Below are 57,671 nucleotides of genomic sequence, written 5' to 3' on the forward strand. Positions count from 1 at the left end.
ATACAAGCCAAGGCAGCTCGCCCTTTGGGAGCGTGTCATTGACCCGATTGCTGCGTCAAACAACTTGGAAAGAGCTGGCTATTACACTGCGTTGCTTTCTTTGCTCTCGAATCAATGACAACGCTCTGAATCCTGCATCTTGAAGTCACTTGGGTATAGTCAAAATCATTTTAGGCGAGGCAAGGAGTGTGTCGTTTAGCCTTCCAAACAAATACTGCTTAATAAACCAGCATAAAACCGCTTGAAAACGCAACCGCTCCTAGGCATAAAGAAAACATTTGCATTTATTTCTTCTCCAAGCCAAAATCGCGCCCCATTTTGCTTAATAGGAACATAAGCACATAAACCAAGTCATGGAACGGCGATAGCAAACACATAAGAGTTATGCGTAAGTTGGCTTGTCTGGCGATGGTTTTCGCCTCTACTTCTTCTTATTCCAGTACGGTTCAAAAACAACTTCAAAAAGAGTTCGATTATAACTTTGCATCCAGCATTGTGCTTTCTGACAGCGATGTTTTCACGTTTGGATTTTCAAACTTCGACCCTAATGAGTTCCTTAACCTTGATGATGAATCGTTGGGTGACAGTGAATCCGTCGATTTACGGAAAAAAGTCTCTGTGATGTCTTTGCCATTCAGTGTTCCCGTTAACCATTATCGTTATTCTCCTTATCAAACTAAGGTAAATGGAAGGGGGTATTTACTGTCTGCTCAACAAAAAATATCCGCATTTGAGTCGGTTACACCCGACGAAATGGATGAGTTGACTTTTGGTGGATACTTAGAAGTCGAACAGGAAGCGTATCTCAACCGAAATGTAACGTTAAGCGCGGCGGCAGGTACACACGTCATGTATTACCAAAATAATTATGCGTACCGGAGTGATACATTAGAAGACTATAGAGACCAGATTGATGGCGTTTATGTCAACACGAGCTCTGTAGCTATGGTTGGTGAACTTAACGCGACTGTAAAATACAGCCCTTACGGTCATTTTGGACAGTGGTACTTTTGGTCCTCACCGCACTATTTCAATGGTTTTGGCATCAATCTAGGGAAGGGAGATGATGCTATTAATCCCGAAGGTTGGTACTGGGTCAATGGCGTGAAAGTCTTCCATCGGTTGGCTATTTGGCAAAATATGGTCCAATCGCTTTATACCAGTTTTAATCGTGTAGACATTGGTGGAGACACGAAAAAGCCGTTAAACACAGACCACTACTACGAAGCAAGTATGGGCTGGTTGATGACTCCTCCAGTCAAAATTCCGTTTGTCGTTAACATCGGTGTGGGGATGAGCCTGAACTATGGTAGTGCATTCAAGGGGGGAAGCTTGGTGCTTTTCTTCAACCAAGCATAATGTCCGTACATTGATGTAATACGGATTAAGCGTGGCAGAACCTAACGCAGTTTCTGCCTGCTTTTTTCGCCTTGTACAAGGCGTCATCCGCTAACTTAATAACATCAGCAGGATTGCGAGCACTGCGGCTGTCTGCCACACCAAAACTTGCCGTTACTGACACGGTTTTCTTCTTCGGATCGGTATTACCACGTTTTTTACGACCTTGTTTGTTATCTTCAGGACGGTTGTCTTGATCGCGTAGAATCATTTCATATTGTGCAATCAGTTCGCGAACTTCTTCCACATGCGTTTCGCAATCTTCGGTGTACTTGCCTTTGAAAACAATCGTGAACTCTTCTCCACCAAAGCGGTATACCTTGGCGCCGCCCTGAGTTTTCATTAGGCGAGAAGCCACCATCTTCAATACATCGTCACCAGTATCATGCCCATAGGTGTCATTGAATTTCTTAAAATGATCCACATCGAGCATCGCAATGGTGAACTTTCGCCCCATATGTTTTAAGTCTAAATCTAATGCACGGCGGCTTGGGATGAGCGTCAGGCTGTCAGTAAATGCCAGTTGATGACTTGCTGATGTTGAGTAGATGATGATCAACAATCCAGTTAGCGTGAACATGGTGCTAGATATGTATTGAACATCGAAGAAAATAAACGTTGCTGATGCCAGAACCATTGCAGAATAGGTCATTGCATGGATGATCTTGTTCTTCTTAAGCACCAGGATTCCAAGAAAACAAACAATGCCAATGCAGTAAAGCACCAAGACCAAAGGAAGCTTGGAGATACTCGGTACGATAAACAAGATACCATTAGTCCACTGTTCAAAGCCGCCTTCGACGTAATACGTCAATGTTACGTAAGACCAAAACACAAACAGGATCAACATCAACATGTACGTTAGGGTTGCTCGTGAATCGAAGCCTTCTTTATTGAAGAGAAAAACAGCTAAGAAAGACACAGGAAGCAAACTTGCGAGGATGGTAAGCTCTAAAAGAGCTGTGCCAGTTTGAAGTGGTACCTGTAAGCGGTGCTGAATCACAAAATAAGCGAGGAGCATCGCGATACACACCATGGACTCGCGACCTTGCTTGAACGAGTAACACATTAGTAGTGCACAGCCGAGCAAAATATACGGCAAGTTTGCAGCGATTCCCCAGTTCGACTGAGTCATCTGAATAATGCTATCCATACCCACGCTGACCATACCCAATAACAAAATTGGGAATAGAAACCTAAAGCCTGGGGAGGTCATTAAAGATGAAGCCATCTACTACAAATTACCTTCAAATAGTTGAATATATCTAATGAGTTACATTAAGCATTCAATTAATACCGTGTGTGAACAGTATAAATTCACATGCTTTCAAAACTAACAAGAATACGTGTATTTAGGAAATTTCCAAGCATTTTACAGTCAATGCTTACAAAAAGAGAGAGGTTGATTAAATTAAGAGCAATCAACAAGTTGCATGTAACTTGTGGGTGCTATACTTTCAAAGTGTTGAACAAAGGAGAAAATCGATGCAGATCAGTTCAGACGTACACAATTACATGGAAACTTTGGTAGGACAGGTGCTTGCTTCAGAGCAGTATATCGATGAGTTTGACAATGAGCAGCTCGCCGATATTGCCTGCCTCGCGCTCATACAGTTAAAACCGGTTTATATTCGACACGACATCGATTTTCTTTCTGCACTTCCTGAGCGAAAGCTGGCTCAGTTTAAGCAAAGTGTTGATATCGCAGTCCAAAATGCAGCGGCAATGATCCTAGAAGACAGACGCAAAAATCGTAACAATGATGTGCCTGTAATTTTGTCCCATACCAGTTATGATGAAGACAAAGAACTGGATTGGTTCGAAAAACCGATCCTCAACGTCAACATAAAATAATCGATGTTCATTAGTATCTAAGAGAAGGTACAGATAGTGGGCATCCCCAAGGAGGAACCGTGGGATTCTTTTCACGCTTGTTCGGTGGCAGTGAAAAAGCTGCTGAAGTAAAAACGGTTGAACCAGTTGAGTACAAAGGGTACCTAATCTATCAAGAAAGCCTTTCAGAAGGCGGTCAGTACCGTATTGCTGGACGTATCGAAAAAGACTTTGATGGCGAAGTGAAGTCACATCGTTTTATCCGTTCTGATTTATTGGGTTCAGAGCAAGACGCCAATGAACTGATGCTCAAAAAATCGCAGATGTTTATTGACCAAATGGGTGAAAAGATCTTCGATTAAGAATTCACTGCAACTTGATACGAATCATCTTAAAGAGAGCCATTAGTGTATATGCTGATGGCTCTCTTTCTTTTTTAGGCTTAAATATCTGTTAAATAAGCAGTTAGAGTGTGTCTGGTTAGACCTCTGCTTAGTCATGCTAATCGTTGTTATTTTTCAGCGCGAAGTGGAGAATTATTCATTCCGTGGCGTTATATGTAATGAAATTTAGTATTTTTATTACAAAACACTTGAAGTCACGATTGACGTTAGATAAAAACAGAATAATAACAGGGCTGTTAGTCAAGATGTGACTATGCAAGTGGGTGACCCCAAACACCATCATTCGTTTGCATTTATCTTGCGTCGTAAACAGATAGAAATAAAAAAGAATTAGAGTAGAGCTACGCTCTGTTTTGGGACTAATTATTGATATGTATACAAGGAGTATGCGTTTTGCAAATCGGTGTACCTAGAGAAATACTCGCAGGTGAATCGCGAGTAGCTGCATCACCAAAGTCGGTTGAGCAGTTAATTAAGTTGGGGTTCGATGTCGCTATCGAATCTCAAGCGGGGGTGCTAGCCAGTTTCGACGATGCAGCTTATGAAGCCGCAGGGGCGAAAATTGTATCTAGTGAAGAAGTATGGACATCAGGCTTAATCCTTAAAGTCAATGCGCCGCTCGTGGATGAAGAGAAAGGCATCGACGAAATCGCATTACTACAAGATGGCGCAACACTAGTAAGCTTCATCTGGCCTGCTCAAAATGCAGAGTTAATGGAACAACTTTCTAGCAAGAACATTAACGTTCTGGCAATGGACGCCGTTCCTCGTATCTCTCGTGCGCAAGCATTAGACGCACTTTCTTCTATGGCTAATATTGCTGGCTATCGTGCAGTGGTTGAAGCTGCACATGAGTTTGGTCGATTCTTTACTGGTCAAATTACGGCAGCAGGTAAAGTTCCACCAGCGAAAGTGTTGGTTGCAGGTGCCGGTGTTGCGGGTCTTGCGGCGATCGGCGCTGCTGGTAGTCTTGGTGCTATCGTTCGCTCTTTTGATGTTCGTCCTGAAGTAAAAGAGCAAGTTGAATCGATGGGTGCAGAGTTCCTGACTGTAGACTTCAAAGAAGACTCGGGCTCAGGCGACGGCTACGCGAAAGAAATGTCAGATGAGTTCAACAAAAAAGCGGCTGAGCTGTACGCAGAGCAAGCGAAAGACGTTGATATCATCATCACCACCGCACTAATTCCGGGTAGACCGGCTCCGACGCTAATCACCAAAGAGATGGTGGATAGTATGAAAGCCGGTAGCGTTATCGTTGACCTTGCAGCAGCAAATGGCGGTAACTGTGAATACACTGTAAAAGATCAAGTCATCACAACGGCTAACGGCGTGAAAATCGTTGGTTACACCGATATGGTAGGTCGACTGCCAACGCAATCTTCTCAGCTATACGCCACCAACCTTGTAAACCTTCTAAAGCTGCTGTGCAAAGAGAAAGATGGCAACATCAACATTGATTTTGAAGATGTTGTTCTTCGCGGTGTCACTGTAGTGAAAGAAGGCGAGGTTACTTGGCCTGCACCACCGATTCAGGTGTCTGCGCAGCCACAAGCTAAACCACAAGAACCTGTTAAGCCACAACCTAAAGTTGAAGAACCAACGTCACCAGTTAAGAAGTTTGGTGCACTGGCAGTAGGCGTTGGTGCGTTTGCGTGGGTAGCATCTGTTGCTCCAGCAGCTTTCCTGTCTCACTTCACCGTGTTTGTGTTGGCGTGTGTGGTAGGTTACTACGTAGTGTGGAACGTAACACATGCTCTGCATACTCCTCTAATGTCTGTAACGAACGCGATTTCGGGCATTATCGTAGTAGGTGCACTGCTACAAATCGGTCAGGGTAATGGCGTTGTTACCTTCCTATCATTCATTGCTGTTCTCATTGCAAGCATTAACATCTTTGGTGGCTTTACCGTGACCAAACGTATGCTTGAAATGTTCCGCAAAGATAAATAATAGGAGTAACCAATGTCTGCAGGATTAGTACAAGCGGCATACATCATTGCTGCGCTATTTTTCATCTTGAGTCTCGCGGGACTTTCTAAACAAGAATCGGCAAGAAACGGTAACTACTACGGTATTGCGGGTATGGCGATCGCGCTTATCGCGACGATCTTCAGCCCAAATGCGGAAGGTTTTGCGTGGATCATTATTGCAATGGTGATCGGTGGTGGTATCGGTATCCACTACGCGAAGAAAGTAGAAATGACTGAAATGCCAGAACTGGTTGCGATTCTACACAGCTTTGTAGGTATGGCAGCAGTACTTGTTGGCTTTAACAGCTACTTAGAGCCACCAGCACCAGTTTCAACTGACCTCGCTGGTATGCACGCTGAACATGTGATTCACCTTGTTGAAGTATTCCTTGGTGTATTCATCGGTGCAGTGACCTTTACCGGTTCTATCGTAGCGTTTGGTAAACTGCGTGGCATCATCTCATCATCGCCACTTAACTTGCCTCACAAGCACAAAATGAACCTTGCGGCTATCGTCGTTTCTACGCTTCTTATGATTTACTTCGTAAAAGCTGACGGCAGCATGTTCGCATTGATCATCATGACGCTAATAGCGTTTGCATTCGGCTACCATTTGGTTGCATCGATTGGTGGTGCAGATATGCCAGTAGTCGTTTCAATGCTGAACTCATACTCAGGTTGGGCAGCAGCAGCGGCTGGTTTCATGCTAGCAAACGATCTTCTGATCGTGACTGGTGCACTGGTTGGTTCTTCAGGCGCTATCCTGTCTTACATCATGTGTAAAGCAATGAACCGCTCATTCGTGAGTGTAATTGCAGGCGGCTTTGGTCAAGAAGTTGTGATTTCCAGTGATGAAGAGCAGGGCGAGCATCGTGAAACGTCTGCTGAAGAAGTTGCAGAAATGCTGAAGAACTCAAAATCAGTGATCATCACTCCGGGGTACGGTATGGCAGTAGCTCAAGCGCAATACCCTGTTCACGAGATTACTGAAACGCTACGCGCTCAAGGAATCGAAGTTCGCTTTGGTATTCACCCAGTAGCGGGTCGCCTACCTGGCCACATGAACGTACTGCTAGCGGAAGCTAAAGTTCCTTACGATATCGTGCTAGAAATGGACGAGATCAACGATGACTTCCCAGAAACAGATACGGTTCTTGTTATCGGCGCGAACGATACAGTTAACCCAGCAGCACTAGAAGATCCAAATAGCCCAATTGCAGGTATGCCTGTATTGGAAGTTTGGAACGCGCAAAACGTAGTCGTATTCAAGCGTTCAATGAATACTGGCTATGCAGGTGTTCAGAACCCATTGTTCTTTAAAGAAAACACCTCAATGCTATTCGGTGATGCGAAAGAAAGTGTCGAGGCGATTTTCAAAGCACTTTAAAATATGTTGCTTTAAAACTAATCAAGGTCAGCATTCGCTGGCCTTTTTTTGTGCTCTTTCAATGTTATAGTACTGCAAATCCTTAAGCTGTCTAATGTCATTTGCTTGTTTATTGATGTATAGTTCTGGCTAATATAACAAGTAACGGTAACAGTTTGATTAAACAGTTTTTGCTCCGTTCTGCTCTAATGCTGCCACTTTTTTCGGCACCCGCATTTGCAGATTCATTACCAGAACGAATAGATACATTTACAGAGCTATTTAATTATGAAGTGGCTCTTAAATCGTATGATATACGCATACTGCAATCTAACTACCCAACTAAGTTGCTTTCTCCGGATTCAATGCTGCCACAAACCGCAGATTACCCGCTGAAAGACATCCAGCAGTTGTACCGTTTGGCGAACACATGTCGCGGAAAATTACCGTTAAGCCCTTTAATTACTGAACCTTTGGTGTTTACGCGTGCCATATGTAAAGGGACGCAGCTTACACCACGTTGGTTTTCTCGAAGCGGTCTGATCCACCCAGGTGGTGGTACATACGCAGCGCGTTATGCGGAAAAGTATCCTGAGCTACGTAACAAACTTGCTCAGTACATGCATATCAAAGAGAGAAGTAATGATGAAGGGGATGAACTGCTTTCTAGCCTGCAAAACATGGATGACGATGCAATTAATGCACTCATCGCTGGCGCAAGTATGTTCATTGAAGGCAAAGAACTGTGGCTTCGCCGTGGCGACCATTATTTTGTATTCGCTAAAAACGTATGGCAGGAGAACGTTGCAAACGCCGGTCTGTCTTACGGTTTAGCATCAGAAAGCCGAAGCTGCTTCGTAAAACGTGGCAACATTTGTTGGGATGTGGAAGATCACTCGCAAGTGTTGCGGATCAGTATGATCATCCTCGTCATCGCCAACATTTTGTTGGTGATCGGTTGGGCGGTATATCGTTGGAATAGCAAGCGTGAAGAAATGCGCAGCCGTATGTTGGTTCTGCAAATTTTAACGCACGAACTGAGAACGCCGATCGCATCATTGTCGCTAACTGTAGAAGGGTTTCGTCGAGAGTTTGAACACCTTCCGGAAAGTGTCTACGATGAATTCCGTCGATTGTGTGAAGATACGCGCCGATTACGCCAGTTAGCAGAAGCAAGTAAAGATTATTTGCAATCTGATAACCAAATGCTTGCAACAGACTGGGTTCCATCCGTTGCAGAATGGCTAGAATATAAGATTGAAGAAGAATTTGATAACGCTGTACTTTTCAAAATTAATGAAGATGTAGCTGCTAAAGTTAACGTGTATTGGCTCGGGACCTGTATCGATAACTTGCTGCGTAACGCATTGAAGTATGGCGAAGCACCGGTAGAACTTCGTGTTGAAACCAGTGCAGAAAAAATCATTATCCAAGTCATAGATGCCGGCAGCTTGACTGCAAAAGATTGGGCAAACCTAAGAAAACCGTTTGTTAGTAAGAGCGGACTAGGGCTTGGATTAACAATAGTTGAATCAATGGTAGGCCGCATGGGCGGAAAAATGTCCCTAATGGGACCACCTACAACCTTTATATTGGAGATACCTTGTGAAACAGACACTGCTTCTCGTTGAGGACGATAAAAACTTGGCTGACGGCCTGTTAGTAAGCCTGGAACAAGCAGGATATGAGTGTTTACATGTGGAGCGTATTTCAGACGTTGAGCCACAATGGAAAAAGGCTGACTTAGTCATTCTCGATCGCCAACTGCCTGATGGTGATTCGGTACAATCACTTCCTGAATGGAAAAAAATTAAAGATGTCCCAGTTATTCTGCTGACTGCACTGGTGACAGTTAAAGATAAAGTTGCGGGTCTTGACTCTGGCGCGAACGATTACTTAACAAAACCGTTTGCTGAAGCGGAGCTATTTGCACGCATTCGTGCACAGTTGCGTGCACCAGATTCAGCAGAACAAGGTAATGCCGATAAAGTCATGACTAAAGACCTAGAAATCGACCGTGCAACACGCGAAGTCGTTTTCAAAGGGGAGATGATCACTTTGACTCGTACCGAGTTTGACTTGCTACTGTTCTTAGCATCAAACCTAGGTCGTGTCTTTACTCGTGATGAGCTACTTGACCATGTATGGGGTTACAACCATTTCCCAACCACACGTACTGTAGACACACACGTACTGCAGCTTCGCCAGAAGTTACCAGGTCTTGAAATCGAAACGCTTCGCGGCGTTGGTTACAAGATGAAAGCGTAAGAACAAGAATGAAAACACTACTTCCTGTAGTTCTATCATTACTGTTAGTGAAACCAGTCCATGCAACGGACTGGTTTCAATCCAACACACCGCTGACACAAGCACACCAACATCTTTTAGAAGATGACCTCGGTGGCATGTTCAACTCTCTTGTCGAACTTTGGCAAAGTGAACCTAATAAAGAACTAAGACCACACCTTAATGACTTGCTCGCTCAATCACTATCAAAAGACTGTGGAAAATCTTTAACGGGAGTGACTCTACCGGAGTGGATAAGCGGGATTAACGTTATCCGGCAAACCATACAAAGCCCCGGGCGTGATACCTATCGCTTAGTCGTTAAGCTACGTGCAACAACCGACATCGATGACATTTCTTTTCGTCGTTGGGTTGATAGCTCAATCTCGGCGGATAGTTCTTTTAACTACGAAGAGCCACAACAAGGGACGGAATTAGCCAACGAACGTAACTTCCTCAAGCGCTATAACCTTACGGGTAAACTAGACGCTGGCTTATACCACCTATCTGTGACGACAAAAGACAAACGCACTTACAGAACTTGGGTCATATTAGGTGATTCAAATTCTTCACAATATGTTCGTTGGACCTCCAAAGAAAATTGGAAAGTAGAAAAGAGCGCGCTACGCAACCCACATTGTCCTCTACCACAACTTGAAGTCGGGCTTTACGATTACGTTGAAGGCCAGTATGAACAAGTGTGGAAAAAAACGTATGAGTCGAACTATCCAAACTCATTAGAGTTAGAGGGAATACCAAATGATCGCTATGTTTTAGCTGTAAGTATCAACAGTCGTCGTTGGCAAGGTGACATTATTGTTGAGCAAGCTCAAACTATTAGCCGAACCTATGATGTTTCTCTCGAAGAATAGCTAAAGAAATTACATTTGTGCCGATATAAGTTCAGGAAGAACGAAAACACAAGTGTAGTATGAAGACACAATTCAAAATTTTAGCCACCACCATGACTGCAGCGCTGTTCTCCGGCGCTGCTTCTGCTGCAACTTACGCAATTGAAGCACGCAGTGATGCGATGGGTGGAGTGGGCACTGTATCTGCCTCTTACCTAACCGCGCCATTCTTTAACCCAGCACTGACCGCAATCTATCGTCGTAACGATGATGCAGGCATGATCGTGCCAAGTTTTGGTATCAATTATAACGACCAAAACGGTCTGATTGATGAAATCGAAAGAATCGGCAAACTTACAGATCCAGCAGAGATCGCAAAAGGTCTGAATGGCATCAACGGTCAAAAAATGGATTTCGATATCGGTGGTGTTGTTGCTGTTGGTATCCCTAACAAATTCCTATCTGCGACCGCTTACGGCAAGCTCTATACCGAATCCTTTGTTCAACCGGAAGTTAACGACGTTACGGACATTGACAAAAACTACGTTCGCGGCGTTTCAATCGGTGTAGCAGAGGCGGGGATCTCTTTAGCGAAATACGCTAACTTCATGAATCAACACTTGTCCTTTGGTATCACTCCAAAACTGCAGCGTATATACACTTACTCATACGCTACAAGTTTTGCGTCTTTCGATACCAAAGATCTTCGCGAAAATGAAACCGCAGAAACCATGTTTAACCTGGATGCCGGAGCGTTATGGTTCTTCGGTCCTTACCGATTAGGTATTTCAGCTAAAAACTTGATTGGTCGTGATGTGAAAACAAAAGCGTTTACGTTCACTCAGGGCGGAAATAATTACAACATCAATTCATATGAGTACAGCATGCGTCCTCTTTACACTGTGGGTGCAGGCTACGTAGCGGACTACTTTAGCTTCAGCGTTGACTACGATTTGAATGAAGAGAAAAAGTTTTCTACGTTCGATGACAACACTCAAATGATTCGTGCCGGTTTCGAAATCGATGTACTGCGTCAACTAGCTCTGCGTGGCGGTTACATGAAAAACCTAGCGCGTTCAGATGACGAAGGCACAATTACTGCAGGTATCGGACTGTCACCGTTAAATCTAATCGAAGTAGATATCGCCGCACAGTACACTAACGAAGACGCAATGGGGGCTTCAATTAATTTCCTTGCGACCTACTAAGCGAATCGTTATAGTCAGCTCCTCACAATGAGGAGCTTTTTTTATGTTTGACGATTTACCACCTCTGTCCCACGAAGAACAACAACAAGCTGTTGAGCGCATCCAAGAATTGATGACGAAAGGGACGAGCACAGCAGAAGCAATCAAGATTGTTGCAGAGCAGATTCGAGCCGAATACGCAGCAAAGCAACAAAGCTAAGAAAATTCCAAAGAGCAGGGCAATGACCCTGCTTTTTTGTATCTATCGAAAATCAAATCCTCCCGCAGCAATAGTCCCGCCAATCAATTAAAATTCGACGTTACCACGTCACTAAAAACAAGCGCAAAACAACTGTTACCACTAAAGTAATGAGTTAGTAAAATTTTACTAATTTACATTAACCATCGCGCACTCAGGTTGGGGTAAATGTATAGCAATCACATAAAAACAAAGCAAACAGGCTATATTTCAATGAGTTACGAAAGAATAAATCTCCACAGCGAACAATGCCAAACAACCATTATGTAATTTAATTACAGACCAATTATTTGTGAATAATTTGGGTAGTGATTTATGCTGTAAAAATCTAAAAGAGACGGCGTCACAAAAAATTTCCATACCTTCGCCTTTGATCAACGGGCTACTTGGGAACAGTAAGCACTTGCGAACAAAATTTGATCGAGACACAAATTTCCGCCTTAAAATAAGGCGACATCAAAAAACAATCGGATTAGGGGTATGAAGAAATAAAATCTAAAGCAGTAGAATCAATGTAAATGATCTTCAAGTTACATCTATGCGTGTCTATGGAGGGGTAAGTGTTTTACTAAGTAGTTACCGCGTCACAACGAAAGGCTGGAACAGAGCCAAGTGTAGATTCACGCTCTCGTTCAAATAGCCGTAGTCGGTTACGACCATCTCTAGATGGTCACACGGAGCAGTGAAAAAAGAACCAGGAAGAAACGAGACTAAGAAGTTTGAATTAGATTATTTCGAGAAAGGAATGTATTACCCGTCTAAGCATCATGTGCAAACATTAAGCCAAAAACTTAAACCTTGCGACGAGCTTCAGACCTACACTAATGATGATTTACATAGTGGCAATCGACTCGCTACCTTTGTCATGTCTATTGACCTAGACAGGCTTCAAGAAAGTTAAGTTTTACGTACCAATGATCAGTGAGAAGCCTATTTAAAAAGCCGAACCCTTGGCGATGGGGTTCGGCTTTTTTGCATGAAGCAGAGAGAAAGTTAGAAGTTGTATTGCGAAATTTGAGTTGGGGTACCAATGTCAGTCATTGGTTGTGATGCTTTAATCGTGTTGATCTTCATTTGACCACGGTTGAACCAAAATTCAACTCGTTCACCATTGGTTAGCTTTAAGCGATAACGGGTCTCTAAGCGCTGAAAAGAGCCATTGCATTCAAAGTCCTCATATTGGATGTCTAACCCGACAACCTGATCTTGCTGATGACCATTGTTAAAATAGAAATGGTTCGTTTTGAAATCTGCCTGTTTTAATAAATCCAGCATCAATGCTAGCGAATCCGCTGTGAAAATAACCATACGATGGTTCTCCTACCTGTCTTGTCTTATTTATATTGTTTTATTTAGAGCTGCGAAAGAATATATAGGAGAGGCTTATTGATGTATGTAAGGAATAGTAAGGAGCAGTAATCCTAAACGTACCTTTGTTAACAGTGCGTTAGATGGGTAGGGAGTCAGCTTCAATTGGTTGCTTAGTCTTTTCGCTCAGTGTCAAAGAGGATTCCAACAACGGGCAGGGAGCCAATACATTTGGCAAGTCGATTGACCTCGACAGGCTTCCAATTCGTTTTCATCGACGTCCACCAAAATCAAGAAGCCTACAGAAAGCCGAACCTTAGCGATGGGGTTCGGCTTTTTTGTGAGCATATGCTTCATCTTTATATGAAACTACGCAAAAAAAACTAATCAAAAACCACAAGTTCATAGTATCCTCACAAAACATATTGTTTTTTGCGAGCGTATTTGGAAGTAAGTATGAGTTACACCGCGATTGAAAAGTTTGAGATGCTAGTAGAACGAATGGGGTTTTCTGTTGCTAGAAAGCTACTGTCTGCTTCTTTAGGCTTCAGTGCTCAAGGCATTGAACCATTCAAAGTAAAAATTACTGAAAACTTGGTAGTTGACCCGACAATCGAACAAAAGATTGATGCGATTTGGCGAGATGTTGTGTTTGGTGGAAATCGATTAGTTAAAATATTCAAAGCAGTATCCCAAACAAAGTTTGATGCTATCGATAACTTCTTTACTACGGCATCTTCGACATTAGCACCTCATGCATTTACATCTAGTTTCCCGTTCCCAGTTGATCAGGCAACCTTAGATACTTGTAATACAGACCTTGTTTTCTGTGATTACAGCACTCAAGCAATTTCAGCTACTCGTAATGTTAAGTGTGCGATTCTCTCTAACAAAGCTTATTTTACGAAAACGGAGCCTGTGCCACGCTCACAATTGAGTGCATCTGGACAAGCTCAAATTCCTCAGGGCGTCGAGGTATTCTGTCGTAGACGCGTTTCTACCCAATGTTTTCATGCTGTGATTTTAGATGAATCTACACGAAACATTTTTGTCGCTGTTGACGTAAGTGCTCTACCTAACACTGAAGCCGGTATAGAGTTTAATAAGCTACACTCGTATCTGCGCGATACCGTGCGCCAACAGCTCACTCAAGGCGAGAACTTATTCTTAGCAATTGATAAACTGTATGAAGAAGTTGACCGAGGGCGTATTCATTCAGTTTCGTTCGTTACTGACGATGGGAATACTGATACAATTAAGCTACCAAGCTTATCCTCTAATGGTTGTATTAAACACGACCAATATCACGCAGCTGGAGAGTACGCAACTTCGGTCTTATCAAAGTTCAAAGTTACCAAGTTGTGGGATCTTCAAGATTTGGCTGTTGGCGTTGAGTTAAACGGTCGTCGAGCAATGCTAAGCTCGAATGGCCCATTGGATAAGCTGTTGATTCACAATTGTACTAAGCTTACAGAAAACATCCTCGTATTAGATAAAGTGCTGGCACATATCTAGTTAGGTTTAAAAATGAACATATACAGCGTTAAAGCGAAGTTTAACGAGTACGAAAGCAACATCAATATCTGTCTAGAAGGCCGAACTGAGCTTGAAATTTGCAAGAAACTGTTTGGCTTTTTGACTGACCCTGAAACTATCACTTTGAATTATGCCACTTATGGCACTTTGATGCAGGCAACCGATTGCGGCACCGAACGTTTCCCTGTGCTGGTCAAGGCGACAGATTTCTTAACTACAAAAAAAGCTCACCTTCTGGATATGTACTTTGAGTTTTACGACGAATATATGGAAGATCCAGAAGAGATTGATGCAAGCGATGTTCACGTAGCGTTAACTCAAGGCTATTTCTACCACCCACTGAGTGGGGAGACTATTGCTAACTTTAGCAATTACATATATCCAGTATTCCGTCCATCAGCAGAATTAAATTTGTATAGACAAGCTGTAAGACAGGGGGTTGAATGAGTACGCAATTCAACCTAGCAGACATTCAGCATTTTCTAGATAATGACCAAGAAACAAAAGACTTTTTCTTACGCAAAACAGCATCCGACTACGATAGTTTTGTTCGTGTTTTGAAGTTGGATTTACTACGCATAATCAAAGACATGCAGCATGATAGGCACCTCTATCAAGACAATACTTTCGGAGAAGATGCGCTAAGTTCAGTTATCATTAAGTGTTTACGATGCCTTAATTATGATGCCGAGCATGATACTCAGCATGGCGGTCATTGCGATATATTAGTAAAACACTCTCAACAAGGTTTTGAATGGATTGGAGAAGCAAAGCTCTGGAAGGGGCAATCTTATGTAACTAGCGGGTTAGAGCAGTTGTTAGATAGGTATGCGACAGGCACATCCGGCGAAAGTTCGGGAGGCTTAATTGTATATGTCAAACAACCAAACGCTCTGGACAAGCTAAAAAAATGGCATCAAGAGTTATCAAGCCATGCTAGTACTGTGTCAATTGACGCACTACCTGAAAGAGTTAGGGACATGCATTTTGACTCAGTACAAACAGCCACAGCTAGCGGGTTGGCTTATGATTTGACATCATTTTTTGTCGTACTGAATCATGCAACGTCCACGGAACCGGAGTATGATGCTGACGGTCAACAGATTGCAGCCTAAAGCTTCTTTTTCGTAGGTATCCATTCGGCGGCTTTCATTCGACGGCCGCCTTTAAACGGTAAGACGTTTTCTTTAGCAGGATAGACCTTTGGTTGGTCTATATGCCCAAATTTCTCGACTAGCTGACGATGTTCGTCACGCCAGAACACAAAACTTTCCAATTCTTTAGGGCTGAACTCACGACCAGACGGCGTGATGATGATGGCACGCTTCTCACAAACACGAAAACCAGACCAACGAATATCATTGGGCAAGTAACCAAGTGATTTGATGAGTAGAAGTTTTTCTGCCATTGGATTGACAGGCATAGTGCCATCAAGCCAACGAACAACGGTTGGTTTGGTTACGTGAAAGTAATCTGCGCCTTGCTTAATAGATTTAAACTCACGCCAAAAGAGTGTGCGGAATGATTCGTGAAACATGACAACGCTCGCATATTGGATAACTGACTAAAATTATTTTTCTTGTTGTTTTCGCCGTAACCGAACGCATCATAATGTGGCGGTCGGGCATTTAGGCGTTTTTAATGGACTGTGCAAAACAATCGCCAGCAATAGTACAAATGACTTAAACGTTTAAAACTAGCAAAATTAAAAATCACGGCTTGGTTATCAGACACTTATGAAAGGCTTAATCAAAGAGTTAGCAATTGTTAAATTCCAACCCCCCTTGGTGCGCATTATATGTGTTATGTTAAATAGAATATCAACGTACGCCAATTCTTTCTTCGTTTGGGCTCCTATCCCTCTCAGATTTTAAAATATGAGGCTTTTTATGATTGTCATTAAACATAACCGCGATTTACCATAAAATAGCTAATATGGATCTATCAATCTGCGATTGCTTGCTCTGCTATTAGCACACTCTTTGATTTTTAGAAAAGTATGAGTTCTCGTCAGTATTCAATATTGATTATCTACTGAGATTGCATCCATCTAGTACAATCGTTTGGCTGACAGTGTTAGTTTGCGCTTTTAAGTATAATCACGCGGGAACATTATGCGTCAGCATTTACAATCTATCGAAAACTATCGAGGGTTCGCCATTATTTGTATTGTCGCAGTACATTGCTTTCATTATGGCATGAGCACTACTTCTGGACCTTGGTTGGCTTTTCAGAGCTTTTTCTATGGCTCAACTTCCTTGTTTGTATTTATTTCGGGATACATGTTTCATCATGTCTTTTACCAACGTGGGACAAAAACAACTGACTTTTATTTGAATAAGTTCAAGGCAGTTGTTTTGCCTTATTTATTCTTGGGCTCTCTAGCGACCATGTTATTGTTCGCTACAAAAATAGGATATTTCGAACCTGGCGTAGAAATTGATTCACGGATGCTCTTCAGTTCTGACGATTCTGTGTTCGCAACCGCAGTTAAGTACATTTTGACAGGACGTATGTTAACGGCTTACTGGTACATTCCTTTTGCTGTATTGCTATTTGCGTCTGCGCCTTTACATACTAAGTTCCTCAGACTTAAAGCGTACCAGCAAGTTTCAATACTCGTTTTACTATGTTTAGCGTCTCTGTTTATTCATCGTTCATACGAAAACACGAACCCACTTCAAATGTTTATTTATTTCACGCCAATCTATCTCATTGGTTGTAGTGTTTCTCAACATAGAAGTTCATTGCTAGTAAATGCTAAATCTAAGCTCCTGATTTTAGGAATAATAGTGCTCTGCTTATGTATTTACGAAGCATCTGTTGGTCATCGGGGAAATTACATTAAGGAAATGCTGGTTTATGGCGGGGTTGATACAATGTTCTTACAAAAACTATGTCTCGTGATCGCGTTATTTTACTTCTTCGAAGCCTTTCAGTTCAGATCACACTTGTTATCTCTGTTAGCAAAAACAAGCTTTGGCGTGTTCTTCATTCACCCATGGGTGCTTACTGTACTTAAAAGAACGCCGCTTTACCAATATGCAGAAACTCAAGATACCAACCTCCTACTCTTTCTGTTGACTCTTGGCTTTACACTCACGGTTAGCGTTTCTATCGTTCTTATTACTAAGCAAGTTTTCGGGAAAAAACGATATTCCCAATACATTACTGGATATTAAAAAAAGAAGCCCTCATAGGGCTTCTTTTTTACTATTAACCGCCGGCTAACTTGACTGTCATGCCTTTCTTTTCAAGGTGCGCTTTAATCTTATCACGCGCATCTCCTTGAATTTCAATGCTTCCATCTTTCACTGAGCCACCACAACCGCAAACTTTTTTCAGTTCAGCTGCCAGTAGCTTTAATGGCGCGTCATCCAAATCTAAACCAGTTACGATACAAACGCCTTTGCCTTTACGACCTTTAGTTTGGCGTTGAATGCGAACAATACCATCACCTTTAGGACGTTCGATCTTCTCTTCTTCAGGTTTGATTCGACCAGTTTCTGTTGAATATACGAGTGTCATATTCTTATTTCTTTTGTTGTTGAGCTTGTAGCGCTTTCTGTTTCGCAACTAAATACGCTTCGATATGACGCTGAATCGCAGCTTTGCCGCCTTTGATCAGTTTGCCATTGAACATACAATACCAAGCGTTTGGCTCGCCAGTGTCGTTCTTTATCGTGTAGCCGTTAAATATTTCAGTTTGTGGACTGTTAGTGCTTTGTGCGCGTTGACCTAAAGTTGCAAACTCTTTTGGATCAATAATAGACGCGGTGTCGCACCACCAATCTATGCTCTTTTTTACCGCCGTCAAACTGCCTTGTAAAACGTGGTTTTTGATTTTTACCTTCCAAACGCTACCATCAGGTCCGCCTGATTGCAGGTTAAAACCTCTATAATTTGAAATTGCCATACCACTGAGCCATCTATTTAGTGCTTTTTTACAATCATAATTACAACTGAGCAATAATCAAACATTAATGTTGTTATATCGCTCAGTTATGCCTATTTCTACCACAAAACAAACGACGGTAACGTTATTTAGATTGCAGTATTAATACAATCTGCTAAAAACTCGTGGAACTTGTGACCGTTGTTCTGCAGCATTTTAGGGAACATAGAGATTGGAGTCATACCTGGGAAGGTATTGACTTCATTCAGATAAATCTCATCATCTTCTGTTAAGAAGAAGTCAATGCGAGATAAGTGACGCAGATTCATCTGTTTAAAGACGGTTTCAGAAGCAATTTGAATCGCTTCAACTTGTTCTGCTGTTAAGTTCTTTGCTTCAACCTCTGTCAAAGAGTGGCTTGAGCTGCTGTACTTCTCATCATAAGAATAAAACGCGCCATCTGGAGCAATGACCTCTCCGGGCTTAGTAATGAACAGTTGACCATTCATTTCGTACGCTGCGACTTCTAGCTCACGCGGCTTCACAGACTTTTCAACTAAAACTTGCTCAGAGTAGCCAAATGCATCGTTAACGGCTTGAATTACACCATCCTTTTCAGTGACGCTGTAACAGCCAACAGATGAACCTTGTCGTGCTGCTTTGACAAAAACTTTACCCCATTTATCAAACGCTTGTAATGCTTGCGCATGAGCTTGCTCGTCGTTACGAGTCAAGAATAAGTAAGGTGTATTTGGGATACCAATCGCGTCGTACCATAGTTTCGAAGTAATTTTGTTGAAGCTGTTACTGCTTGCTTCTGGTCCACAACCTAAATATGGAATGCCTGCGATTTCGAACATAGACTGGATATCACCGGTTTCGCCAGGAAAACCATGGATACAAGGGACAATGAAATCGACTTCTAAGCTTAAGTTGTCAGAACACAATTTTTTGGTGTTGAGATCTAAGTAAACCAACTCACCTTGGTTAGTCACCCAACCTTCATTTTTAATTTCTACACGCGTAACGTTCACGTTTTCGATGAGGTTTAGCTGCTGCTCAACAAAATTAGCAGATAACAGTGAAATTTCGTGCTCAGAAGAGCCGCCACCGCATAGTAAAAGGATATTTTTAATCATGAATCAATCTTTCCGTGATCTCCAAAAGATACTATTCAGTATGATAAACCTTTGAGTAGTAACGTACAGTTATTTTACTGTGAGGAATGCTGTTCGAATAGGATTTGACCAAAAAAGAAGGGAGCATTTCGCTCCCTTCTCTTCGTAAATTAATTTAGCTTATTAAGCGTAGGATATGCCGAGTTCTTAATGGCATCGATACTCTTCACAAATGGCTTAAGCTGTTGAAAATGACCAGGCAGAGAAGAAATTGCCTGCTTTGCTTCTGCACTTGTTGCGTAGTCACCGTAAAGTACCGAGAACCACTTAGTACCGTTCACTACTTTGTAGTTTTCCCAAATTGGCTGACCATTTTGAGGAAGCTGGCGAGCGAACTGATCCACTTTAGCTTGGCTTCCAACCGCGACAACTTGAATGGTATAACCAAAACGCTGGATACCCGCTTGTTTCTTGCTTGGCGGTACGATCTTAACTGGTTTTACCTGCTCTTTCGGTGTCAGCTTAACTACCTTTTTCTCTTCAGGCTTCGCAGTCATTTTAACAACTGTTGGTTCTACATCTTTCTCTACTACAGCGCTTTCAGACGACATAATAGGTTTTGAAACTGAAGGAGTTTGGTAGTCCTCACGGTAGCTTTCTGAGGTTACATCTGTGATGTAAGTTTCCGAAGCACAAGCAGAAAGCAGTACTGATAAGCCGATGATTGCGATTTTTTTCATGGAGTAACAAACGCTCTAAATAAATATTACGATAAATCATGCCGATAGCAGGTCATTTTATCAAGCACCAAACACAATAAACTGTGATTTTCATGTGATGAGTGACACAAACTCTGTACGCTTGGCTCACTTTTGAGCCAATGTCTGCTTTGTCCATATTTAAAGAGATGCTTATTCGTTTATGATTGTATGAGGAGTGACCAACCGTTCTAGGCGTAAGAGGCCAAGGAGAAAGAATGAATAAATTACAAAAACTCTTCAAACCTAATTCTGTTGCGGTAATCGGCGCCTCTCAAAAAGAGTTACGCGCAGGGCAAATAGTAATGCGGAATCTTCTTCAAAGCGGGTTCGGTGGTGCAATCATGCCCGTGACACCGAAATATAAGTCTGTATCTGGTGTTATCGCATACCCTAACGTAGCCTCCCTGCCCTATACCCCAGATATCGCCATTCTTTGTACCAATGTGTCACGTAATAAACAACTACTTGTTGAATTGGATCAGCGCGGCACGGAGTTTGCCATCGTCATTTCAGATGACGTTGAAAGTATTGATTTCTCTGACCTAAACATAAGAGTCTTAGGACCAAATAGCCTCGGGATAATTCTTCCTTGGCATAACTTCAACTGCACCTTTTCTCCCGTGGCAGCGCAACCGGGTAAAATTGCGTTCATCTCTCAATCCGCTGCAGTGTGTACCACGGTTCTTGATTGGGCAAACGACAAGAATATTGGTTTTTCTTCTTTTATCTCAATCGGTCAAGGGCAAGACATCGACTTTGCAGAACTGCTTGATTATTTAAGCATGGATGCAAAGACCGAAGCCATTCTTCTTTATGTTGATTCAATTAAAGATGCTCGACGCTTTATGTCAGCAGCACGTGCAGCGTCACGAAACCGTCGTATCTTGGTTCTCAAAGCTGGTAGGTCATCACAAGCTCGCCCATTTAGCGATGGCAACACTGATTCATTGGATGTTATCTACGATTCTGCGATAAGAAGAACGGGTATGCTGCGTGTGGGTAATACGCACGAGTTATTTGCGGCAGTAGAAACGTTGACACATTCGGTTCCGCTTCGAGGCGAACGCCTAGCTATCGTAACCAATGGCGGCGGTCCTGCAATCATGGCAGTCGATACTCTATTTGAAAGAGGCGGCAAGCTCGCAACGTTAAATGAAGAGTCTGTCGAACAACTAAAGTCCGCATTGCCTGTTAGTTGGCGTGGTGTTAACCCTATTGATCTTGCAGGAGATGCAACAAAGAAACGTTATGTCGATACCATAAACGCGCTGATGAACGGAGACTGTGCTGATGCCATCTTAATAATGCATAGCCCTTCAGCGGTGTCGGATTCATTAGAAACCGCGAACGCTGTGATTGAAGCAATTCAAGCTCATCCCCGACATAAGCATTTCAATATATTAACCAATTGGTCTGGTGAGCAGACATCGAGAGAGGCTCGGCTAGCCTTTACACGTGCGGGCATTCCAACTTATAGAACACCTGAAAGTGCTGTCGTTGCTTACATGCATTTGGTCGAATACCGACGAAATCAAAAACAATTGATGGAAACTCCAACAACCGCTGAACCTTTACACTCCGGTAGCGTGAGTTCAGCTCGTGAATGGGTAAACGAACAATTACTGGACAAACAAACAGTAATGCTGGATACGCATCAAACCAGCCCTTTGTTTGAACAGTTTGGCTTTAATATTCTTCCGACTTGGATCGCTTCTGAAGTTACTGAAGCGGTCCATATGGCGGAAAATATTGGCTACCCGGTCGCGGTAAAGCTTCGCTCTCCCGATATTCCTCATAAGTCTGACGTACATGGTGTTGCACTCAATTTGCGTAATAGCCAGGAGGTATCTAGCGCCGCGCAAGCCATTCTCGATACCGCAAAGCTGAGCTATCCAGCGGCGAACCTACAAGGGTTGTTAGTCCAAGGAATGGCGAAACTAGGTAGCGCTGAGGAGCTCAGAATTAGTATCGCGGTTGATAAAGTTTTCGGTCCAGTGATTTTGCTCGGACAAGGAGGCTCAGATTGGAACATCACTCAAGACGCGGTTGCGGCATTGCCACCACTGAATATGAACCTAGCTCGTTATTTAGTGGTAATTGCGTTGAAATCAGGGAAAGTTCGCTTGCAAAAGCATAAAGACGCGATTGATGTAAACGAACTATCAAAGTTTCTGGTTCGCATATCTCAAATGGCGGTTGAACTACCAGAAATAGAGAGCCTGGATATACATCCAGTATTGGTGTCAGGTAGTGAATTAACCATAATCGACGCAGACGTGACACTCAAAAAGTACCAAGGAGATGCGCAGGAACGCTTAGCTATTCGTCCTTTCCCCGCAGAGTTTGTTGAGACAGTGACATTACGTGACGGGCAACCTATTCTGTTGCGCCCAATTCTTCCTGAGGATGAGCCAATTCACGCTCAATTTATAAATAGCGTATCTAAAGAAGATCTCTACAATCGGTTTTTCTCCGATGTTGGGGAGTTCAATCATGAGGCACTCGCAAATTTAACCCAAATTGATTACGACCGTGAAATGGCATTTGTTGCTGTTGCCTTTGATGATAATGGACCTTCCATTATTGGTGTATCTCGAGCTCTGATAACACCGGATAATAGTGATGCAGAGTTTGCGATTTTGGTCCGATCAGATTTAAAGGGTAAAGGTCTGGGCAAAGTACTGATGCAAAAAATCATTAGTTACTGCCAAGCAAAAGGCACCAAGCAGATTTCCGGAATGACAATGCCAACCAATCGAGGCATGCTGTCACTCGCACAAAGTTTAGGATTTGAGTTGGACGTACAATTTGCAGATGGCACTGCAGATATGGTGTTACCACTCAAACGAAAATGATATCTGATAAAGCAAAGATTTGGGCTGTAAGTTTTCAGCCCTACCTATTCTCCTAACTTCAGACTTTGTTGGATAACCTGAGTAAACATTTCATAAAATAATAAACCAATCGCAAATCATGCATAACTACCGCCATAACCCATACATCACAACAATACGTAAACACCAATAAATCACACTGGCGCATACCTACTTTTTCATCAAACTGCAATTTACGTGACCGACATCTCATTTGCTAATTTTATAGAACTTATCATCGAGCTTATGTCATAAAAAGCTATCCTGTTGAATTTTATGTACTAAATACAAAAAGGTCATTTCTCTGACATACCTAACTAGCACTTTAGTGATAACAATAATGATAGTAATTATCATTTGCGTGAAATAATATATCGCCCGTTGTTATTGCCTATCATGGATATAAGGTGTTAGAACCAATGTATAAAAAATCAATTCTGTCAGCATCAATTTTATTAGCTCTAGCTCACGGTGCACAAGCAGAAGAACACTCAACTTTTAAAGAAGTCGTTGTTACTGCTACACGTACAAATAGCCAACTCGAGGATACTGCAGCGTCAGTTGCAGTCGTCACAGACCAAGACATCGAAGATGGCATGATTACCGGTCTTGATGATCTATTTAAATACACGCCAGGAGTTACCGTCGAGACGAATGCTCGACAAGGTGTTCAAAGTATCAACATTCGTGGTATCGAAGGCAACCGAATTAAAGTTCTAGTTGATGGTGTTGCTCAAGGTAACCAGTTCGATTCAGGCAATAACTTTATTAACTCTTCTCGTGTTGAAGTTGACACCGATCTTGTTAAAGCAGTGGAAATCGTAAAAGGTGCAGCATCATCTTTGCATGGTTCTGACGCAATTGGTGGCATTGTAGCTTTCGAAACGAAAGACCCTTCGGACTTCTTAAAGGGTCGTGATTTTGGTGGTCATGCGAAATTTAATTACTCTTCAGAAGACAATACATTCAGCGAATCGGTAGCTCTTGCAAACAAAACCGGGGACCTTGAGTCTTTAGTTGCTTACACTCGCCGTGATGGTAGCGAGCTTGATAACTTTGGTGATTTAGCGGATGCCGATACCTCTGCCAATGACCTTTTAGTGAAATTACAATATCAGTTAAACGAAGCACATAGACTTGAATTTAGCGGTAACTACATTCGCAATGAAGGTGATGGCATTCAATCATATGATGGCTACACGGATGGACGAAGCGAAGATACAACTGAACAATATCAAGTCGGTATTAAGCATATTTGGGATGCTCAAGCATCAATTGCTGACACATTAACGTGGCAACTAGATTACTTAAGTAAAGACGAAACTGGCATAACACATCGTGTCAAAGGCTTGAACAATCAACGCAAAGATTACACCTACAGCGATGAAGGCTTCCAGTTCGACGTGCAGTTAGATAAGTACCTAACGCTTGGTAGCACTGAACATTACATCGTTTATGGTGCGTCTTACTTAGATAAAGACATTAAGAACATAAACAAAGAGTTCAATAGCGCTGGTACGGATAAAGAGATCTTCTACATCCCATCGGCAAGTGAACGTCGTTACGGAGTCTTCCTACAAGACGAGATTACCGTCGGCAACTTCATCATCACTCCTGGTGTTCGTTACGACTCATTCGAAACCGATCCTGGCAACGCTAGCGACAACCCAAGTGGTAACCCTGATAACGAATACAAAAAGTTCTCTGACTCCGCGTTTACTGCTCGTTTAGGCACGATCTACAAACTAAACGAACAACACCGTTTGTTTGCCCAGATAAGCCAAGGTTTCCGCGCACCTGATTTTCAAGAGCTGTATTACTCGTTTGGTAACCCGATGCACGGTTACATAAACAAACCAAACCCAGACTTGAAAGCAGAAGAAAGCATTTCTTACGAGTTTGGCTGGCGCCACAACAACGATATTTCAAGCAGTGAAGTCGCGGTATTCTACAGTGACTACGATAACTTTATCGAGCGACAACAAGTTTCAGGCAGCTTCATTCCAGGTATCGACCCTGCGGTTTACCAATCCGTGAACATTGGTAAAGCAACAATCAAAGGTATTGAATTTTCCAACCAACTGTCTTGGGATAAATTCATGCCAGTAAAAGGCTTTAGTTCTCGAGTTGCTGCAGCCTATACTGAGGGTGAAGACGGAAACAACGATCCATTAAACAGTGTTAACCCATGGAATCTAGTTGCTGGCTTCAACTACGACTCTGAACAAAACTGGGGTTCTTCACTAACGGTTAACTACACTGCGTCGAAAGACAGCAGTGATATCAATGGTGATGACATCCTACCAATTTCTTCAGCAACTGTTGTTGACGTAACTGCATACTACAAGCCAATTAAAGATCTCACCCTGCGAGCGGGAGTATTTAATGTGGCAGACGAAGAATACTACAGTTGGAATGATGTAAGCGGAATGAAAACTGAGAATAAAGACCTAACACAAGCCGGTCGTAACTGGGCTATTACAGCGAAGTACGAATTTTAGTTATCAACACACTTCTTAACGAAAAATCCCAGCATCATATGCTGGGATTTTTTTATTTGAGACGCCAATTTTTCTTAAGGTATTGTACGCACCAAGATTTGGCTTCGCCCATCGTATTTCTGCGCCACGCTAAAATAATATCAATTGGCTGTTCTTCCGTACCTTCAATGCGTTTAAGAACGCCACTCTCAATTAAAGGTTCCGCGATTTGACTTGGTAGCGTCCCAATACCTAACCCGGAAGTTAGTGCTTCAACTTTGGCCGGGAAATTGCTCACTGTGAGTCTTGGCTGTTTTTGCATTACATTGATTGATAGCGCTGGCTGCTCTCTTGCCGTATCAGCAATCGCAATAACGCGATATTTTTCTCGGGCATTGTCATCAAACTCCCCACTTCGCTTATGCACATAATGATCAGAAGCGGCGACCCAAACCATACTCATTTTACCAATTTTTTCGGACTTAACATCTTGCGGAAGTGTATCGAGAGCCGGACATATCAATAAGTCTGCCCTTCCGGTATTTAGCGACTCCCAACTTCCCGCAAGAATCTCTTCTTGTAACCTCACCCTTGTACTACTCACGTTAGATAGCGCATCTACCATTGGGAAGAAATTTGAAATAGGAATAATTCCATCAAAAGCCACCGTAATATCAAGTTCCCAACCATTGGCCAGGAGCGTTGCATCATTAACAAGCTTCTCACTAGCTTGCAGAATTGCCCTACCACGCTCAAGAATCAACTTCCCGGCTTCTGTGAAATGTGCTTTGTGACCTGAACGATCGAAAATGATGATATCGAGATCTTGTTCCAGTTTCTGAATTTGATAGCTAAGCGAAGAAGGCGCGCGATCTAATTCGTTCGCAGCAGCAGCAAAACTTCCTCTTCTATCAATAGCATCCAAGATATGAAGTGCTTCTAAAGTGATTGGGCTCTGCACTATAGCTCCCTATTTGCGTGATTTAAATCACAGTAGTGGTATTTAAAAATTTATACTAGAAAATGACTTTAAACAATATAACAGATTGATAAATAAAGACTAGGTTGCGCATAGCACAAATTTCCATTGACAAAAATAACACTAAATAACAATAGTAATGATAGTAATTACCATTTGTATAAACTAAGATACCGCACGTTGTTATTGCCTATTATGGATTTAAGGTATTGAAGCCAATGTATAAAAAATCAATTTTGTCAGCCTCTATTCTCATTGCCCTATCACAAGGTGCATACGCAGAAGAAAGCTCAACTTTCAATGAAGTTGTCGTCTCTGCAACTCGTACCGAACAAAACGTTAATGATGTTTCAGCTTCAGTTGAGACCGTATCGTCAAAAGATATTGACCGCACACTTTCAAAGAACCTTTATGATGCCGTTCAATATACCCCTGGAGTGGAAGCAACGACTTCCGGTCGTTTTGGCATTTCGGGCTTTAACATTCGCGGCATGGAAGGCGACCGCGTGAAAGTTGTGATTGATGGCGTTCAGCAAGCTACTCCTTTCAATCCAGGTGGCGGTGCGGTTCAAGCAATTTATCCGAACGCGATTGAACTCGACACACTGACCAGTATAGAGATTAACAAGGGTCCATCCTCTACCCTATATGGCTCTGATGCAATGGGTGGCGTTGTTGTTCTTAAGACAAAAGATCCTTCAGACGTTCTAAAAACTGACGGTGACGAGACTCGTTTTGGCATTAAATCGAGCTACTTCTCTGCAGACGAACAATTCAAGAACACGTTAACTTGGGCAATGCGCCGTGGCAAGTTTGAAACACTATTGATGGGAACTTACTCTACCGGCAGCGAGCTTGAAACCTACGGTGATGGTTCCGACATTGATGGTTCAGCACGTGGTCTTGAGAACCCAGCAGACAAAGATCTAAATAACATTTTGGCAAAAGCTTATTACAACATTAACGATGTCAACAAACTCGGCTTTGTCTTCGAACGCTATAACTACAACTACGATGAAAACGATCGTCGTGGCAACTACACACTTAATTTTGGTCCAAGACCTGGCGTTACTTATGCTAACGCAAAAGCTAGTGATGAAATGACACGTACGCGTTATGGCGTAAACTACGAACTCACTAAAGCAAATGCAGCTTTCGACTCAATGAAATTAGACCTTAATTATCAGGTCACAGAGAGCGAAAACTCTAACTTCGCTAATGTCACTGACCATTTAGGTTACATTGGCTATAACGGGGATCGCACTCGCCTACGTCAAGCTGAAGACGAGTCACTTCAGTTTGATGCTCAGTTCGACAAGGTAATCACAACCGGAAATGCAATTCACGAACTGACCTACGGTCTAAATTCTGTGGTGACAGATTTTAGTCTAACGAATGTGGATATTTACCACGACAATGGCACTAGTAAACCTGGCTCAACGACAATCCCTGATGCCACCGTCACCGAATGGGGTATTTTCCTTCAAGACAATGCATTCTTACTTAACGATACATTAGTACTAAATGCGGGCATCCGTTACGATTCATTTGAAGCGGATCCAACATCTGACGCAGGCTTTACTACCGAACGAGGTAAGAACAGTAATGACGCATTTACTGGGAAACTGGGCGCGGTTTACCACCTTAACGACAAACTAAGTACTTTTGCCCAAATCAGTCAGGGCTTTAAGGCACCTACAGTTGAGCAGCTTTACTATGAATACGACACTGGTGCTGAATTCGTTCCTAACCCAGATTTAGAAGCCGAGAAAAGCCTTTCTTACGAAATTGGCTTCCGTGGTCAAAACAACTTTGCGCAGTTTGAACTTACAGGCTTTATCACTCAGTACAAAGACTTTATCGACTCAGAAGAACTACCAAAAATCGATCCAAATAAAGACCGATTCACGATCGTAAACCGAGATGAAGTCGACATTTCTGGTGTTGAATTTAGTTCTACACTTTTGCTAGATGAAGCTTTTGACGCCCCTAAAGGTATGTACACGAGAGTATCTGTGACATACCTAGATGGTGAAGATAAAACAACAGGTAAAGCACTAGATAGTGTCGCTCCTTTGTCTTCTGTACTTGGTTTAGGTTACGACAACGTCGAGCATCATTTTGGTGGTCTTGCGTCTCTTAAGCTTGCAGCTAAGAAAGACGACTGGTCTAGTGATGACCAAATTGATTCGGCAGGTTACGGTGTAATGGACTTAACCGCATATTACATGCCTATCAAAGACCTAACGCTGACAGCAGGCTTGTTCAATGCATTTGATAAGAAATACTGGACATACCAAGATGTTCGCGGTCTCGAAAGTACGGACAACAAAGACTTCCATAGCTTACCGGGTCGTAACTGGGCAATTTCTGTAGATTACCAGTTCTAAGTGACATCAATTTATAAAACTGTTCGTAAAGCACCCGCTTAGTTGGGTGCTTTTTTGTTTTTCCACTTTCAAACAAAGCTAACTATCTGCAGCGACATTGCGAAAATGATTGATAAATGAGTCATAAACGAAGAACTTGCGCTACAAAAACAAAAAAGCCAGCAATATGCTGACTTTTTTACGCGTTTTCATTTCAAAAATGTTAAGAAAAGAATGAAAAATGAAAACTTACTGCTTTGCCATCTCTTTTTTCACCATGATTGCTGCTGCCACGATGAAAGCGATGATTAGACCAAGTTCCATGAACTACCCCGATAGTCTTAAGAAAATTTACGACCTAAATTAAGAGTCGGACATAGTTTAGCAGTTCTATTTATCTAAGCTACCTTTTAACCAGTAATTTACGAATTTTTCCGATTTAGATCAAAAAAGGCGCAGAAGTGCGCCTTTTTGTTATTAATATGTAAAACTTGATTTTTTAAGCGTCAGGGTAACCTTGAGGGTTATTTGACTGCCAACGCCAAGTATCACCTGTCATTTCTTCTAACGTGCGATCAGCCTTCCAACCAAGTTCGTTTGCAGCTTTTGAAGGGTCAGCCCAACATTCCGCGATATCACCAGGGCGGCGATCAACTAACTTAAACGGCACTTCTTTGCCTGATGCGTTTTCAAATGCTTTAACCATTTCAAGAACGCTATAACCATTACCGGTACCAAGGTTGTAAATATGCAGGCCAGCTTTATTGCCAACTTTTTCAAGAGCGGCTACATGACCATCAGATAGGTCCATTACATGGATGTAGTCACGCACACCAGTACCGTCTTTTGTTGGGTAGTCACTACCAAACACAGATAAGAACTCACGACGACCTACTGCGACTTGCGAGACAAAAGGCATTAGGTTGTTTGGGATGCCTTGAGGATCTTCACCTAGCTCACCCGTTGGATGAGAACCAACAGGGTTGAAGTAGCGGAGAAGCGTAATACTCCAATCTGGGTTCGCTTTTTGGAAGTCTGTTAGACACTCTTCAACCATTAACTTACTACGGCCGTAAGGGTTAGTTGCGCTAGTTGGGAAGTCTTCAGTGATAGGCACAGATGCAGGATCACCATATACTGTCGCTGAAGAACTAAATACGATGGATTTAACTCCTGCTTCACGCATAGCATCAACAAGCACTAGCGTACCATTAACGTTGTTATCGTAGTACTCAAGCGGTTTTTCTACCGACTCGCCCACTGCTTTTAAACCGGCGAAGTGAATAACAGCTTCAATGTTGTGCGCTCTCATTGCTTCAACAAGCGCGGCTTTGTCGCGGATGTCCGCTTCAATAAACTCAGGTCTTGCACCACAAACCTTTTCAATGCGCTCAAGCACTGTAGGTTTGCTGTTGTATAGGTTATCAAGGATCACTGGCGTCATACCAGCTTCGATCATTTGAATACAAGTGTGGCTGCCAATGTAGCCCATACCACCCGTAACAAGTACTTTCATGTTATATATCCTTCTGACGCGAATCAGGTTAGTCTAAAGGTTTTTAGCCCACAGTTAAACAGTCTCTGGGGATTCGCAACCCATTAAAATTGCTTGACCTTTACCTGCTTTCTTAGCTTGGTACATTGCTGTATCGGCACTCTTAAGAATACGCGTTGCGTCACGCTCGTTAACGCCAACCAGTTTCACACCAATGCTCACGCCAACTTTAAGCAGGGAGCCTCGGTATTCAATTGGAGAGCAAACCGTTTCAAGTAACTGTTCTGCAATCCTTGTTACGACCTTCTGATTTGCTGGGTTGACCAACATGACAAATTCATCTCCCGATAAACGAGCAATCAAATCGCTATGTCGAGTTGCCGCAGCCATCCGGTCTGCCACTTGTTTGAGCACTTCGTCACCGGCATCATGACCATAAGTGTCATTGATATTCTTAAAGCCATCTAAATCCAAGTAAAGTACCGCGAATTCGTCGCGCAAATAGCCTGATCTTTGTACCAATTCTTCGAGCTCTAGGTGGAACTTAGAACGATTTGCCAACCCGGTTAAGGCGTCGTGATGTGCAAGATACTCCAAACGCTCCATCTCTTTTGCACTTGATAGGTCGGTTAGAATGATGACCATGTCATAAGTGTTTTGGTCATCGCTCTTGTTAATGCAATTAACCTTTGCAAACATTGGTACGAGTTGACCTAGATGGTTCTTCTCAATCACTTCTCCTTGCCACATACCATAGTTTTCAATAGATTCTTGAATGCTCGGCATCATAGCTTGTAGCTTTCTCCAGCGAATTGATTTGATGAACGGCTTACCCACTAATTGGTCAGCTTCTACACCGACCAGCTTCGTCACTGCTGGATTAACCATGGTAATAATACCTTGGTGGTTCAACACCACTAAGCCATCTTGACTGCTTTCAAATACACGACCCGCTACTCTTTGGCGATTCATTGCTTCTTCAATCTCTGTGATGTCCTGAATTACGAAAAGCATATAGCCGTTTTTCGCTAAGCGTCGGCTGGTTAAACTTAGCTGTTGCTTCCCTTCACCACTTTCCAGGTGGATATCATCACATTCGAGCCCTCGGCTTAGTATTTGTCCAAGCTCGTTTGGCGTCTTGGTCTGGATTAGATCGCAAATGTTTGCCGTTTCTATCCCTTGGTAAGTATGTTCAAAAATACGTTGCGTAGCAGTATTACAATGAATCACTCTCCCTAAGTTGTCCGTTACTATTAACGAATCCTGAATAGAATCAATCACTTCTTCGGCGAACACCTTACGGCGCTCTAGCACTTCCAAGCTATGTTTGCGCTGCTTTTCAAGTCGCTGCTGTTTTTCAACCATAAAGTTGAAAGAAGCGACCAATGCACCGACCTCGTCTTTTGATTTATGGTGAATCCTTCCACTAAGGTGATGCCCGTTAGCTAAATCTTGCAACGCTCGATTGACTTCCTCTATGGGACGAAGAACTCGTCGTTCAACCCCAAAGTAGAACATAACTCCACCAGCTAAAAGAATGACTAAGAACAGCCCACCGTCTTGTAGCAATGCATCTCGTACTTCGAACAATGGAATTCGTGACAACGTCACCCTAATCGATCCGATGACTTGTCCTTCGTGAATAATAGGCTCAAAAACGTACAGAAAGTGTGCAGATAGTGCGTATCCTACTTCATGCAGACGACTTCGCTCTTTAACTGTCGGCGAAGGTGCAGCAAAGCCATCCAAAGCAAATACAGCAAATGGATTATTGTCTTTGTCGTAAAGCTTTACGCGTGATACGTTTGGCTTCTTAAGCAGATCAGCCAAAATGGTTTGCGCTTTTGGCTTGTTCTTTGTTGCAAGCGCATCTTTAATTGAGTGAGAAGCATCATTGATCAGAACTTTGGTCTGTTCGACCAATTCATGTTTGGCGGACTGATAAGTGTTATATGACGTGTAACTTTGAGATGTAACAAAGATGACCGTGATGAAAGCGAGAATCGGCCATATTAGCTTTGCTCGTAATGACATATATATTCCTGTCGCAGAAAGCAATCAAAATAACGAAAGGATTGCTATGCAAACTATCACACAAAAAAGAAGAGCCAAGACTAACACGACAAATCTTGAAATGAAGCCGTAAATCTCAATTATTGGACTGATTAGTCATGATTTTCTTAAAATTTCGGATCATTTCAAAGAACACGACGATCTTTTCACCATTTCATTTGATAATCTTCTTCTTGAAGAATGAAGTTAGTCACTGAACTTAAACGTAATTTCCTGCATTTTTAAAGCATACTTTGGACTTTTATAAACGTATGACATTGAATAACCAGCAACTGACACTGAATTGCGACATGGGCGAAAGCTATGGCGCGTGGAAAATGGGTGCCGATGAGAGTGTAATGCCTCACATTGACATGGCGAATATCGCTTGTGGATTTCACGCATCTGATCCTAATGTCATGCACGATACGATTACTCTCGCTAACCAACACGACGTTGAAATTGGTGCTCATCCTGGTTATCCCGACCTACAAGGCTTTGGTCGTCGGAGCTTAAAAATGACCAATGATGAAATTACCAACATGGTGATTTATCAAATTGGCGCGTTACAAGCTTTGTGCAAAGCGCAGTATACCGACATAGGATATATCAAACCCCATGGTGCGCTTTATAACGATATGATGCAAAGCGATGGCGTTTTTCTCGCCGTAGTGAAAGCAGCGGCACTTTTTAAAGTTCCACTAATGATCCTCGCCTCTCAAGAAAATGAAAAGTATCTCGAAATAGCAGATGATTTTGATGTACCTCTGCTATTTGAAGCCTTTGCGGACCGTCTGTATCAAGATGATGGAATGCTCACACCCAGAACACAACCTAATGCGGTCTTAAACAGCGAACACGCTATATTAGAACAAGTCAAAATGCTTGCTGAATCAGGAAGAGTCAAAACGGCATCGGGTCAATATATTTTGTTAGAAGCTGACACAATTTGTGTCCACGGAGATAATGACGAATCCATCGCATTGATTCAAAAGATTCGCCAAAGTCTCTACACCGGAGGAAATTAATGAATCAAGGGCAGTTTTCAATCTCTCCTATCTCTGAATGCAGTATTCTGATTCGCTTTCATGAAGCGGTGACCGTCGAACACATTGGTGAGTTAGCACATCAGATTGCCGATAAACTTAACCTCATTATCATGAATGTTGTTCCGTCATACCGAACTATTTTGATCGATTACCTGCCCTTTAGAATTAACGAATCCATCATCCTCAAAGAATTGAACCAACTCGTTACTCGTTTTGATGTCCGCTCGATGGATAATAAGCAACCTAACTACATTTCCATTCCGGTTTACTACTCAGAAAAGACCGCGCTCGATTTAGAACGATTCAACGATGCTGGTTTGCCGTTGGCTGAATTGATCGATCTGCATACCAAAACGGTTTACACGGTATCAGCAATCGGCTTTGCGCCAGGGTTCGCGTTTCTTTCAGACTTACCAAAGGCATTACACATGCCACGACACAATACCCCCCGCACTCACGTTCCAGCCGGCAGCGTCGCGATAGCGGACAGTAAAACCGCTGTCTACCCTTCAGATAGCCCTGGAGGCTGGAACATCATAGGTCGAACACCCATCTCGTTGTTCACTGATACGCCTCCATTTATTCCTTTTGAAGTTGGTGACAAGGTCACTTTTGGTTCAATCACTAGACAGGAGTACATCAATTTAGGGGGCAAATTATGAGTTTTTCAGGTTTAATCGTAGAGAAGCCAGGTCCACTTTCATTAATTCAAGATTTCGGTCGTTTTGGGCTCGCGCATATTGGTATTACGCAAGGCGGTCCGGTTGATGATTACGCTTACAGTTGGGCAAATCATCTATTAAAGAATCCTGTGAATTGCTCAGTCATTGAAATTACGCTTGGGAATGCCAGCTTCAAAGCACTAGAAGACTGTCACCTTTCTATTTGTGGGGGCGATTTAAACGCTTCTATTGACGGAATAGCACTCACCAATTGGTCTGACTTTTCGTTAAAAAAAGGACAAACACTTAAGTTTGGAATGCCACGCAATGGTCTTCGAGCTTACTTAGCCGTGAAAGGCGGTTTTAATGTCAAGAAACATTTAGGGAGTTCATCAACAGTATTAAGAGAATCCTTAGGAGGCATCGAACAAAATGGCTTGGCATTGAAAGCTGGAGACATCTTAAGTTTCAACCCACACGCACTCCCTAGCCGAAAGTCCAAGCAAATGACTTTTCGTTTTAAGCCTGATTATAACCTTCCTATCAAGCTTCGCGTTATTGAGGGTTATCAATACAACGACTTCTCTCAAGAAGCGATCGACCGTTTCTATTCCACGATATTTGAAATATCGCCAAACTCGAATCGCATGGGTTATCGCCTAGAAGGTGAAACTATCACTCCTCCTTACGATGGCATTTTATCTGAAGGTATTGCGCTTGGGTCTATCCAAATACCAAACGACGGGAAACCAATCATTTTGTTAAATGATCATCAGACTATTGGGGGGTATCCTAAGTTTGGCTGCGTCGCTAGGATTGATTTGCCGCGCTTGGCTCAGGCAAAACCGGGACAATCCGTGAGCTTTATACGAGGAGATAGACAAGGTCTACAAGATGTATGGTGTCAGTGGGCTCAATTTTTTGGTTATTGAGCCCTTCTAGTAGTTTAGTATCAAGCGCGGATGTTACATACCGTAGCGCTCTGCTAATGCTTGCGGATAACCACGCTCATAGGTCAGTTTGATCGCACAATCCTCTACTTCTTGATCAGTCCAATGGACAGTCACAGGATGCTGCTGCTCGACGTTATCGCTAGGTTCAATATCAAACCAATATTGCGCCATTTTCTGCGCAGCGAGTAATGTAGACGACGCTTTAACCACTTCGATACGCGCGTAGTTATTTTCTTCAAACGTGACGTCCGCGGCTCGCAGTACTGGATCTGTCCCTGGGATCTGCTGAGCACCAAATAACGCCTTACCACCTCTTACTGCCGTGTGATAATCTGGAATGAACTGAGCCATGTGTGCTATCGCATTGTCGGTACGTTCATCAAGTATCTCTTGACGCCAACCATGACGTATTTTCGACAACAAACTTGTCGGTAGTTCTGGCTGCGCAGAAGCCTGTGAACTTTCGACTAAGCCATCGTCAAACAACGTAATACCTTTGGTCATCCCATGTAGTTGAAAATAACCATCACCATAAGGTGTTAATTGAGCCATGCCCTTATCAGTACCACGAGGACCATGGAAAATAACCTCTGGCCATTGTTGAGTACATTCGTTCCAACGAGTGACGTATGCTGCCTTAAACTCAACAAGACGTTCACGCCGGACACCTACCTTGTCGTCCACGACTCCGGTTTCAAAACCGCACGCATTCACTAAGAAGTCGCAGTTCAACGCATGTTCAGAACCATCTTTCGTATAAGCCAAAGTCCAAGCAGAACCATTCCAATGAGACTCCACCAATTCCGCTTGTGTAATTACATCGACTTTTGGCATCTGCTCTAAAGTCATGTTCGCTATTGCAGCAAGACGGAATACGCTCCAACCATACTCTTGAACCGCCACAACCGGGTATTTAAGCTCATCTAGATCGGCATGCTGAGCAAATGGGATGCACCATTCATCAATGCTTTGAGGCTGTTCTGGTTGAGTTTGGCTCGCAAGTTGTAGTAACGCTTCCTTCGAGTAGAGTTTGTAGTACTCATCAGGTTCACCTAGAACTTGGTTTCGAGCGTCTTGGGCAACCAGCGTTTGGTAAGCACGTTTAATCACTTCCAGTCGTGGTAACAAAGTTTCTGGATCACCACCGTCTGAATACGGAACAGCAATAATAGTCGGACGAATATTCAGTGAACGGGGATACAAGCGAATTGTCTCAATAGACTGGGTTAGAAGATCTAAACATTGTTGTTCAGAAATCTCTCGATACAGGTTGCCGCCGGCATGCAAATGGCATATTGGGGGACCATTCACCAACGATACCCCTTTTTCGATTACGGACACTTTAAAACCTAACTCGGCAAAGTGAATCGCAGCAGTTGAACCTGCTACGCCACCACCAACGATAGCGATGTGTTTATCTTTACGATTTGGAAACTCAGACTTCATTGCTTCACTGAAAATTTTATAAGGAGAAATCTTTACTTAGTGTCGATTCTACTCGGGTTTGAGTATGATTAAAATCACAAAAAGTTCATGGGTTTGCGTTTGTTAACGGTATACGTCAAAAGTTACTTTTGAGAGCAAAAAATTTCCGAAAAAAGTGCTTGACGAGGTTGTTAGGAAAGCGTGTTTTTGACCCTGTGTGAATAATATTTTTACGCTAACACCCATGGCATAAAGCCTGCGGAAACACCCCACTTTACTAACGACTCAGTTATCCCAAAAGTTATCCACCGTTTTTGTGGATAACTAAAATAAAACTGTCATGGAGTGCATCCGCGGTAGTTAAACGGAGGCTAATTAAGTGTTTACTGGCGTTAACAATCTTTTCAAAAGGCTCATTACCACTAAAGCAAGAACAACAAACGTAGCGAAAGGTAAAGCTATCCACAATTCAGGGTGGATCTGCGCATTAAGCTCAAAGCCATATTTCATCACAGCAGCGACACAGACCTCTGCTGCAAACACTGCAACGCCACTCGCCACCATTGCCATAATGCCGTATTCAGCCCATAGCGTAGTGTTGATACGCTTCTTACTTGACCCCAATGTTCGATAGAGTCGAATTTCCTGCTGGCGTTGAGACAAACTCAAACGAAGCAATGTAAATATCAGCAAAAGACCAGCCACTACACCAAGTAATGCCAATATGGTGATTGCCGATACAATTTGTTGAATAAGTGTTTGGATTTTGTCACCCATGGTTCGAATATCGAGTACGGAGACCGTCGGATGTGCACGTGACATCGACGTCAACAATGCATTGTTATCATCGTCGATACGATAACTGATCAAATAAGAGCCTGGTAAGCTTGCCATCACGTCAGACGAAAAGATGAAATAGAAGTTAGGCTTCATATCACGCCACTCAACATGACGAATGCTATCAACAGTGGCATCGAAGTTTTGGCTGTTAATAACAAACCGCAATTTGTCACCAAGTTCGATACCCAGTTCATCTGCGACCTGTGCTTCTACCGATACACTGGCTTTGTTTTTCCACTCACCAGATATGACATCGTTGTACTCAGGAAGTGTCTCCCCCCAAGTGAGGTTAAGTTCACGACTCACGGCATCTGAGCCTTGCCCCTCTGATTTAATCTCTTTAACGCTTACATCATTAATTTCTGCTAATCGACCACGAATGATTGGGAAAGCTCGTGACCGCGTCACGTTGTTTTTGTCCAATGTTTCTAGATAACTGTCTAGTTCGTAATCAGCGATATTCAAAGCAAATACGTTAGGTGCGTCCGCAGGAAGTGTTCTCGACCAATCAGCAAGAATATCGCTACGTACTAACCAAATTATCGAAAGTAACATCAGAGAAAGCGATAAAGCGCCAAACTGCAAACCACTGGTAACTGGTGTGCGATTGATTCGACTGAGTGCAAGCTTCATTGCTGGTCGAGTAGAAACTCGAGCAAATAACTTAGTGAGCGCAACGCTCGTTGCCGCAAGCACGACAAATAACATCGCAATGCCCGCAAGTACAATCCAAACCAGAGTGTTGTTTGCATAAAGGATAAGCAAAGGCACGACGGGCACTAAGATAAGCCACATGCGTTTCCAAGAGCGTTTGCCAGAACCTTGTTGAAGAACTTCTAGAGCAGGTGTTTTGATTAATCCGAGTAAGGGAATCCCAAGCGCTGGAACAGTAATAAGAACCGCTGATACAACTGAAATCAATACAGGAGTGACACCGTAACTAGGCAGTGGATTAGGCAACAAATCCCTGAGGGGAATTCGCAACAAATACTCCAAACCACTACCTAATAGCAGACCAACAATACTGGCACTAAGCAGCAAAATGGTGACTTGAATCAAAAGCCACTTTTCAATCCAGCGGCGACTCGCCCCCAAGCTTTTCAACATTGCGATGGTTTGCGTTCGGCTGTTCACGTAGCTTTGGCAAGTCAAAACCAACGTCGTTGCCGCCATGATGATAACAATAGCAACCGTCAAAGACAGGTATTGAGTTGTTCGTTCGAAGACTTCGTTACTTCGACTTGCTGTATCTTGCGTTCTCCAGCGATCACTTGGTGACAATTCAGTACTGTCTTGCAGTTGCGTTAATGTTGCATCGTCGCCTTTTAAAAACAAACGATATTGAACACGGCTCCCCAACTGGATTGCCCCTGTTTTTTCAACGTCGCTTTGATGAATATAGGCTGAAGGCATTTGTTGGAATGGGTTAAAGCTCAAACCTGGTTCCATCAAAACTGCACCTGAAACGATAAAGTCCGCATCGCCAATGGTGACAGCGTCACCCTTTTTAACATCAAGCTGCGCCATGATGCGTTCATCAAGCCATAGCTGGTTTTCTTTGACGTGGCCGGCTGAGTTATTGTCCAAGACTAATTCACCCATCAGAGGGTACTGCTCATCAACGGCACGAACAGAGATAAGCTGCATGCCAGTATCACTGAATGCCATGGTAGCGAATCGTGTCATGGTAGAGCGTGGCATCTCGTCGGTAGCAGCCAACAAAGTATTTGGTATAGGATTAGCAGACACAAAAACAGCATCTGCTGTTAACGCATCTTTACCTTGCTTAACGATCACCTGCTCCATTCTTTCTGCCAGAGCCGAGAGCGCAAAGATACTGGCAATCACGAGAATTAAGGCAACACTGATCGGCCATAAATTTCCTTGACGGATTTCACCGAAACTCCAACGTACTAAGCTTTTGTTTGGCGATTGTTTAGCCTGCTTAGGCATCTGAGTTGAGTCTTGCTCACTTGAAGAGATCACGGACATATCACCTCCTCCTGCAACTCGCCTGCTTCCATTCGATATACACGGTCACAACGACTGGCTAAATGACTGTCGTGAGTAACCAGTACTAACGTTGTGCCATGCTGTTCATTCAAATCAAACAGAAGCTCGATGACTCTTTCGGCGGTTTGATGGTCGAGGTTTCCCGTTGGTTCATCGGCAAACAGCAGTTCTGGCTGAGTCATAAATGCCCGTGCAAGAGCGACACGCTGTTGTTCTCCCCCCGACAATTGACTTGGTAAGTGGTCGAGACGCTTTTCCAGCCCAACCGCTGTCAGCAATGCTTTTGCTCTTGCATCATCTTCAGCTTCACCACGTAGAAGACAAGGTAACGTGACATTTCGTAATGCGCTCAAACTTGGAATGAGAAGAAAGCTTTGAAATACGAAACCCAACGAGTCCGCACGAATTTTTGCACGAGCTTCATCGTCTAACTTTGAAAGCTCATGCCCTAATAAGGTGATTTCGCCTGAGGTTGGTGTATCTAATCCAGCGAGCAGTGTCATCAATGTAGACTTGCCCGCGCCAGAGGTACCAACGATGGCAATCTTCTCACCCTTTCGAATGTCAACATTTACATTTTTAAGGATTGTTAAATGTTCTTGATTAGTAGAGACTTGTTTAGAAACTAAATTAGCTTGAACAATAGGTGCTTTAAGTACAGGTGTTTGCATGATTCGTATACTTTCCTTAGTTCTTTTTTTCTGTCTTTCCGCTTCTGCGCAGGCGAACGAAAAGTTGCTTGTTTTGGGTGACAGCCTAAGCGCTGGCTATCAAATGCCAATCGAAGAGAGTTGGCCTAGCTTACTTCCTGATGCGTTACTAGAACATGGTCAAGATGTAAAAGTTGTAAATGGCAGTATCTCAGGGGACACCACAGGTAATGGTCTTGCGCGTTTGCCAGCTCTCCTTGAGCAGCACACTCCTGACGTCGTCCTTATTGAACTCGGTGCCAACGATGGTCTTCGTGGATTCCCACCTAAACTTATTACGTCGAACTTATCGAAAATGATTACCATGATCAAAGATTCTGGTGCGGATGTTGTGATGATGCAAATCCGTGTGCCACCAAACTACGGTAAGCGCTATAGCGATATGTTCTACGATATTTACCCTAAGCTTGCTGAACACCAAAAAGTGGCTCTGATGCCCTTCTTCTTAGAGCACGTCATCATTAAACCTGAATGGATGATGGATGATGGTCTGCACCCAAAACCAGAAGCTCAGCCTTTTATCGCAGACTTCGTTGCGCAAGAATTGGTTAAACATCTCTAATTTTGATGGTCTAGCTCAATAAGTTTTACCAAACTTTACGTTACTCTACTCGGCATCTTATTCACCAAGGTTAGATAATAACAATGCAAATAGAACCGTTAATTCAAGGTGTTGTAGCTCGATCGGCACATCCGTATGGGTGCCGCGCTTCCATCAAAGAGCAAATTAATTACGTAAAACAAGCTCCGCAGATCCAAAATGGTCCCAAACGGGTTTTGATCATCGGTGCGTCTTCCGGCTTCGGATTGGCTGCTCGCATCGCCCTCACCTTTGGCGGCGCTGAGGCCGACACGATCGGCGTTTCATTCGAGCGTGGACCATCTGATAAGGGCGTTGGTAGTGCTGGTTGGTACAACAACATTTACTTTAAAGAAGAAGCGACTCATCACGGTCGAACAGCAGTAAACATCGTGGGCGATGCTTTTTCTGATTCTGTGCGCAACCAAGTAATCGAAGCTATCGAAACTCACTTTGAAGGTGAAGTAGATTTAGTCATTTACAGCTTGGCGACTGGTGTTCGTCCGAAGGCAGAATCTGACGAGTTTTGGCGCAGTGTCATCAAACCTATTGGTGAATCTGTCACTGGTGCATCGATTATGCTGGAAAACGATCAGTGGATAGACTCCACTCTTGCTCCTGCATCAGAAGAAGAAGCTGAAGCAACAATTAAGGTGATGGGCGGAGAAGATTGGGAAAGCTGGATCGATACGCTGATCAACTCTGAATCGGTGGCAAAAGGCTGCAAAACGATCGCCTTCTCTTACATGGGACCCGAAGTCACACACCCAATTTATCTTGATGGCACGCTAGGTCGTGCAAAAGTCGATTTACACCAAACCAGTCATGCATTGAACATAAAGATGGCAAACTTTGGTGGTGGCGCTTACGCGACCGTGTGTAAAGCGCTTGTCACAAAAGCGAGTGTGTTTATTCCTGCTCTCAGTCCTTACCTACTCGCTCTTTATCGTGTGATGAAGGAAAAAGGCACCCACGAACGTTGTATCGAGCAGATGCAACGTCTGTTCACGACGAAGTTGTACGACCAAGAAAAAGTACCTGTCGATGGTGAACGTTTGATTCGAATCGATGATCTGGAGTTAGATCCTCAAGTTCAGAAAGAAGTCAGTGAACTTCTTTCACAAATGAACGCAGATAACTTCAAACAAGTGGGTGACTATGCTGGATTCAAAGACGAATTTATGAAGCTAAATGGCTTCAACTTTGAAGGCGTCGATTACTCTCAAGATATATCGATGAAAGCACTCAAGGCGCTCAAGCCATAGGCTTGCACTTGGATTCTAGCGTCTCACTACTGAGATAGTGCCAAGTATTTCAAAGTCCTGAAAGGTTTTCAGGACTTTTTTTTGTTTCGGGTTCTGCCGCCCCTATACTTAAACTAAACGAATGGTTAAATAACTACTCAACAACAAGAATAAGCTCACATAAAAATTACAACGACTTTCATTCACAGGACGTGAACTTACGGGAAAGGATTACCTTTATGGGCACATTGCAAACCTTGGATTATGAGATCCCCGATTCAATGCGGAGAAGTTGGCAAAACATCGTCAACTTGTTAGCCCGCATTGCGGATGTTCCCACTACGCTTATCATGCGTGTGCATCCAGAGCATATCGAAGTCAATACCTCTAGCGAAACGGAAAATAACCCCTATAGAGTGGGTGACAAAGAAGCCCTTGGACATGGTCTGTATTGTGAACATGTCATTCAACACAAGCGCGAACTCCTGGTCTCGAATGCACTCAAAGACCAGGAATGGAAAGACAACCCGGATATCAAACTTGGTATGATCTCCTATTGTGGGCTGCCTTTGTACTGGCCGAACGGTGAAACCTTCGGTACCATCTGTATGCTAGATACTAAAGAGAACCAATACAGCGACACCTACCGTGAGTTATTAAGTTCTTTCAAAGAATCTATCGAGGCGCAACTTGCGGTTGTATTCCAGCAACACAAATTAGTAAGGCTAAATAGCGAACTAAAAAACAGAGTCGAAACGCGCACTACCGACCTTGCGCAACTCAGTTATTCATTGACGAAAGAGATCGACAGACGCAAAGCTGCCGAGAAACAAGTCAACTATCAGCAAACTCATGACCAAGGCACTGGTTTTCTTAACCGCGCTGCTTTAGAAGAACAACTAGACGAAGTCATTGAGTCCATCAACCATGACGAGCAATCTTTGGTCGTGATTAACATTGGATTCAGTAACGCCCGTAGCATCCAAACCAAATACGGATTCGAAGCTTTCGACGAAGTGTTGAAGGAGTTTCGCTTTCGTCTTGGTCACAGTGAATCCAGTTATTTTGTCACAGGGCGACCAAGCTCCAACGATCTTGTGCTCATTGTTTCAGGCGAAGATATCGAGCCGAAAGTCCAACATTTACTCGACGAAATTACTCATGTGAGCGTTGGCAATTTTTATATCGATGACAATGAAGTGCATCTTCATTCTTACATTGGTGTCGTCCAAGCTCACCGAAACAGCCATGCCAAGCAACTGCTGCAAAATGCTTGCTATGCAATGTTGTTGTGCAAAGAGTCTGGCGAGTCATACAATTATTTCTGCGAAAGTCATACGCAAGATCTCAACAACCACAATCAACTAGAAAGCTACCTTCTACAGGCAGTTCGTAATGATGACCTGATGTTGTACTTCCAACCTAAGGTGCTTCCCCACACACACAAATGGATAGGTGCAGAAGCGCTGTTACGTTGGCGTCATCCTGTCTTAGGTGATGTCTCAAATGAAGCGCTAATTCATATGGCAGAGCAAAACGGCTTGATCTTTGAGGTGGGTTCATTCGTTTTACGCACAGCCATAGACAAAGCCAAGCAATGGTCTGAGTTAGTGGATAACTTCAAAATTGCCGTTAATGTTTCGCCTATACAATTGCAAAACGTTAACTTTGCCGAACAGATAGAACATCTACTTGAAACCTTCCATCTACCAGCACACTTCCTTGAGCTAGAAGTGACTGAGAGCGCTTTAATCGCAGATGAAGTCGTTGCACGTAACACGTTGAATAAACTACACAAGCTTGGTGTTACACTGTCACTAGATGACTTTGGGACAGGCTATGCCTCTTTCAGTTACTTGAAGAAATACCCTTTTGACGCGATTAAAATTGATAAAAGCTTTGTTCAGCAGATGGAAAAATCCGACGATGACAGAGCCATTATTTGTTCCATTATCCATATTGCTAAAAAGCTTGATCTCCAAGTTGTCATTGAAGGTATTGAATCCAGCCAACAAGAGCAGTTTCTAATTGGTGAAGGCTGCGATATCGGACAAGGTTTTTTGTATGGTAAGCCAATGCCTTGTAATGAATTCGAACAAAGTTTGTTTAATCAAAACCTATTAGGTGGTCAATACACCTATTCTTCCTAAGCATTTCCTTTACTCTGTTGGCGGTGGTTTCTATAATCGCCGCCCGCTTCCAATAAAAAGGCCATTATCTTCATGGATCAGTTGACTGCCACGCTTAAGAAAATCGAAAAGCAGAACTACCGCGCATACCAACAAATCAAAGGTCAATACGACTTCGGTGATTTCGACTTGTACATCGACTACGTACAAGGTGACCCGTACGCATCTGCTTCTCGCCTACGTGCAACTCGCGCGTGGTCTTTGACCGGTCTCGAATGGCTAAAAGATGAATCTCCAGCATTCCAGCGTGCAGCTCGTGACTTCATTGCGCGTAGCTTTGATGAGTTTGCAAAGCAAGAGAATACCGTAGCTATCTCACTTAGCGGTCAAACCGTTTTGGACAATACGGCAGTACTTTTCACTGAAGAAGGTATTGAGCTTCGCTTCCGTGTTAACCTGCCTGCCGAAGGTCGCTCTGTTCTTGGCAAAAAAGCGAATAACATTCTGACTTTCTACTTGCCGAAGTTTATTCGTCGCGCAACATTAGAGCGCGAGCTGAACAAAGACGCATTGATTGAGCACTGTAAAGTGGTTGAAGACCAAGCGTCTCTGCGCGAGCAACTTGAAGCAAACAATCTAGTCGCTTTTGTGGCGAATGGCAGCATCCTTCCGCGTATTGCAGGTAACTGTGACTTGCCGATGAAAGACGCGGTTGAATTTAAAGCGCCAGAGTCACTTCAAGTAACTTTGCATGCGCCAAACAAAGGTTACGTAACAGGTTTGGGTATTCCAAAAGGCATCACATTGATTGTTGGTGGTGGCTTCCATGGTAAATCAACGTTGCTAAATGCGATTGAACGCTCTATTTACGATCACATTCCTGGTGATGGTCGCGAATACATCGTCACTGATGCGAACGCGATGAAGATTCGTGCAGAAGACGGTCGCTGCGTTCATCACTTGAATTTATCTAACTACATCAACCATTTACCAATGGGTAAAGATACGGCAGATTTCTCTACGCAAGACGCCTCTGGTTCAACCTCTCAAGCCGCTTGGTTGCAAGAATCTATCGAGGCCGGCGCTAGTTCACTGCTTATTGATGAAGATACGTCAGCAACTAACTTTATGATTCGTGATGAACGTATGCAGGCATTGGTTGCCAAAGGCGACGAGCCTATCACGCCTTTGGTAGATCGCATCGGACAATTGCGTGATGAGCTTGAAATCTCGACCATCATCGTTATGGGTGGCTCAGGTGACTACCTAGATGTTGCAGATACCGTTATCCAAATGCACGATTACCAAGCAGTTGATGTAACAGAAAAAGCGAAGCAAGTTATTGCACAACATCCGACTCAGCGCCACAACGAGTCAGAAGAAAGCTTGCAAACATTCCGCCCTCGTGCGTTAAACCGTGTAGCGCTAATGAACATCCTGACAGACGGCAAGTTCCGTGTGAATGCAAAAGGCAAAGATTCTCTTCGCTTCGGTAAAGAATTCGCAGATCTAAGTGCGCTTGAGCAACTTGAGTCAGCGGATGAAGTAAACACGATTGGTTGGTTGTGGTTCCAAATTGCTCAACTTCCGGGTTGGTGTAACCACCCTGCAAAAGAAATCGAAGACATGCTTACTGGTGAATGGTACGCGACCTTGCCTAAACAAGGCGACTTAGCGAAACCTCGTACATTGGACGTAATGGCAGCGCTGAACCGTATGCGTAAGTCTCAGTTCAAACCTTCTCGTTAATACCCAACGAGCAGCTAACAAAAGGCAGCGATAAACGCTGCCTTTTTAATCTTGTACGAATCATGACGCCCAACACGTGACAATGTAACTTAAAACGAATTCATTATCCGTTTCGAAGTACGTTCCAAGCATTGCATAGCACTCTAAACCTATCTGCATTACCGTTCTCTCGGTCTGGGTGCCAACGTAATGCCAGCTTACGCCATTGTCGGCGAATCTCAGTTCGGGTTGCGTCTGCATCTAGCTCAAACAAATGTAGTGCTTTACTTCGGTCTAGGTCATCAGAGACATTTCCCCCGATGTAACGTTGATATCGACTCCAGAAATCATTAAGTAGTCGGCGCACCTCGCCTTCGTCCGCTTCGTAGTTCTTCCAATCAAGGTAATACTCTCTTAGGGGATCATTGGTATCAACGCTGTGGCGAGAGGCTTCTATGGCGGACATAAGCACAATATTCATTGCTTCGACTTGCAACCAACCATCGGGATAAAGCGTTTCTTGCAATTGATAGAGCGCGTTCATTAATAAGAAATTTCGCTTGAAAAGATCTTTATCCGGAGATTCATCTAACTGTTGTATGTAGCCCTTTTGGCTGAGCTCATGAGCTAAAGTATGCACCTTCCAATTTGAAGGCTGCTTTCTGAGGATGTCTAAAATGGGCCACAATAATGGGTTTTCCATGTATTGCTGACTGTTTTGGCAAACATTGAGTTGTTCGTCCATGTATCCCCTAACCGTTTAAGTACCTGTTATATAAAGCTAGTCAATTTGTACCATAAACACAAAAAGGCTGACAGTCATAAACCATCAGCCTTTTGAAGCAAGATCTCGTTAACTTAAATAACGCCTAATTCTCTTAAACGTTCCATCAGGTAGCTGTGCGCAGTGTAACGCTCTGAAAGTACCGTATCTGGTTTCGGGTGCAAGAAAAGCGGAAGCGAAATACGCGACTTTTCTTGGCGACCACCAGTTGGGTTAATCACGCGGTGCGTTGTTGACGGGAAGTAGCCACCAGACGCCTCTTGCAGCATATCACCGATGTTAATGATCAAGTTACCGAAGTCACATGGCACATCTAACCAGTCACCTTCTTTGCTCATTACTTGCAGACCAGGTTCGTTTGCTGCTGGCAGAACCGTTAGTAAGTTAATGTCTTCGTGCGCGGCAGCACGAATTGCGCCAGGCTCTTCTTCACCCGTCATTGGTGGATAGTGAAGAACACGAAGTAGCGTTTTATCGCTGTTGTTAATCATCTCTGACAGCGCAATTGAGAATTTCTCTTGAACGTCTTTTGGTGCGTATTCTTCTACCCAACCAAGCAGTTCTTGAGCGAATGCATTAGCGCGCTCGTAGTACTCTAAAATCTCTTCTCTTAACTGTTCTGGCATCTGACCCCAAGGGTACACGTGAAAGTACTCTTTGATGTCTTTGACTGAATGACCTTTCGCAACTTCAGAAACTGATGGTGGAAAATATCCGTCTTGTGTTTCAACATTGAAGTGGAAATCGTTCTTTTGCTCTGAGCAGAAAAACTCGTACCAGTTTTTGTAAATAGATTCGACCAGCTCTTGAGGAATTGGATGGTTCTTAAGAACACCAAAACCCGTTTCGCGCAGTGAGGTGACGAACTGTTGAGCAGCATCGTCAGCAAGATAATCGACAGTTTCCAGTTTCATGACTTTACTTCTTTTTTATTAGACTGAACGGTGAATTCTATGGATGGGTATGTTGTAAATCAAACTTTAATGAAATGTTTACGCGCAAACGTTTTATTGTTGAGCAGTTTGGCAATATATCAACATAAAAAGTAATCATCTCCTTGTTAAATTTATTAATTGCACACCGTTCAATTAAGTGTAATCATAGAGTCAGTATTTAATTGAAGGATCAATTTCTGTATGAAAAGCACTTCTACCCTGTTGGGTTTGACCATTTTCTACGCCATCGTTTTTCTATATTCTGCTCTCGAGCCAAGTTCACGCGCAGTTTGGTTCGCGGAAATCGTACCAGCTATCGGTATTCTTATTGCCATTTGGGCACTGTCTATTCGCTATCAGTTTAGTAACACAGCCTATGTACTGATGTTTATTTGGTTATGCCTTCATACGATCGGCGCAAAATATACCTTCGCAGAAGTCCCATTTGATTGGTTTAATAACTTAATTGGCTCTGAGCGTAATAACTTTGACCGCGTCGCTCACTTTTCTATCGGCTTGTATGCCTATCCTATTGCTGAATATCTAATTAACAAGAAAAGGATCAGTTCCGGATTTGCATCTTGGTTTGCGTTGTTTGCGATTATGTCACTCGCAGCTGGTTACGAAATCATTGAATGGTGGTATGCGGCAATAGCTGGTGGTGATGAGGGTATTGCCTTTCTGGGTTCACAGGGTGATATATGGGATGCCCAGAAAGACATGTTGTGCGACACCATGGGAGCAATTGTGTCGTTACTTTTACTGACAACTCAGCGTCGACTGGCGAAGCCATTCTAAATACGGGTTAAAACCTTCGACAATTGGGACCTGTACGATTTGAGCGACCTCATACTCGTGCAGGTCTTTTATTTTATCTTCTACTAATGCATAGAGATCTTTGCGTGTCTTGATGATCAACAACCATTCATTGTCGCTGCAGACTTCACCTTTCCACACATAATGACTCTCTATTGCCATCGTCTGAATGCAAGCGGCTAACTGCCCTTCCAGTAGCCCTTTGATGATTTCGTCCCGGTTCTTCTCTGTACCAGAAGTACTCAAGACCATACAGTATTCGTGTTGTTCGCTCATAACTTACTCTTACTTCATCGTTACCTTACCACCAATCATCTTGTAGGCAGGCGTTCCTCTTACTAAGGTGTCTCTTGCAAACTCTTGTTCACAACCAGGGCAAATGCAAGGCGTGTTGGTAAAGTCTTCAACAATACGTTCCTTAAAACATTTAACGAGGGCACCTTTGCCGCCCTTGCGGTACTTGAACAGCTGCGCTTTACATTTGGCGCAATATATCTCGACGGTTTTAGTCGGTTGCTTCTTATTCGGTTTCGCCATCTTTCTTTATTTTTGGTTTTACCCATACGTTGCTGAAATCGAACCACCCTAGTGCATTGCATTTGGCGTTTTGTAGCGCACCACTATGGTCTTTGTTTACGCCTAGCCAACAATGGAACATAGGGATCACTTGGCAGCTCTTCACAAGTTGCCTACCTAACTCACGAGCTGGGAAATCGCTGTGTTGACCAGCACGCCATTGATCCACCAGCCCTGCCCAACCAGAGAAATCATATCCAGCACTGAATTTGTCAATGTCACTGTAATCTAACAACCATCCTGCGAGCGCATCGTTACGGTTGGTGGCGATCCCCATTGCTTTGATCCAAATATCCACTTCTTCTGGTGACGGTGGTTGCGTGTCATAACGGATGAACTCAACCTCAACACCATGTGGCTTTAGCAAGGTTTTGATCGCTTTAGCAATAACAGGAAACATTGGGTGCTTCTTTTGGTAAGCGACGCAAATAACTTTCTCTTTCTGAGGTACTTCACCCGCAACACTTGGTCTCAGATCGATCCAGCCCGGCTTTAAGCCAAAGGCTTGTAACACACCCAGCTCTATGATTTTGTCTTGGGGTACATGAGCATACACCTGGTAACTGTTTAATGTTTGACTAAGAAACTCAGCCCAACGTGGGTCTTTTGCAACACCTGTATTTTTATTCAGTAGTAAGAAAGTGCAACCGGGATCCAGCTCAACCTCGTCAGTAGAGGCTTGTTTATCCATTTGGGGTTTGGTCAAACTTGGGTAAACCATTGACGAATAGGCTTCATCGATCACCCACACCTCTACTTGGTCTAACAGAGGACGTAACCCAAAGTAGCCATCAAACGCAGTCAAAATTAAGCGCTTGTCGTCATTTACTTTAACTTGGAATGGTCCAGTCCCTACTGGCTTTCTATCGAATTCTTCCGAACGCAGCGTGCTCGGTAAGAGTACTTTTGCTTGGGATTCACTCAGAGCAAGTGGTAAGTATTTATCTGGACGAACAAGATGAATATCCACCGTCCAAGGCTCTGGCGACATTACATTTTCGATATGAGAGAAAAGATTCAACTCGCTTAACGCACTAATACTCTCAATGACACAGTCAGTGGTCAGTAGTTCACCGTTATGAAAACGAACACCTCGACGTAAATAGAAACGCCAATGAGTGTCTGAAAGCGCTTCCCAATAATGCGCCAAATCCGGTTGGAGGTGTTCATTATCATCCAGTCTAGTTAATCCACTGAATACCTGACGTGCGATATGCTGCTCAGAACGGCGCATCGGCTTTTGAGGGTTCAACATCGCAAGTGGTCGGTAGTACGGCAAACGCACAACTTGCTCACCTTGACGATGTTGGAGACCAAGATAACCTTGAATAACTTGGGTAAGCTTGGCGGCGTCATTATCTAGTGCCTCCAACGCTTGACCAATTTTACCTTCATCTAGATAACGGCGTGCGAGGTTCTCGCTAACATCACTGCGATTACGTTTAAAAATGAGTGTAGAAAGCTTTCCTCGACCAGCGGCAGGATGCCATTCAATCCACCCTTCTTCCTCTAATTTATTTAGGACGATTCGAGCGTTTCGGCGAGTACAGAAAAGTGCATCGGTAATATCTTCGAGTTGAACTTCCGTGTTATTACCAGAGAATTTTTCAAACAGTGTTTCGAATTGAACACGTAAACGAGGGCTACTCATAAAGAGGAAATTTTAGTTTTCATAACGATAAACTAAGTTTCCTCATTTTTTGCAAAAAGTGCAAACCTAGACATGCAAATTATTGAATGTCGATACCAATTTCTTGCGCTAGTTGGCGTAATTGATCTTCATCATCGAGTTTGATCGACCATTTTGTTTCTGCACCATGTGCCAAAACAACGTTTGCACCACGACCAAGTAACTGAATCGCATCGACTTGTGCTTGCATTGTAACCATGCCGCTACCATTGAGTTTAATAACGACTTCTCGCTGCGTTGCGATGATTTTACCAAGAGAAAATTCAATAACCATGTTCGTCTTCTACTCGTTAATGTGACTTTTCTTTTTGGTGTTTCACGGCGATCGTCAATCGACTGGTGCAAACTAATCGACCTCGTTCATCAGCGATGTCGATTTGCCACACCTGAGTTGAGACACCGAGATGAACGGGCTTTGCAGTGCCAATGACATAGCCGCTGCGCATTGCACGGACGTGGTTAGCATTAATATCTAATCCAACGCAATAACTGCCTTCTCCAACACAAAAGTTTGCAGCGAGCGAGCCTAAAGTCTCTGCCAAGACGACAGACGCACCACCATGAAGCATACCCAGTGGCTGATGTGTAAAACTGCAAACAGGCATGGTTGCTGATAACGAATCATCAGTAAAATCGGTGTAAACGATTTGCAGATGCTCCATCATGGTGTTTTTTGATGTGGCGTTAAGAATGTCCAAGTCGATTGGCTTTTTCCAGATACTCATTTGTTCGCTCTTATCTCATCCAGTATTGCACTGGTGCTCAGTCTTTAAAAGTGCGTCTAGCATAGACCTGAATGCATCGCTACTTCAAGGCGCAACGCATTACATAATGTGATTTATGTATTCCCAAATAACCTAGAGATACGTCGTTAAGCGAGAATGGCTTAAAGTTTCTTTACTAAGCGTTATACTATTGGTACAAAACAGAAAAAATACTTATGGACCCCATTATGAGAACATGGATTAAAGCCTCAATTCTTATGACCGTTGCTGGCTTAACAGCATGTAGCGCTTCACCGACAGGTCGAAACCAAATCTTGATGTTTTCCGACCAAGAGATGTCTTCTCTCGGTGCCAAATCTTTCGAGCAAATGAAGAAAGAAATACCGATTAGCAAAGACAAAAAGACCAACGCTTATGTTCAATGCGTAGCGAAGCAAATCACAGACACTATCCCTCCTCAGCCGGGCTTTAAAGATTGGGAAGTGGTGGTTTTTGATAGTGACCAAGTCAACGCCTTCGCCCTTCCTGGAGGGAAGATTGGTGTATACACGGGCTTATTGAAAGTGGCGAAGAACCAAGATCAGCTAGCGACCGTAATTGGTCACGAGGTTGCACACGTACTTGCTGACCACAGTAATGAGCGTCTGTCTCAAAGCCAATTAGCAAATGCTGGATTGTCTCTAGCCAATGTAGCAATTGGTGCATCTGAATATAAACAATACCAACAAATGACAATGGCAGCGCTTGGTGTTGGCGTGCAATATGGGGTAATTTTACCTTACGGTCGTACGCAAGAGTCCGAAGCAGATATCGTGGGTTTAGGGTACATGGCGAAAGCAGGTTTCGATCCAAATCAAAGCGTCGATCTTTGGAAAAATATGAGCGCGGCTGGTGGCGCCCAACCGCCAGAATTTTTCTCTACTCACCCATCACACAGCACGCGTATTCGTGATTTGCAGGCGACGATTAAAACGCTGCCTGCTTCAAACGTAAAAGCACCGAAATGTGGTTAAATTGCTTAGCCAATCTAGTGTAAGCAACCTACTACTCTCTAGCTCGCTTTCTCAAACGAGTTAAACGAGCAAATAGAAGTCAAAAAGAAAGCTCCATTGGGAGCTTTCTTTTTATTTAATTCGCATTAGCCCTTTACGTACCAAGGATTTGCAGTGGCAGGCTTAACAGGCTGTCGCCAAGACCCGCAAAATACCAAATGATAGCAATGAAGCCTCCAATGGACACTAGATACCAAGCGAAAGAGAAAAGCTGCCCATATCGAGTTAAAGGCAACAAATGACTATGGTGTCTTGTGCGCCACTCCACCACAACTTCCAACATCCCCATGATGAGCAAGAATCCCAATAACGTTAAACCGAATGCGTAGCTAATATAGATACCCAATGCTGCAGTCGCGACGCTACCGGCTAGACCAATCCATGAGTTCATGGAGAAAGTAATACTCTTCAGTACATGTCCACCGTCTAGAGGTAAAATCGGCAATAGGTTAAAGAGGTTTAGTAAGGCGTTAAATACCGCAAGGCCGGCAAAGATCATCTCTCCCGTCACCCAGTACAAAATTGTAAATACAATACTCAACACCAATCCAAAGAAAGGTCCCATGATCGAGATAACAACGTCTTGCCAGCGTGTATTGATCTTTTCATCGCTTAGCGCCAACCCGCCCAAAAAAGGAATGAGATATATCCCCTTCGTTTTCATACCGAAGTATTTCATTGCACGGATGTGCCCGTATTCGTGGAAGACCAGGCATGCAACGAGCGCAAGCGCAAACTCTATCGAGAACAACCATGAGTAGGCAGCTAAACTCGCAGACGCTAACGCAACCTTAATCACTTTCGCACTCTTAAGCGCTTTCATTCCCAGCGACACAAGACCAATGATGCTAAAGCGCTTTTCTGTTGGTGGCGGCTCAACTGGAACTTGTTGCTCAATATCCTTTTCATTGCGAGTTCCTTCAGCCACAAGAGTCTCATTAACCGTAGCTTGATATTTGAAGTCAAAAGGTTGCCAATTTAACTCACAGCTCAGTTGGCAGTTCAATACCTGCTCTCCAGAAGAAAGTTTGAATTGATGTTGCGTCTTGCCGGAATCATCATCACTAGCATCAATTTGTGATACCAGAGTGTTATCCCAAAACAGTTGTTGCCAACCCGCCATAGAACCTTCCAGCCTAAGCGATTTCCCCAAAAATTCGATGTGTAGTAATTCCAACGCGATTTCCAATGCGATAAACACAAAGTGGGAATTATGCCTGTAATGGAATAGAACGCAAAGCATGTTAACAACAGGTGTTTGGTTAGCGATTAACCATAAGATTTACAAAACAAGTCTGGTCGTACCATTTGCTATAAAAATATCACCATAATACATGACCTTATTAATTGCTGTTTGACCTATGCATCAAATTTAAAACGCAATATACGTCTAATCTTTGACAAGATAATAAACATACAATTAACATTATATTTACATTGCAGTTGTAATTCTAACCGACAGCAACTGGTGTAAAAGGCATACAACAAATACAAAGACTTCGGTCTAACATAATGACACCCTAGGAGGGTCAAGGATGAACAAGAAGCACTGCTCTCTGCTTACAATTTCAATATTGTTTGCGTGTAATGCCCAATCTGCGGGCTTTCAGGTTGCTGAACACTCGGCATCTGGTCTTGGTAGAGCATTTTCAGGTGAAGGCGCGGTTGCGGATAACGCAAGCGTTTTAGCGCGTAACCCGGCTGCGATGACACTTTTTAAAGAAGCTCAGTTTTCAGGTGCGCTATCCATCGTCGATCCTGAAGTTAACGTCTACGACACTTACCATAAAGAACATGCAAAAGACGTAGCTCCGCTGCAAATCGTTCCTGCTGGCTACTACATTAGCCCTATTAACGATCAATGGGCTTGGGGTCTTGGTATGTTCACAACCTACGGTGTTGCCACTGACTACCCGAATGATATCTCTGCCGGTGATATGGCAGGCGATACTTCTTTGCTGTCTGTAAATATCAACCCAAACATTGCTTACCGCATCAATGAACAATTCAGTGTTGGTGGTGGTATTAACCTTGTCTACGCGCAAGCGGAATTGACTCGTCATAAAGGTGCCCTAGCTCCCCTATTTGGTCCTGGTAGTAAAAAGTCTGACAACCTAATTGGTATGGAAGGCGATACGTTTGCCTGGGGCTGGAACATCGGTGCGCTATATGAGTACAACGAAAACAACCGCTTTGGTTTCGGCTATCGCTCTAAAGTGGATTTAGACTTCGACAATGGTGAGTTCAGTAGCTATGACTCTGGCATCGCAACGGCACCAAAAGTCGATGGTCGACTACAAATTTCGCTTCCTTCTATCATCGAACTATCTGCATTCCACCAACTAAACGACAAGTGGGCTATCCACTACGGTTGGCAGCAAACAGATTGGAGCACATTTAAAGAACTAAAAGCGACGAGCCCACAATGTAACGACGGCACCGCTGGTCAATGTTTCTTTAAACCTGAGAAATACGAAGACAATAACCGCTACTCTTTCGGTGGTACATATACTCTGAACAATCAATGGACATTACGCGCTGGTATCGCATTTGACGAACAAGCGGGTAAAGCGACGTTGAGTATTCCTGATAGCGACCGTTTCTGGTACAGCGCGGGCGTGACTTATGTAATGCAAGAAAACTTAAGCTTCGATGCTGGTTTTGCCTTTGTTAAGAGTAAGTCTGGCTCGTTCACTGAAACAAACGCAGCAGATCAAGAGATCACATTTGATTCAGAAGGTACGGCTTACATCAGTGCTGTACAGATGAACTACACCTTCAAATAATCAGGATTAACGGAGTAAACCAATGAAACATACGTTTAAATTATCACTGCTTTGTTCTGCAATCCTACTTGCAGGTTGTGGTGACGACACTTCTAGCTCAGGCACTTCAGATACCGCAACGTTTGAACCTGCGGTTCAGGCACTACTTGACCGTAACACGTCGGTTAGTTTCACGGTTCAAGGTTCGAATGCTGATGTACCAGCGCCTTCTTACTTGCTAATGGATACAACAGATGGCACGCTCGGTCTGCCGACTGGTGGTGATGATGCGCTAACCAACCCTCGCGCCGCCATGAACACCATGGATGGTTGGTCAACATCAATGCCAATCGTTCTGAATTTCAACGGTGCAGGCTTCGCTGATGGTTTAGTAACGTCGGGTATTAGCGTTATTAAGCTAAATCAACGCATCACCGATTGGGATGGTAAGACAAACCCAATCGAAAAAGTTTTAAAGATCCAAGATGGCGCAACTGCTGATGCAGACTTCCAAGTCGTATCAAGTGGTAAGAGTCTTTACATCCAATTCGCAGACTCATTCGATGAATCAAGCGAATACATTTTTGCAGTGACTCAAGCAGTAAAAGATGTAAATGGCGACGCAATCGGTACATCCGGTAGTTACGCGACGGCAAAATCGAAAGAAGTCGTATACGAATCTGGTGATCTTGCTTCTCTACAAGCTGCAACAACGGCGGTTGAAGGAATCTTTGGTCTTGCTACTCAATCTGGCTTACTAAACGTTGTACCTTCAGACATCATCTACTCATCATGGTTTAGCACACAGTCGGTAGGTGACACACTTGCAGCAGTGAAAGGCGTAACCGCAACCGGTTTTGCTACCGGAGCAAACACGCTCAACACGGTTTACAAGAATGACACTAACCCAGGTTCGGTCGACCTTGCGACTGCATACACGATGTCATTGGGTGCGACTCAAGACTTCATTACTGCGTTAGACGCAGATGAAGACTTCAACAAATACATCAGTGACTTAGACTCAACAAAGACCGCAATAAAAGGGCTTTACACGAATGCCGGTGTTTCAGTCAACGTAACTCAGGGTGTGGTGAGACTACCTTACTATCTAGAGAAAGGTGCTGACTGGAACATGCAGCCAATGGTTTCAGCAATGCCAAGCCTTGTGAAACTGCAAGCCGCTTTATCAAACAAAGATGAACAAGCAGGCATAATTCAGCAGTTGTCTAGTGGTGAATTTGCAAATGACCCTGTTGATGTGAGCAAGCTCGCTACTGATCCTACAGAGCAGCTAAAACTTGTTGGCGCCAATCTAAAACTATCTGACGGCACTCCACTGGATAGTGACCGAGTGATCACTCGATACTCACCAGTGCCAGCGGTTAAGTCTCTAGAAGATGTCGAGTTCCTGTTGTTCACTCCAGAAACTGGCACGCCGACCAACGTTGTGATTTATCAACATGGTATTACTTCAGCAAAAGAAAATGCTTACGCTTTTGCCTTTAACATGGTTAAAGCTGGCGTAGCGGTGATCGCTATCGACTTACCAATTCATGGCACTCGTAGCTTGGATGACCAACGTTCTGCAAATTCAAACGTGTTGGCATATTTGAACTTGTCTAACTTGGCAGTAGCGCGTGATAACCTTCGCCAAAGTGTCCTTGACGTATTAGGTCTTCGCGCAAGTCTTGTGGTTTCTGCTCAAGCGGGTCTTCTTGCGAATAGCCCACTTAAAGGGTTTAACCCAGCAACTGGCTCAAAAGTTAAGATGCTTGGTCACTCATTAGGAGGCATCGTTGGTACGTCAGCCGTTGCAGCGGCAAACAACTCTCTGGGCTCAGTATCAGCAGATGCGTTGTACAACTTCAGTAGTGCATCTATCCAAAACTCTGGTGGTCAAATCGGTAACTTACTGCTTGGCTCTTCCAACTTTGGTCCGCAAATCAAACATAACCTAGCGTACGCGGCTTCCGCAGACTATGCGAGTTATGCAGATGCGTCTTGTGCAGAACTTAGCGACAAAGTGTGTTACGAAACGTTTGAGAAAGCCGCAAGCCCTGAAGCTCTGGCTCAATTAAACGCTGGTTTCTCTAGCTTTATCTATGCTGCGCAAACAACACTTGATACCGTTGACCCGTTCACAAATGCTGCTGATCTTATGAAGACTGGTTCGTTATCAACACCATTCTTCATGACAGAAGTAGATGGTGATGCAACCGTTCCAAACAACGTACCTAATGCGCCATTTGCAGGTACCGAGCCACTTGCGAAGAAGCTAGGCTTGAAAACGGTTAACAGCTCAGACACTGCTGTGAATGCAACAGCAAGCTTCGTCCAATTTAACGCAACGGCATCACACAGCACGTTTGCCTCTCCGGCAGGTACGTTGGCAGACCTTCCTCACCACGCAGAAATGCAGGCTGAGAATGCTGATTTTGTAGTGGATGATGCACTAAGCAAAGTAAGTAATGCGACAGTACTAAAATAATCTTGTACATCCCCTCAAAGCCCAGTTTCTACTGGGCTTTTTTGTTTCTATGCCTTTCAGACCCACTCATAGTTTCCTCTGCTATAG

49 protein-coding genes are annotated in these 57,671 nt (G+C 43.4%); 28 read left to right on the forward strand and 21 right to left on the reverse strand.

Annotated features, from left to right (window positions below; all coding sequences use genetic code 11):
- Positions 1–384: 384 nt before the first annotated feature.
- A complete protein-coding gene (locus MHO32_RS11400) occupies positions 385–1,359 on the forward strand; it encodes a Solitary outer membrane autotransporter beta-barrel domain (RefSeq protein WP_050908197.1) in 975 nt (324 codons plus the stop codon).
- A gap of 25 nt (positions 1,360–1,384) precedes the next feature.
- Here the strand turns inward: MHO32_RS11400 and MHO32_RS11405 are convergent, their stop codons facing one another.
- Positions 1,385–2,629 (reverse strand): GGDEF domain-containing protein, encoded by a 1,245-nt coding sequence (locus tag MHO32_RS11405; protein ID WP_009696667.1) that lies wholly within the window; start codon positions 2,627–2,629, stop codon positions 1,385–1,387.
- Between the two features lie 254 nt (positions 2,630–2,883).
- Here MHO32_RS11405 and MHO32_RS11410 point away from each other — a divergent pair, with 254 nt between their 5' ends.
- From MHO32_RS11410 to MHO32_RS11450, 9 genes are all read left to right on the forward strand, one after another.
- Positions 2,884–3,252 carry a late competence development ComFB family protein gene (locus MHO32_RS11410; RefSeq protein WP_005446871.1) on the forward strand — a complete coding sequence of 123 codons (369 nt, stop codon included), beginning with the start codon at positions 2,884–2,886 and terminating at the stop codon, positions 3,250–3,252.
- A gap of 59 nt (positions 3,253–3,311) precedes the next feature.
- Entirely contained in the window at positions 3,312–3,593 is a 282-nt protein-coding gene (locus MHO32_RS11415) for an HlyU family transcriptional regulator (protein ID WP_005446863.1), read from the forward strand.
- Between the two features lie 435 nt (positions 3,594–4,028).
- Positions 4,029–5,585 (forward strand): Re/Si-specific NAD(P)(+) transhydrogenase subunit alpha, encoded by a 1,557-nt coding sequence (locus MHO32_RS11420; RefSeq protein ID WP_009696668.1) that lies wholly within the window; start codon positions 4,029–4,031, stop codon positions 5,583–5,585.
- Between the two features lie 12 nt (positions 5,586–5,597).
- Positions 5,598–6,992, forward strand: coding sequence for a Re/Si-specific NAD(P)(+) transhydrogenase subunit beta (gene pntB, locus MHO32_RS11425; RefSeq protein WP_005446861.1), 1,395 nt, complete (start codon positions 5,598–5,600; stop codon positions 6,990–6,992).
- Between the two features lie 188 nt (positions 6,993–7,180).
- On the forward strand, positions 7,181–8,602 hold the full coding sequence (gene vxrA, locus MHO32_RS11430) for a sensor histidine kinase VxrA (RefSeq protein ID WP_301182665.1): 1,422 nt from the start codon (positions 7,181–7,183) through the stop codon (positions 8,600–8,602).
- Entirely contained in the window at positions 8,577–9,239 is a 663-nt protein-coding gene (gene vxrB, locus MHO32_RS11435) for a response regulator transcription factor VxrB (protein WP_005446851.1), read from the forward strand. The genes vxrA and vxrB overlap by 26 nt, the downstream gene beginning before the upstream one ends.
- Positions 9,240–9,247: 8 nt before the next feature.
- Positions 9,248–10,129, forward strand: a complete 882-nt coding sequence (locus MHO32_RS11440; RefSeq protein ID WP_005446850.1) for a DUF2861 family protein — start codon at positions 9,248–9,250, stop codon at positions 10,127–10,129.
- A gap of 59 nt (positions 10,130–10,188) precedes the next feature.
- Positions 10,189–11,316 carry a conjugal transfer protein TraF gene (locus MHO32_RS11445; RefSeq protein ID WP_005446848.1) on the forward strand — a complete coding sequence of 376 codons (1,128 nt, stop codon included), beginning with the start codon at positions 10,189–10,191 and terminating at the stop codon, positions 11,314–11,316.
- Positions 11,317–11,359: 43 nt separating this feature from the next.
- Positions 11,360–11,515, forward strand: coding sequence for a YoaH family protein (locus MHO32_RS11450; protein WP_005446846.1), 156 nt, complete (start codon positions 11,360–11,362; stop codon positions 11,513–11,515).
- Between the two features lie 1,032 nt (positions 11,516–12,547).
- Here MHO32_RS11450 and MHO32_RS11455 read toward each other — a convergent pair.
- On the reverse strand, positions 12,548–12,862 hold the full coding sequence (locus MHO32_RS11455; protein ID WP_005451803.1) for a hypothetical protein: 315 nt from the start codon (positions 12,860–12,862) through the stop codon (positions 12,548–12,550).
- Between the two features lie 456 nt (positions 12,863–13,318).
- Between MHO32_RS11455 and MHO32_RS11460 the strand changes: the two genes are divergently transcribed.
- Genes MHO32_RS11460 through MHO32_RS11470 form a run of 3 tightly spaced genes read left to right on the forward strand, consistent with a single transcriptional unit; the run spans position 13,319 to position 15,513 of the window.
- The gene (locus tag MHO32_RS11460; protein ID WP_239211923.1) at positions 13,319–14,377 is read left to right on the forward strand and encodes a hypothetical protein; all 1,059 of its coding nucleotides are present in this window, start codon (positions 13,319–13,321) and stop codon (positions 14,375–14,377) included.
- A gap of 12 nt (positions 14,378–14,389) precedes the next feature.
- Positions 14,390–14,845: a hypothetical protein gene (locus MHO32_RS11465; protein ID WP_239211925.1), complete on the forward strand. Its 456-nt coding sequence runs from the start codon at positions 14,390–14,392 to the stop codon at positions 14,843–14,845.
- On the forward strand, positions 14,842–15,513 hold the full coding sequence (locus MHO32_RS11470; RefSeq protein ID WP_239211927.1) for a hypothetical protein: 672 nt from the start codon (positions 14,842–14,844) through the stop codon (positions 15,511–15,513). Before MHO32_RS11465 ends, MHO32_RS11470 begins: the two co-directional genes overlap by 4 nt.
- On the opposite strand, the gene MHO32_RS11475 is transcribed toward MHO32_RS11470, so the two are convergent.
- A complete protein-coding gene (locus MHO32_RS11475; protein WP_239211929.1) occupies positions 15,510–15,935 on the reverse strand; it encodes a phage protein in 426 nt (141 codons plus the stop codon). The genes MHO32_RS11470 and MHO32_RS11475 overlap by 4 nt on opposite strands.
- A 577-nt stretch (positions 15,936–16,512) precedes the next feature.
- Here MHO32_RS11475 and MHO32_RS11480 point away from each other — a divergent pair.
- The gene (locus MHO32_RS11480; protein WP_239211944.1) at positions 16,513–17,580 is read left to right on the forward strand and encodes an acyltransferase family protein; all 1,068 of its coding nucleotides are present in this window, start codon (positions 16,513–16,515) and stop codon (positions 17,578–17,580) included.
- A 34-nt stretch (positions 17,581–17,614) separates the two neighbouring features.
- Here the strand turns inward: MHO32_RS11480 and yciH are convergent, their stop codons facing one another.
- From yciH to MHO32_RS11500, 4 genes are all read right to left on the reverse strand, one after another.
- Positions 17,615–17,926, reverse strand: coding sequence for a stress response translation initiation inhibitor YciH (gene yciH / locus MHO32_RS11485; protein WP_009696673.1), 312 nt, complete (start codon positions 17,924–17,926; stop codon positions 17,615–17,617).
- 4 nt (positions 17,927–17,930) lie between these two features.
- Positions 17,931–18,314, reverse strand: a complete 384-nt coding sequence (locus tag MHO32_RS11490; RefSeq protein ID WP_005451794.1) for a DUF3319 domain-containing protein — start codon at positions 18,312–18,314, stop codon at positions 17,931–17,933.
- A gap of 128 nt (positions 18,315–18,442) precedes the next feature.
- On the reverse strand, positions 18,443–19,432 hold the full coding sequence (locus MHO32_RS11495; protein ID WP_009696674.1) for a D-alanine--D-alanine ligase: 990 nt from the start codon (positions 19,430–19,432) through the stop codon (positions 18,443–18,445).
- A 149-nt stretch (positions 19,433–19,581) separates the two neighbouring features.
- A complete protein-coding gene (locus MHO32_RS11500) occupies positions 19,582–20,151 on the reverse strand; it encodes an SPOR domain-containing protein (protein ID WP_005451792.1) in 570 nt (189 codons plus the stop codon).
- Between the two features lie 236 nt (positions 20,152–20,387).
- Between MHO32_RS11500 and MHO32_RS11505 the strand changes: the two genes are divergently transcribed.
- Complete coding sequence (locus tag MHO32_RS11505; protein WP_239211947.1) at positions 20,388–23,027, forward strand: bifunctional acetate--CoA ligase family protein/GNAT family N-acetyltransferase; 2,640 nt, start codon at positions 20,388–20,390, stop codon at positions 23,025–23,027.
- Positions 23,028–23,464: 437 nt separating this feature from the next.
- Positions 23,465–25,546 carry a TonB-dependent hemoglobin/transferrin/lactoferrin family receptor gene (locus MHO32_RS11510; protein WP_239211950.1) on the forward strand — a complete coding sequence of 694 codons (2,082 nt, stop codon included), beginning with the start codon at positions 23,465–23,467 and terminating at the stop codon, positions 25,544–25,546.
- A gap of 52 nt (positions 25,547–25,598) precedes the next feature.
- On the opposite strand, the gene MHO32_RS11515 is transcribed toward MHO32_RS11510, so the two are convergent.
- Positions 25,599–26,486, reverse strand: coding sequence for a LysR family transcriptional regulator (locus MHO32_RS11515; RefSeq protein ID WP_239211953.1), 888 nt, complete (start codon positions 26,484–26,486; stop codon positions 25,599–25,601).
- 236 nt (positions 26,487–26,722) lie between these two features.
- Here MHO32_RS11515 and MHO32_RS11520 point away from each other — a divergent pair, with 236 nt between their 5' ends.
- Positions 26,723–28,894 carry a TonB-dependent hemoglobin/transferrin/lactoferrin family receptor gene (locus tag MHO32_RS11520; RefSeq protein ID WP_017189048.1) on the forward strand — a complete coding sequence of 724 codons (2,172 nt, stop codon included), beginning with the start codon at positions 26,723–26,725 and terminating at the stop codon, positions 28,892–28,894.
- 478 nt (positions 28,895–29,372) lie between these two features.
- Here the strand turns inward: MHO32_RS11520 and galE are convergent, their stop codons facing one another.
- Positions 29,373–30,389, reverse strand: a complete 1,017-nt coding sequence (gene galE / locus MHO32_RS11525) for a UDP-glucose 4-epimerase GalE (RefSeq protein WP_239211957.1) — start codon at positions 30,387–30,389, stop codon at positions 29,373–29,375.
- Positions 30,390–30,443: 54 nt separating this feature from the next.
- Positions 30,444–32,402 carry a diguanylate cyclase domain-containing protein gene (locus MHO32_RS11530; RefSeq protein WP_017819611.1) on the reverse strand — a complete coding sequence of 653 codons (1,959 nt, stop codon included), beginning with the start codon at positions 32,400–32,402 and terminating at the stop codon, positions 30,444–30,446.
- Positions 32,403–32,692: 290 nt separating this feature from the next.
- Here MHO32_RS11530 and MHO32_RS11535 point away from each other — a divergent pair, with 290 nt between their 5' ends.
- From MHO32_RS11535 to MHO32_RS11545, 3 genes are read left to right on the forward strand one after another with little or no spacing between them, the layout of a single operon-like run.
- Positions 32,693–33,448, forward strand: a complete 756-nt coding sequence (locus tag MHO32_RS11535; RefSeq protein ID WP_017819610.1) for a 5-oxoprolinase subunit PxpA — start codon at positions 32,693–32,695, stop codon at positions 33,446–33,448.
- The gene (locus MHO32_RS11540) at positions 33,448–34,131 is read left to right on the forward strand and encodes a 5-oxoprolinase subunit B family protein (protein WP_239211965.1); all 684 of its coding nucleotides are present in this window, start codon (positions 33,448–33,450) and stop codon (positions 34,129–34,131) included. Before MHO32_RS11535 ends, MHO32_RS11540 begins: the two co-directional genes overlap by 1 nt.
- Positions 34,128–35,063 (forward strand): biotin-dependent carboxyltransferase family protein, encoded by a 936-nt coding sequence (locus tag MHO32_RS11545; RefSeq protein WP_239211977.1) that lies wholly within the window; start codon positions 34,128–34,130, stop codon positions 35,061–35,063. Before MHO32_RS11540 ends, MHO32_RS11545 begins: the two co-directional genes overlap by 4 nt.
- 33 nt (positions 35,064–35,096) lie before the next feature.
- On the opposite strand, the gene MHO32_RS11550 is transcribed toward MHO32_RS11545, so the two are convergent.
- The 3 genes from MHO32_RS11550 to MHO32_RS11560 form a co-directional block, all read right to left on the reverse strand.
- Complete coding sequence (locus MHO32_RS11550) at positions 35,097–36,530, reverse strand: FAD-dependent oxidoreductase (RefSeq protein ID WP_239211978.1); 1,434 nt, start codon at positions 36,528–36,530, stop codon at positions 35,097–35,099.
- A gap of 354 nt (positions 36,531–36,884) precedes the next feature.
- Positions 36,885–39,341, reverse strand: coding sequence for an ABC transporter permease (locus MHO32_RS11555; protein WP_239211981.1), 2,457 nt, complete (start codon positions 39,339–39,341; stop codon positions 36,885–36,887).
- A complete protein-coding gene (locus MHO32_RS11560; RefSeq protein WP_038898931.1) occupies positions 39,332–40,033 on the reverse strand; it encodes an ABC transporter ATP-binding protein in 702 nt (233 codons plus the stop codon). Before MHO32_RS11560 ends, MHO32_RS11555 begins: the two co-directional genes overlap by 10 nt.
- Here MHO32_RS11560 and tesA point away from each other — a divergent pair.
- The 4 genes from tesA (at position 40,032) to MHO32_RS11580 (ending at position 45,774) form a co-directional block, all read left to right on the forward strand.
- Positions 40,032–40,634: a multifunctional acyl-CoA thioesterase I/protease I/lysophospholipase L1 gene (tesA, locus tag MHO32_RS11565; protein ID WP_033008165.1), complete on the forward strand. Its 603-nt coding sequence runs from the start codon at positions 40,032–40,034 to the stop codon at positions 40,632–40,634. The genes MHO32_RS11560 and tesA overlap by 2 nt on opposite strands.
- Before the next feature lie 83 nt (positions 40,635–40,717).
- Positions 40,718–41,917 (forward strand): enoyl-ACP reductase FabV, encoded by a 1,200-nt coding sequence (gene fabV / locus MHO32_RS11570; protein ID WP_009700693.1) that lies wholly within the window; start codon positions 40,718–40,720, stop codon positions 41,915–41,917.
- Between the two features lie 218 nt (positions 41,918–42,135).
- A complete protein-coding gene (locus MHO32_RS11575; protein ID WP_239211983.1) occupies positions 42,136–44,046 on the forward strand; it encodes a bifunctional diguanylate cyclase/phosphodiesterase in 1,911 nt (636 codons plus the stop codon).
- A 72-nt stretch (positions 44,047–44,118) separates the two neighbouring features.
- The gene (locus MHO32_RS11580) at positions 44,119–45,774 is read left to right on the forward strand and encodes an ABC-ATPase domain-containing protein (protein WP_005451768.1); all 1,656 of its coding nucleotides are present in this window, start codon (positions 44,119–44,121) and stop codon (positions 45,772–45,774) included.
- Between the two features lie 103 nt (positions 45,775–45,877).
- Here the strand turns inward: MHO32_RS11580 and MHO32_RS11585 are convergent, their stop codons facing one another.
- Both MHO32_RS11585 and MHO32_RS11590 read right to left on the reverse strand, forming a co-directional pair.
- Complete coding sequence (locus MHO32_RS11585; RefSeq protein WP_005451766.1) at positions 45,878–46,498, reverse strand: DNA-J related domain-containing protein; 621 nt, start codon at positions 46,496–46,498, stop codon at positions 45,878–45,880.
- Positions 46,499–46,611: 113 nt separating this feature from the next.
- Entirely contained in the window at positions 46,612–47,451 is an 840-nt protein-coding gene (locus tag MHO32_RS11590) for an isopenicillin N synthase family dioxygenase (RefSeq protein ID WP_005451765.1), read from the reverse strand.
- 222 nt (positions 47,452–47,673) lie between these two features.
- Between MHO32_RS11590 and MHO32_RS11595 the strand changes: the two genes are divergently transcribed.
- A complete protein-coding gene (locus tag MHO32_RS11595) occupies positions 47,674–48,270 on the forward strand; it encodes a DUF2238 domain-containing protein (RefSeq protein WP_005451764.1) in 597 nt (198 codons plus the stop codon).
- On the opposite strand, the gene cutA is transcribed toward MHO32_RS11595, so the two are convergent.
- The 5 genes from cutA to MHO32_RS11620 all read right to left on the reverse strand — a co-directional run bounded on the left by cutA (position 48,232) and on the right by MHO32_RS11620 (position 51,279).
- Positions 48,232–48,564, reverse strand: coding sequence for a divalent-cation tolerance protein CutA (gene cutA / locus MHO32_RS11600; protein WP_017189039.1), 333 nt, complete (start codon positions 48,562–48,564; stop codon positions 48,232–48,234). The two genes, MHO32_RS11595 and cutA, sit on opposite strands and share 39 nt — an antisense overlap.
- 9 nt (positions 48,565–48,573) lie before the next feature.
- Positions 48,574–48,825: a hypothetical protein gene (locus tag MHO32_RS11605; protein WP_005451762.1), complete on the reverse strand. Its 252-nt coding sequence runs from the start codon at positions 48,823–48,825 to the stop codon at positions 48,574–48,576.
- Positions 48,809–50,515 carry an SgrR family transcriptional regulator gene (locus tag MHO32_RS11610; protein WP_239211997.1) on the reverse strand — a complete coding sequence of 569 codons (1,707 nt, stop codon included), beginning with the start codon at positions 50,513–50,515 and terminating at the stop codon, positions 48,809–48,811. The genes MHO32_RS11605 and MHO32_RS11610 overlap by 17 nt, the downstream gene beginning before the upstream one ends.
- Before the next feature lie 79 nt (positions 50,516–50,594).
- On the reverse strand, positions 50,595–50,828 hold the full coding sequence (locus tag MHO32_RS11615) for a DUF3389 domain-containing protein (protein ID WP_005451760.1): 234 nt from the start codon (positions 50,826–50,828) through the stop codon (positions 50,595–50,597).
- A gap of 16 nt (positions 50,829–50,844) precedes the next feature.
- A complete protein-coding gene (locus MHO32_RS11620; protein ID WP_009701824.1) occupies positions 50,845–51,279 on the reverse strand; it encodes a hotdog fold thioesterase in 435 nt (144 codons plus the stop codon).
- 227 nt (positions 51,280–51,506) lie between these two features.
- Here MHO32_RS11620 and MHO32_RS11625 point away from each other — a divergent pair, with 227 nt between their 5' ends.
- The gene (locus tag MHO32_RS11625; protein WP_005451756.1) at positions 51,507–52,292 is read left to right on the forward strand and encodes a M48 family metallopeptidase; all 786 of its coding nucleotides are present in this window, start codon (positions 51,507–51,509) and stop codon (positions 52,290–52,292) included.
- A 133-nt stretch (positions 52,293–52,425) separates the two neighbouring features.
- Here MHO32_RS11625 and MHO32_RS11630 read toward each other — a convergent pair whose 3' ends face one another.
- Positions 52,426–53,454, reverse strand: a complete 1,029-nt coding sequence (locus MHO32_RS11630; RefSeq protein WP_239211999.1) for a site-2 protease family protein — start codon at positions 53,452–53,454, stop codon at positions 52,426–52,428.
- A gap of 412 nt (positions 53,455–53,866) precedes the next feature.
- On the opposite strand from MHO32_RS11630, the gene MHO32_RS11635 reads away from it, so the two are divergent.
- Both MHO32_RS11635 and MHO32_RS11640 read left to right on the forward strand, forming a co-directional pair.
- A complete protein-coding gene (locus MHO32_RS11635; protein WP_005451753.1) occupies positions 53,867–55,117 on the forward strand; it encodes an outer membrane protein transport protein in 1,251 nt (416 codons plus the stop codon).
- 22 nt (positions 55,118–55,139) lie between these two features.
- On the forward strand, positions 55,140–57,584 hold the full coding sequence (locus MHO32_RS11640; protein WP_239212001.1) for a VolA/Pla-1 family phospholipase: 2,445 nt from the start codon (positions 55,140–55,142) through the stop codon (positions 57,582–57,584).
- Positions 57,585–57,671 lie beyond the last annotated feature (87 nt).

It is taken from the genome of Vibrio sp. MMH1-50 (assembly GCF_022347645.1).
Taxonomy (GTDB): domain Bacteria; phylum Pseudomonadota; class Gammaproteobacteria; order Enterobacterales; family Vibrionaceae; genus Vibrio; species Vibrio harveyi.

Excerpts from the sequence above, each read along its gene's own strand:
- tesA (WP_033008165.1), top strand. The coding sequence starts at position 40,032 with ATGATTCGTATACTTTCCTTAGTTCTTTTTTTCTGTCTTTCCGCTTCT.
- vxrA (WP_301182665.1), top strand. The coding sequence starts at position 7,181 with ATGCTGCCACTTTTTTCGGCACCCGCATTTGCAGATTCATTACCAGAA.
- MHO32_RS11400 (WP_050908197.1), top strand. The coding sequence starts at position 385 with ATGCGTAAGTTGGCTTGTCTGGCGATGGTTTTCGCCTCTACTTCTTCT.
- MHO32_RS11545 (WP_239211977.1), top strand. The coding sequence starts at position 34,128 with ATGAGTTTTTCAGGTTTAATCGTAGAGAAGCCAGGTCCACTTTCATTA.
- MHO32_RS11460 (WP_239211923.1), top strand. The coding sequence starts at position 13,319 with ATGAGTTACACCGCGATTGAAAAGTTTGAGATGCTAGTAGAACGAATG.
- MHO32_RS11605 (WP_005451762.1), bottom strand. The coding sequence starts at position 48,825 with ATGGCGAAACCGAATAAGAAGCAACCGACTAAAACCGTCGAGATATAT.
- MHO32_RS11510 (WP_239211950.1), top strand. The coding sequence starts at position 23,465 with ATGTATAAAAAATCAATTCTGTCAGCATCAATTTTATTAGCTCTAGCT.
- MHO32_RS11455 (WP_005451803.1), bottom strand. The coding sequence starts at position 12,862 with ATGGTTATTTTCACAGCGGATTCGCTAGCATTGATGCTGGATTTATTA.
- MHO32_RS11555 (WP_239211981.1), bottom strand. The coding sequence starts at position 39,341 with ATGTCCGTGATCTCTTCAAGTGAGCAAGACTCAACTCAGATGCCTAAG.
- fabV (WP_009700693.1), top strand. The coding sequence starts at position 40,718 with ATGCAAATAGAACCGTTAATTCAAGGTGTTGTAGCTCGATCGGCACAT.
- MHO32_RS11500 (WP_005451792.1), bottom strand. The coding sequence starts at position 20,151 with ATGAAAAAAATCGCAATCATCGGCTTATCAGTACTGCTTTCTGCTTGT.
- MHO32_RS11540 (WP_239211965.1), top strand. The coding sequence starts at position 33,448 with ATGAATCAAGGGCAGTTTTCAATCTCTCCTATCTCTGAATGCAGTATT.
- MHO32_RS11535 (WP_017819610.1), top strand. The coding sequence starts at position 32,693 with ATGACATTGAATAACCAGCAACTGACACTGAATTGCGACATGGGCGAA.
- MHO32_RS11505 (WP_239211947.1), top strand. The coding sequence starts at position 20,388 with ATGAATAAATTACAAAAACTCTTCAAACCTAATTCTGTTGCGGTAATC.
- MHO32_RS11445 (WP_005446848.1), top strand. The coding sequence starts at position 10,189 with ATGAAGACACAATTCAAAATTTTAGCCACCACCATGACTGCAGCGCTG.
- MHO32_RS11530 (WP_017819611.1), bottom strand. The coding sequence starts at position 32,402 with ATGTCATTACGAGCAAAGCTAATATGGCCGATTCTCGCTTTCATCACG.
- MHO32_RS11640 (WP_239212001.1), top strand. The coding sequence starts at position 55,140 with ATGAAACATACGTTTAAATTATCACTGCTTTGTTCTGCAATCCTACTT.
- MHO32_RS11615 (WP_005451760.1), bottom strand. The coding sequence starts at position 50,828 with ATGGTTATTGAATTTTCTCTTGGTAAAATCATCGCAACGCAGCGAGAA.
- MHO32_RS11440 (WP_005446850.1), top strand. The coding sequence starts at position 9,248 with ATGAAAACACTACTTCCTGTAGTTCTATCATTACTGTTAGTGAAACCA.
- MHO32_RS11560 (WP_038898931.1), bottom strand. The coding sequence starts at position 40,033 with ATGCAAACACCTGTACTTAAAGCACCTATTGTTCAAGCTAATTTAGTT.
- MHO32_RS11610 (WP_239211997.1), bottom strand. The coding sequence starts at position 50,515 with ATGAGTAGCCCTCGTTTACGTGTTCAATTCGAAACACTGTTTGAAAAA.
- MHO32_RS11410 (WP_005446871.1), top strand. The coding sequence starts at position 2,884 with ATGCAGATCAGTTCAGACGTACACAATTACATGGAAACTTTGGTAGGA.
- MHO32_RS11475 (WP_239211929.1), bottom strand. The coding sequence starts at position 15,935 with ATGTTTCACGAATCATTCCGCACACTCTTTTGGCGTGAGTTTAAATCT.
- MHO32_RS11620 (WP_009701824.1), bottom strand. The coding sequence starts at position 51,279 with ATGAGTATCTGGAAAAAGCCAATCGACTTGGACATTCTTAACGCCACA.
- MHO32_RS11590 (WP_005451765.1), bottom strand. The coding sequence starts at position 47,451 with ATGAAACTGGAAACTGTCGATTATCTTGCTGACGATGCTGCTCAACAG.
- yciH (WP_009696673.1), bottom strand. The coding sequence starts at position 17,926 with ATGACACTCGTATATTCAACAGAAACTGGTCGAATCAAACCTGAAGAA.
- MHO32_RS11495 (WP_009696674.1), bottom strand. The coding sequence starts at position 19,432 with ATGATTAAAAATATCCTTTTACTATGCGGTGGCGGCTCTTCTGAGCAC.
- MHO32_RS11575 (WP_239211983.1), top strand. The coding sequence starts at position 42,136 with ATGGGCACATTGCAAACCTTGGATTATGAGATCCCCGATTCAATGCGG.
- MHO32_RS11450 (WP_005446846.1), top strand. The coding sequence starts at position 11,360 with ATGTTTGACGATTTACCACCTCTGTCCCACGAAGAACAACAACAAGCT.
- MHO32_RS11405 (WP_009696667.1), bottom strand. The coding sequence starts at position 2,629 with ATGGCTTCATCTTTAATGACCTCCCCAGGCTTTAGGTTTCTATTCCCA.
- galE (WP_239211957.1), bottom strand. The coding sequence starts at position 30,389 with ATGAAAGTACTTGTTACGGGTGGTATGGGCTACATTGGCAGCCACACT.
- MHO32_RS11635 (WP_005451753.1), top strand. The coding sequence starts at position 53,867 with ATGAACAAGAAGCACTGCTCTCTGCTTACAATTTCAATATTGTTTGCG.
- cutA (WP_017189039.1), bottom strand. The coding sequence starts at position 48,564 with ATGAGCGAACAACACGAATACTGTATGGTCTTGAGTACTTCTGGTACA.
- MHO32_RS11470 (WP_239211927.1), top strand. The coding sequence starts at position 14,842 with ATGAGTACGCAATTCAACCTAGCAGACATTCAGCATTTTCTAGATAAT.
- MHO32_RS11480 (WP_239211944.1), top strand. The coding sequence starts at position 16,513 with ATGCGTCAGCATTTACAATCTATCGAAAACTATCGAGGGTTCGCCATT.
- MHO32_RS11595 (WP_005451764.1), top strand. The coding sequence starts at position 47,674 with ATGAAAAGCACTTCTACCCTGTTGGGTTTGACCATTTTCTACGCCATC.
- MHO32_RS11550 (WP_239211978.1), bottom strand. The coding sequence starts at position 36,530 with ATGAAGTCTGAGTTTCCAAATCGTAAAGATAAACACATCGCTATCGTT.
- pntB (WP_005446861.1), top strand. The coding sequence starts at position 5,598 with ATGTCTGCAGGATTAGTACAAGCGGCATACATCATTGCTGCGCTATTT.
- MHO32_RS11625 (WP_005451756.1), top strand. The coding sequence starts at position 51,507 with ATGAGAACATGGATTAAAGCCTCAATTCTTATGACCGTTGCTGGCTTA.
- MHO32_RS11585 (WP_005451766.1), bottom strand. The coding sequence starts at position 46,498 with ATGGACGAACAACTCAATGTTTGCCAAAACAGTCAGCAATACATGGAA.
- MHO32_RS11520 (WP_017189048.1), top strand. The coding sequence starts at position 26,723 with ATGTATAAAAAATCAATTTTGTCAGCCTCTATTCTCATTGCCCTATCA.
- MHO32_RS11490 (WP_005451794.1), bottom strand. The coding sequence starts at position 18,314 with ATGGCAATTTCAAATTATAGAGGTTTTAACCTGCAATCAGGCGGACCT.
- MHO32_RS11630 (WP_239211999.1), bottom strand. The coding sequence starts at position 53,454 with ATGGCGGGTTGGCAACAACTGTTTTGGGATAACACTCTGGTATCACAA.
- MHO32_RS11465 (WP_239211925.1), top strand. The coding sequence starts at position 14,390 with ATGAACATATACAGCGTTAAAGCGAAGTTTAACGAGTACGAAAGCAAC.
- MHO32_RS11580 (WP_005451768.1), top strand. The coding sequence starts at position 44,119 with ATGGATCAGTTGACTGCCACGCTTAAGAAAATCGAAAAGCAGAACTAC.